Raw genomic sequence first — 55,519 nt, forward strand, 5'->3', positions numbered from 1 at the left:
CCTGCGGTGTCTCCGTGTACGGCCACACGGGCGCGGTCCAGGGTTTCTACACCTACTCCTTCACCTCGAAGGACGGCCGCCGCAGCCTCACCGCGCTGGCCAACACCTCCAACAACGGCACCGTCCTGAACACGATGGCGCGCACCCTGGAATCGGCGTTCTGCGGCAAGCGGACGAGGGCGATCCAGAGCTCACCGCTCACGGGCCGCGGCTCCTACGTCACCGAACGGAACGTGGCCTACGAGGACATCGCGCCGGGGGTCGCACGGGACTGAGGACGCGGTGAAGGTGGGGGGTCGGGCTGCATAGTCCTCCGGCCCCCACTTCCTCACGTGGGAACCCTCGCGCCCTGGCGGGACGTTGAGTGGAGGACGAAGTCCCCCACCGAGGAAGGCCCTCGGGGAAGTCCCCCACCGGGCACGAGCAGCGAGGGCGGTGCCATGAACGAGCTGGTGCCGGGCGGCAATCTGCCCCTTCCGGGCGGCGCCCTGACCCTGTGGGTGCCCGGTCCCTTCGACATGTCGGCACTGATCACCGACGAGAGCGGCAAGGTCGGCGGCGACGCGGACTTCGTGTTCTACAACCAACCGACGGCGCCCGGTGCACGGTTGCGGGACGACACCCTGACCATCGACCCGGCCCGCCTCCGCGCCGGCGCCGCGCGGGTCACCGTCGTCATCAGCCCCGCCGATCCCGGTACCCCCTTGGGTCGCCTCCCCGCACCGACCCTTCACGTGACGAACCCCGGCGGCCAGCCCCTCACCCGCTTCACCCCGCCACGCCCCCAGCGGGAGACCGTCCTGCTCCTCGCCGAGCTGTACCGGCGCGGCACCGGCTGGAAGCTGCGCGCGCTGGGGCAGGGGTACGCCGATGGACTCGCGGGGATCGCACGGGACTTCGGCGTGGACATCGTCGAGGACGCGACTCCAGCTCCTGCCGCCGCTCCTGCTCCTGCCGCTGTGCGATCGGCGTCCATACCCGCACCCCGGTCGGCACCGTCAACCGGCCCTCACTTCACCTCGACTTCCCCGACAACCGACCCCACGGGCTTCCTCACCCTCGCCAACTCGGCCCGCGCCAAGGCCGGTTCACCTCCCGTCGCCCTCGACCACCGCCTCACCGCAGCGGCACAGGCGCACGCCTCCGACATGGCCGCCGCCGGTCACCTCAGCACCGAGAGCCGCGACGGCACCTCCGTGTACCAGCGCGTCACCCAGGCCGGTTACGCCTACCTCACCATCGGCGAGCACCTGGTCTCCGGACCGCGCACCCCCGCCGAGTTCGTCGACTACTGCCTGCGCACCGAGAAGGCCCGCCGGACGCTGCTGGAGCGGGACTTCACGCACGCGGGCATCGCCCAGGCCGTCGACCGCCGCTCCGGTGACGTCTACTGGACGGCGTTGTGGGCAACGCCGCTCACCGCGGGCAACCTGGCCCGCACAGCGGAGAAGGTCGTCGAGCTGACCAACGCGGAGCGCGCCAGGGCCGGGCTGCGCGCACTCGCCGTAGACCCGCTGCTCGCCGCCGCCGCGCAGGCGCACAGCGCCGACATGGTGGCCCGCGCCTTCTACTCGCACACCTCCCCCGACGGCTCGCAGCCCTGGGACCGGGCCGCCGCCGCGGGTTCGCGCAGGCGCACGATCGGCGAGAACATCGCCTGCGGTCAGCGGTCGGCCGCCGAGGTCGTGGAGGGGTGGATGAACAGCCCTGGTCATCGCGCCAACATCCTCAAGCCGGACTTCACCCACATCGGCATCGGCTTCGCGGGCGGTGGACAGACGGGGACGTACTGGACGCAGCTCTTCGGTGCCTGACCGCGCGCGACGCTCGTACCGTCCGCGATCTTGTCGGAATGCGATCCTCCGGGACAGGATGCCCGCATGAAGGGTGATCTGTTTTCCAGTGAGCACATGGTGCAGCCGGCCACCGCGCCGGGCATGACCGTCGAGAATGCCAAGTGCATCAGGTACGCGGTCAACGGCGAGATGTTCGCCCGCCAGGGGGCGATGATCGCCTACCGCGGCAACCTCCAGTTCGAGCGCAAGGGCCAGGGCGTGGGCGGCATGCTCAAGCGCGCGGTCACCGGTGAGGGGCTGCCGTTGATGGCGGTGCGCGGGCAGGGCGAGGCGTGGTTCGCGCACGAGGCGCAGAACTGTTTCGTGGTCGAGATCGATCCCGGTGACGAGTTCACCGTCAACGGTCGCAACGTGCTGTGTTTCGACGCGTCGCTGTCGTACGCGATCAAGACGGTGAAGGGTTCCGGCATCGCGGGCGGCGGTCTCTTCAACAGCGTCTTCACCGGGCAGGGCAAGCTGGGCCTGGTCTGCGAGGGCAACCCGCTGGTCATACCGGTGTCGCCGCAGTACCCGGTGTTCGTTGACACGGACGCGGTGGTCGGCTGGTCGGCCCATCTCCAGACCTCGCTGCACCGTTCGCAGTCCATCGGGTCGATGCTGCGCGGCGGTTCCGGCGAGGCCGTCCAACTCATGCTCCAGGGCGAGGGGTTCGTCGTCGTGCGCCCCAGCGAGGAGACTCCGCAGAAGGCGCAGCAGCACTGAGGGTCGTTGCTGCCGCGCCGTGATCTCCGAAACGTGTTGACCTGCACGTCCCTTCCGAGGAAGGGTCGAACCGGCACGGGTCACCTGTCCCCGTGCCGGAAGGATGACTGCCTTGATCGGCATCTCGGAGATCGAAGCCGCCGCCGAGCGGATCGCCGGACACGTCGTACGCACCCCGACCGTGGAGAGCTTCGGGCTCTCCGAGCTGCTCGGTGTCCCGGTCACGACGAAGCTGGAGCTGTTGCAGCGCACGGGTTCCTTCAAGGCGCGCGGGGCGACGGCGAAGCTGCTGTCGCTGGGCGAGGGCGAGTTGGCGGCCGGAGTGGTGGCGGTCAGCGGCGGCAATCACGGGATCGCGCTCGCGGTCATGGCGGCGGCGCTCGATGTGAAGGCGACGGTGGTCATGCCGCGTTCGGCGCCGGCGCGGTCCGTCGCGCTGGTGGAGGCGGCGGGCGCGTCGCTGCGGCTGACCGACGACATGCCGAGCGCGTTCGAGCTGGTGAACCGGTTGCGGGACGAGGGGCTGACGCTGGTCCACCCGTTCGACGACCCGGTGGTGATCGCCGGACAGGGCACGGTCGGGCTGGAGTTCGCGGCGGACGCCGGTGAACTCACCGACGTCCTGGTCAGCATCGGCGGCGGTGGCCTGATCGCCGGCATCGCCGCCGCCCTGCACGCCCGGCGGCCCGGAATCCGGGTCTGGGGCGTGGAGACCGAGGGCGCCGAGGCCATGTCCGCGGCGCTCACGGCGGGCGGCCCGGTGCCGGTCACGCTCTCGTCGATCGTGACGACGCTCAGCGCGCCGGCCGTGTCGCAGCTGACGTACGACCATGTGTCGGCCCTCGTCACCGAGGTGCTGACCGTCCCCGACCGGGAGGCCGTACAAGGGTGTCTCGACCTCGCCGAGCACGCCAAGGTGTGGACCGAGCCCGCCGCGGGCTGTCTGCTGCCCGCCGCCCGGCAGGTGCTGGAGCGGGTCGGCGACGGCGCCCGGCTCGGCCTCGTGGTCTGCGGAGGCAACGCGACGGTCGGGGAGATCGCGGCCTGGTCCGAAGGCTTCGGGTTGCGCTGACTTCGCGTCAACTCCCTTTGCCCACGGGAGCGTTGACCGGCTCGTGGGTAGATCCCTTGACTACGTTGTCGACAAACACCGGCGTATTCGTGGTCTTCACGCCCGCGTTTACCGCCGGTTACCACCAGGTAGGGCGCCGGTATTCCGCCACGGAAGCCCCCGGGGCGAATTCACCCGTCCCGGGACACGAGCGCCCACCTGGGACCTCCCCCGCGACTCGGTTTTCTCGCACACCTGCTCGCCGCCGTTGAATAAAAGGCAAGAAACACCGGGGAATTGGGCTTCCATTGAACGCAGCCCAGCACACCCACCGTACTTCTGGGAAAGGTGAGAGCCAGGGGTTCAGCGAGGGATGGCCATGGTCGAGACGCACGTCTCCGTACACGAGTTGGTCGCCGGCAGATACCGGCCCATGGAGGTCGCCCACCGCGAGACCAACCGGGTCTCCTGGTACGGCGAGGACATGATCGCCGAACAGCCCTGCCTCCTCACGGAGGTGACCCTCCCCTTCGCCCCGGACACGGAGAGCGCGGGACGAATCACCGCCGGCATCCGGCGCACCACCGACGTCATGGTGCTGCTCTGCCCCACCCGGGTCGCCCCGGTCGTCGACGCCGTCGAGGAGGCCGGCACGCTGTGGACCGTCACCGACTGGATCGACGGCACACCGCTGGGCCAACTCCTCGCCCAGCAGGGCACGTTCCACTACGTACGGGCCGCCCGCATCGGCCTCGAACTGCTCGACATCCTGGAGGCGGCGCACAGCGAGGGCATCACCCACGGCGAACTCAGCCCGGGCCAGGTGTTCGTGCGGGACCAGGGCGGGGTCGTCCTCACCGGCTTCGGACTCGCGGGTGCCACCCTCGCCCCGCGGATCACCGCGCCGTCGTACGCCTCACCGGAACAGGCACGGGACGAACGCATCGGTCCCGCCGCCGACTTGTGGGCGCTGGGCGCGATCCTCTACACGCTGGTCGAGGGACACCCGCCGTTCCGCGACCGGGGCCGCCCCGAGGCGACCATGAAGGGCGTCGACCGGCTCCCGATGCGCGGCCCGTCGCGCGCCGGGCCGCTGGCGCAGGTCGTGCAGGGGCTGCTGCGCAAGAACTCCCGGGAGCGGCTGACCCGCCCGGTGGTCCGCGAGTCCCTCACCCGCATCCTCAACGACGACCCGTACGCCGACCGCGAGCCGGTTCCGCTGCCCCGGCTGCGGAGGGCCTTCGACTCCTTCCGCGGGGCGGGGACCACCTGGAGCGGCCGGGGCATGGCCGCGGGGACCGCCCTCGCCGTCGGCACCGTCACGGTCGCTGTGCTGGCCGCCACCCACCAACTGCCCGGCACCCAGACCTCAGCGACGACCGAGCCCTCCCCTCTGCCCTCCGCGTCCGCCTCGGTCAGCACTCCCGGCGAGAACGTCGACGGCCACGCCTACTCCCCGTCCGCCGCGCCGTCGCCCACGTCCCCCGCCTCCCCGTCCGCTTCCGCGTCGGCCTCCCCCTCCCCCTCCGTCACCGCGTCCCCCTCCCCCACCGCCTCGGCGCTGCCGGCCGGCTTCCGCGTGTTCAAGGCGCCGCAGGGCTTCTCCGTCGCGCTCCCCAAGGGCTGGAAGGTGGTCGAGACCCAGCAGGCGTCCGACGCCTACCGGGTCACCTTCGGCGCGACGGGCGACCCGCGCACGCTGGCCGTGACATACAGCACACAGGCAGGCCCGGACCCGGTCGCCATCTGGCGGGACGACGTCCTGCCGGGGCTGAAGCAGACCGAGGGCTTCCAGCAGATCGGCGACATCCAGGCCACGACGTTCCAGGGGGACAAGGCGGCCGACCTGGAGTGGTTCTCCGGAACTGGCGACGACCGGGTGCGCACGCTCGGGCGCGGCTTCCTGATCGGCGGCGGGCGCAGTTTCTCGCTACGGTGGACGACGCCCGCCGACGAGTGGAACGACGCGGCCAACCGCCAGGCGTTGCAGACCTTCTTCAAGACCTTCCGGCGGGAAGCGAACTGACGGCACTGACGGCGACGCGAGGGCCGGACACTCAAACCAACGGCAATGGGTGGATATAGGCTGCCTGTTCGCACCATGCCTCATCACAAGCCCAGGAGAGTCCGCCTTGACCGTAGTGATCGACCAGGCCGAGACGTCCTTCACCGCCCTCGACGACGCCGGCCTCGTCGCCCGGGACGCGCACGAGTTCGGAGCCTACGTCCGCACCGGCGGCTGGACGTTCGGCCTCAAGGTGGCGCGCAGCGTCCGGCCCGGCGGGCAGAGCGCGGACGAGACGCCGAAGGTGTCCGCGAAGGAGTTCGCGGAACTCGCCGACTGCTCCCCCGAGCGTGTCATGCGTTACTACAAGGCCTGGGACCGGGCCGCGGACGACGGTCTCGTCCCGCACTTCGAGGAGCTGGCCCCCGGCCAGGAGGTCGAACTCCCGGACTCCGACGTGTGGTTGAACTACTACGTCTCCCGTTCCAGCGCCACCTCGGAGCGCGGCACCGCCATCTCCGAGGCTGCCGAGGCCGAGGGCATCCGCCCCACCAAGGCGCTGGAGGTCGCGGAGAACCCGACCGCGCTGCGCGCCGCGATCCTCGCCGACCCGTCCACCGCGCGGGCGGCCCGGCAGGCGCTGCTGGACCGCGTCCGCGAGGACCCGGAGCTCCAGTCCGAGCTGGCCCGGGACGTCGTACGCACCGACGACCTGAAGAAGGCCGTGGCGACGGAGAGCCGCTCGGCGGACCGGATCGGATACGTCCGCCAGATCGCCGAGTCGGGCCAGATCAAGACCCCGGCGGGCCAGACCGTCGACGCGCCCGTCGACCTGCGCCAGGAAGCCGAACGCCACCTCTCGCTCCTCGACGAGCTGGAGGACGGCGAGGACACCGGCGGATGGGCCACCGAGGCCTACGACACGATGAAGAACCTGGTCGTCGAGGCAGTGGAGGCCGACCCCGAACTGCGCGTCCAGGAGAAGCGCACCAAGTTCTACAGCAGCCTGCAGAAGGCCACGAAGGCGTTCGAGGAGCTGACCTTCGACGACGCCCAGGACTTCTACGAGGACGACATGGTCCAGCGTCTGGAAGAGCTCCAGCAGGCCATCGACAGCTGCCTGAACGCGCTGCGCAAGACCACCGCTCCGGCTGAGTAGCCGTACTCATGCAGTGACTTCGGCCTTCGGACACGATGGGGCTCCCCACGACAAGGGAGCCCCATCGTGTCCGTTCCCGCTTCCGCACCGCGGCGCCGTCTGCCCGCCGCCATGGTCGCGCTGGTGGTCGTCGGCATGGCCCTCTCCGCCTGGCGTCCGCACGACCGCCCGACGTGGTTCCTGGAGACCGTGTGGGTGCTCGTCGGACTCCCGGTGATCGTCCTGACCTGGCGCCGCTTCCCCCTGACCGGCCTGCTGTGCTGTCTGCTCGCCGCACACGCGCTGGTCCTCGCCGTGGGCGGCCACTACACATACGCGGAGGTACCGGCGGGCGACTGGGTCCGTGACACCTTCGGCCTCAGCCGCAATCCCTACGACCGTCTCGGCCACCTCATGCAGGGGTTCGTACCGGCGGTCCTGGTACGGGAGTTGCTCACCCGGACCTCGCCCCTGCGCGGCAGCCGCTGGCTGGCGCCGCTCACCGTGTGCGCGTGTCTCGCCTTCAGCGCACTCTTCGAGCTGTTCGAGTGGGCCGCGGCCGTGATCGGCGGGCACAGCGCGGACGCGTTCCTGGCCACTCAGGGGGATGTGTGGGACACCCAGTGGGACATGTTCTGCGCGCTGATCGGGGCCACGGTCTCGGTGCTGGTGCTCAGCCGGGTCCACGACCGGCAGATGACGCGGCTCGGGGTCATCGGGTCGTACAGCGGTGCCGTGCCCACAGCGGCAGTACGAACCAGCACAGCAGGTACCAGGTGACGACCCCCGCGACCAGCCGGGCGAAGTGAGCCGGGACGCCCAGCGCACCGCCTGGGGTTTCACTCTCCGGCCGGAGACCAGGCGGTGCGGGGACACCGGGCCGATCAGGGCGAACAGGATCTGTACGCCGGTCTGCGCGACCCGGACCTCCTGGATGACCTCGCCCCACATCTCTACCAGCGGCTCTCCACCTGGGCCTTGATCCGGCGGTCGTAGAGGTCCCGGATCGCGGTGAGCGTGTCCTGGGACAGGGCGGGCAGCTTGGCGGCGGCCGCGTTGGCGCGGGCCTGTTCGGGTGAGCGGGCGCCGGGGATCACCGAGGTGACGCCGGGCTGGTCGATGATCCAGCGCAGGGCCAGCTGGGCCGGGGTGTACCCCTCCGGGGCGAGCGCGGAGAACTCGGCGGCGGCTTCGACACCGGTCGTGTAGTCGACGCCGGAGAAGGTCTCGCCCTGGTCGAAGGCCTCGCCGTGCCGGTTGTAGGTGCGGTGGTCGTTCTCCGGGAAGACCGTGTCCTTGGTGTACTTCCCGGACAGCAGGCCCGACGCGAGCGGCACGCGCGCGATGATGCCGACGCCCGCCTCCTGGGCGGCCGGGAGCACCTGGAGCAGGGGCTTCATACGGAACGCGTTGAGGATGATCTGGACGCTGGTGACGTTCGGCCGGGCGATCGCGGTGAGGGCTTCCTCGCAGGTCTCCACGCTGACGCCGTACCAGGCGATGCGCTCCTCGGCGACCAGGGTGTCGAGGGCGTCGAACACCTCGTCCGAGGAGTACACCGGCGTGGGCGGGCAGTGCAGCTGCACCAGGTCGATGCGGTCGACGCCGAGGTTGCGGCGCGAACGGTCGTTCCACGCGCGGAAGTTGTCGAGGACGTAGTTCTCCGGGATCTGGTCGACGCGGCGGCCCATCTTGGTCGCGACCAGGACATGCAGATCGGGCCGGCCGCTCAGGAAGGTGGCGATGGTCTGCTCGCTGCGCCCGTCGCCGTACACGTCGGCCGTGTCGAAGAAGGTCACCCCCGACTCCGCCGCCGCCTCCAGCACGGCGAGGGCTTCCTTGTCGTCGACGTCTCCCCAGTCGGCGCCCAGCTGCCAGGTGCCGAGACCGACGACGGACAGCTGCTGATTCGACCTGCCGATTACACGTTCGTCCATGCCGTCAGTCTGTCATCCGCCACTGACATGCGCGGATCGGGCTCCGCCGGGCCGCGACCTGTGAATCTTTCACTCACACGAGTGAACCCCTTCGACAGGATGCCTACTCGTGTCAACGCGCACCTAGCGTGTGCGCGTGACCGATCATGTGGCGAACAACCTCCAGTCGGGGAACGGCGGTTCCGCTCCCTGGACCCGTCGCGGCTTTCTCCTCTCGGCGGCGGCCCTGGCCGCCGTACCCGTACTCCTGACGGCCGATCCGGCCGTCGCGGCGGCCGAGCTGCCCGACTTCCCGGCCGAGGTGGACCTCTACCGCTCGGCGTACCGGAACTGGGTCGGCGAGATCACCGCCGACGGACTGTGGGCGTGCGCGCCGACCGACGCCGACCAGGTGGTGTCCGTCGTCAACTGGGCCTGGCAGCACGGCTGGCGGGTCCGCGCCCGCGGCTCCTCGCACGGCTGGTCACCGCTCACGATCGAGTCCGGTACGACCTCCGACGCGCCGGTACTGCTGGTCGACACCGGACCACACCTCACGGGACTGGCCCTGGACTCCGCCTCGGCCGTTCGGGCCGGTACGGGCGTCACCCTGGAGGCGCTGCTCACCTACCTGGAGGGCCACGGCCTCGGTCTCACCGCCTCGCCCGCGCCCGGCGATCTGACACTCGGCGGCGCCCTGGCCATCGACGCGCACGGCACGGCCGTACCGGCGAAGGGCGAGAAGCGGACCGCCGGGCACACCTTCGGTTCGCTCAGCAATCTGGTGCTGTCACTGACGGCGGTGGTGTGGGACACGGACACCGGCGCGTACGTGCTGCGGACCTACACCCGCGACGAGGCGGACTGCGCGGCGCTGCTCACGCATCTGGGGCGATCGCTGGTCACGGAGGTCGTGCTGCGGGTCGGGGCGAACACCAACCTCCGCTGCGTGAGCCGTACGGACATCCCGGCCACCGAACTCTTCGGGGCGCCCGGGTCGGGCGGGCGGACCTTCGCGAGCTTCCTGGACGCGTCGGGGCGGGCCGAGGCGATCTGGTTCGCGTTCACCGAGTTCCCCTGGCTGAAGGTGTGGAGCGTCGCACCGACCCGGCCGCTGACCTCGCGGCACGTCTCGTCGCCGTACAACTATCCGTTCTCCGACAACGTGCCGACCCTGGTCGCGGATCTCGTCGGGCGGATCCTCTCCGACGCGGCGTGGTATCTGGCGCCGGTGCTCGGCAACGCCCAACTCGGCGTGGCCGCGCTGGGGTTGACGACGACGCTGGCGGCGGACATCTGGGGGCCGTCGAAGAACACGCTGCTCTACATCAGGCCGACGACCCTGCGGGAGACCGCCAACGGCTACGCGGTGCTGACCACCCGGGCCCAAGTGCAGCGCGTGGTGCACGAGTTCACCGCCTTCTACCAGGAACGGCTCACCGCGTACGCCGCGCTCGGCCGCTTCCCCGTCAACGGCACCGTCGAGATCCGCGTGACCGGCCTCGACCACCCCGCCGACACCGAACTCACCGGCGCCCGAACCCCGTTGCTGTCCGCACTGCGCCCGAGCACCGAGCACCCCGAGTGGGACACGGCGGTCTGGCTGGACGTCCTGACCCTGCCCGGCACGCCGTACGCGGACGAGTTCCTGCGGGAGTTGGAGCAGTTCCTGCTGCGCTCGTACGACGGCACGGACGCCCTGACCCGGGTCGAGTGGTCGAAGGGCTGGGCCTACACCGAGCAGGCCGCGTGGAGCGACGAGGAGGTGCTGGGCACGGCGATCCCGGGCTCGTTCGGGGAGTCGGTGTGGGGGCAGGCGGCCGGTACCTTCGACCGGCTGGATCCGCACGGGGTGTTCGGGAACGCCTTCCTGGACCGGCTATTCGGGTAGGACTGACTAGGCTGTCTCCGGGTCCTTGAGCTGGGGAGAGTTGTGGGCAGTTGGTCGACCGCGTTGACGAAGGCGGGCATCACCGATCCGCGACTGCGGCGCGCGTACGACGCCCAGCGCGAGATCGTGCGCAGGTTCGCGCTGCACGAGTACGTGGCGGTACGGCTGTTGCTGCCGGCGGAGCTGCATCCGCCGGTCGTCGCCGCGGTGGCCTACATGCACGCGACCGACGAACTGATCGACACCGGTGCCGTGGACGCGCGTACGGCTGCCCTCGCCTCCTGGGACGCCGAGACCACGGCGGCCCTGGAGAGCGGCGAACCGCCCGTCCAGGACGCCCTGTTGGCGCTCTGGGACACCACGCGCCGTCACCCGCACATGGCGGCGCGGGTGCGTGCCTTCCTCGACGGCGCTCCCGTGGAGGCGAGTTGGACCGGCTTCGAGACGGAGGCCGACTTCCAGGCGTACGTGGACAGTTACTCGCTGCCCGCCCTGATGCTGACCGCGTCCCTGCTCGCGCCGGCCGACTCCGACGCGTACGAGTCGTACGTCGAGGGGTGCCGGGACCTGATCGAGGGCTGGCAGCGCAGCGACTTCCTCGCCGACCTCCGCGAGGACACCGAGAACGACCGCATCGGCATCCCCCGGGACGAACTCGCCCGGCACGGGCTGAAGTTCGAGGACCTGCGCAGCAAGTCACCGGCGTGCGTACCGGCGTTGGACCACGTGGTCCGGGCGCAGGCCGGCCTCGCGGAGACGACGCTCGCCGGCTGCCGTATGCTTCCCGCGCTTGTCGCGGCGGAACACCGGCCGTTCCTCGACGCGTTGATCGCCGTCCAGGAACTGCGGCTCGGCGCGGTGCGACGCGAAGGGGGCAGGGTCCTGCTGCACGACACGGGTCCGGCGGCGTTGGCCACGCTGCGGGTCCTGGCCCGCCAGTACCGCAAGGCGCGCCGCTACGCCTAGGGCGTCAACTGGGCCTGCACGGTGGGTCCGTAGCGGTCCACGACGGTGTCGATCGCGGTCGCGCGCAGCCGGGTGCCGCGGGCGATGCCGTACATGACGCCGAGGCCGAGGATCGTCGCGACGGCGAGTTCGGCGCGCAGGGCGGTGTCCGGGCCGGAGAGGCGCCCGGCGAGGCGGTCGACCACCTGGGCGCGGAAGTTGACGCGCAGGACGTCGCCGTGGTCGCCCTGGAGGGGTGCGAACGCGATCCGCAGCAGCGGGTCGGCGCCCCGCTCGCGCTGGCTGACCAGGACGTGCCGGACCATGTGGCGGCCGAGGCCGTCGAGCGGGGCGTCGAGGAGGTCCTGCGCGTCGGTCTCGAAGGACATGACGCGGGCGAAGAGGGCGTCCTTGTTGCCGAAGTACTTGAGGACCAACGGCGCGCTGACACCGGCGCGTTCGGCGACGGCCTTGAGGGTGATGTCGGCGTGCGCGTTGCGCGCGAGGAGGTAGCGGGCGGCTTTGAGGATGGCCGCCTTGGTCGCCTCGGCGTCCCGGCGGGCGGGCGGGGACGCGGTGGGTGGAGGGGTGCTCACGGCACTCATGCTCCCTCCAGCGCCTCGTCCCGCGCACCCTCCGTACGGTCCCCGGCGCGCCGCGTGTCGTCGGGAGCGGGGTCGCCCGGGATGGTCAGGGCCGCCGCGCTCGCCACCAGGGCGATCACGCCCGCGATGCCGAACGCCATCAGGTATCCGTGCAGCGTGGGCAGCGGGAGCCCGCCGACCAGGCTGGTGTGGTGCACCAGCACGGCGGCCACCACGGCGCTGGAGACGGCCTGGCCGATGGTGCGCATCAGGACGTTGACACCGTTCGCGGACGCGGTCTGGCCGGCCGGGACGGCGCGCAGGATGAGCGTGGGCAGCGCCGAGTAGGCGAAGGTGGTGCCGGTGGCAACGACGGTCGCGCCGAGGATGATCGTCCACAGGTCACGGCTGTCGGCGATGCGCACCACATAGCCGAGCGCGATGATCGCGGCGCCGAGGGCGAGCGTGATGCGCGGGCCGCGCGCCGCCGAGATCCGGGCGGAGACGGGTGAGAGCAGCAGCATGGTGATGCCACCGGGCAGCAGGCACAACCCGGTCTGGACGATGGACAGCCCGAGCCCGTACCCGGTCGCCTTCGGCGCCTGCACCAGCTGGGCGGTGACGAGGGAGTTGGCGTAGAACGCGAAGCCGGTCAGCAGGGCCGCCACATGGGACAGGCCCACCCGGGGCCGGGACACCAACCGCAGGTCCACCAGCGGGAGTTCGGTGCGCAGCTGCTGCCACCACCACAGCCCGAACACGACGACCGTGGCGAGGAACAGCCCCAGGATCCGCGCACTGCCCCACCCCCACTGGCCGCCCTGCGACACCCCGAGCAGCAGACACACCAGTCCTACGGCCAGCCCGAGTGCGCCGAGCACGTCGAAGCGGCCCGGGGAACGGACGGGCGACTCGCGCACCGCCCACCAGATCCCCCACACACCGATCGCGCCGAGCGCGCTGGTCGCCCAGAACATGACGTGCCAGTTGGCGTACTGCACGATCAGTGCCGCGAGCGGCAGTCCGAGCGCGGCGCCGATACCGACCGTGGAACTCATCAGGGCCACCGCGCTGCCCCGGCGCTCCGGGGGCAGTTCGTCGCGCAGGATGCTGATCGACAGGGGTACGACGGCTGCGGCGGCGCCTTGCAGGGCGCGGGCGAAGATCAGGACGCGGATGTCGGAGGACAGGGCGCACATGACCGAGCCGACGGTCATCAGGCTCAGGGCACCGGTCAGGACCCGCCGCTTGCCGTACATGTCGCCGGCCCGGCCGAGCACGGGGGTGAGGACCGCGCCGGAGAGCAGGGTCGCGGTGACCATCCAGGAGACGGCACCCGCGGAGGAGTGGGTCAGCCGGGGCAGGGACGGCAGCAGCGGGACGACCACGGTCTGCATGACCGCCATCAGGATCCCGCCGAACGCCAGTACCGGAACGGTGAGCCGGTCCCGCAAGGGGGTCCGCCCGGCGAGGTCGCCGGACGGCTCGGATATCGGGACGGGCTGGCCCATGGGCACTCCAGCTGGCATGAAAAAAGAAGGTGAATGACTATTCACCCTAACTGGTGAATAGTCATTCACCCAACCTTCCCAGGCCGCTCACGGAAGCTCGACCGCTCCCGGAGGGTGCCCTACTTGCGGGAGGCGAGCGCCCGCGCGTGCACGGTCCGCGCGACCTTGGGCCCGAGCCAGCGCTTGAACCGGCGCAGCGCCTCCAGCCGTCCCGCCGCTTTGTCGATGCCGTAGTACACCTGCGGCGGGACGTACGGCAGCAGAGGCGAGTGCCGCTGGCCGAGCAGCGCGAACATGCGGTGCGGGGGCAGGTGGATGTAGCGCTGGAGGTTCTCGTACCACTGGGCGCTGTAGCGGGCCGCGCTCTGGATGGACAACAGGGCGGATCTACGGCGCTGTTCGTACGCGGCGAGGGCCTGCGGCAGTTCGGTGTGGTCGCGCAGGGCGTCCGCGAGGGCGATGGCGTCCTCCAGGGCGAGGGTGGTGCCGGCGCCGATGGAGTAGTGGGTGGTGTGGGCGGCGTCGCCGAGCAGGACGAGGTTGTCTCGGTGCCAGGTGCGGTTGGTCAGCGTACGGAAGTTGAGCCACTGGGCGCTGCCGTCGGCGGAGGCGCGGCCGATCAGGGAGTGCCCGTCCAGGAGGTCGGCGAACAGCTTCTCCAGCAGGACGAGCCCGTCGGCCTCTGCGGCGGTGTCGAGGCCGAGCCCGGTCCAGGTCTCGGGTGCGCACTCGATGACGCAGGTGCTGCCCTCGGGGCCGAACGCGTAGCCGTAGCACCAGATCCAGCCGTGGTCGGTCTCCACGAAGGCGAAGGTGAAGGAGCCGAAGACCTTGCTGGTGCCGAGCCAGATGTACTGGTTGCGGCCGGGCTTGAGTTCGGCGCCGAAGTGGTCGGCGTGCCGGGTGCGCAGCGCGCTGTTGACGCCGTCGGCGGCCACGATCAGATCCGCGTCGGGCAGGTCGTCGGCGGTGACCTCGGACTCGAACTCCAGCCGTACGCCCAGGGATCGGGCCCGTTCGGCGAGGATCTTGAGGAGCCGGTGGCGGCCGATGCCGTGGCCCTCGTCCCCGGGTTGCGTGGTCGTCAGGTCCCGGATGCGGGCGACGCCGTCGCTCCAGCGCACCGAGTGCTCGTCGACGGCCTGCGCGGACTCCGGGTCGTACTCCCGGAGTTGGTCGAGCAGTCCGCGCCAGTACGTCACGCCCCAGCCGTAGGTCGAGCCCTCGGCGTTGCGCTCGTAGACGGTGATGTCGTGGGACGGGTCCTGACGCTTCAGCAGGATCGAGAGATACAGACCGGCGGGCCCGCCTCCGACACAGGCGACCTTCACGCGCACACCCCTGGAGATTACTCAAAGTGGTCAAGTGGAACCGCAGAGTAGCAGCCCGCGGATACAAAGAAGTCCCATCGGCCTCAGGACTCGAAGGCCGACGGGACGCGTCGGGCAGGCGAGGGGCTTACGCCTCGGCCGTGGCGCACTCCGGGTGGCCCCAGCCCTTGGGGTTCTTGCTGATGGGCTCGCCGGCCGCGTAGGCGCGACCGCACAGGCAGCGGCCGGGGAACTTGGCCTTGATGGTGCGGGAGGCCGAACTCGTGCTCTTCCGGGCCGACTTGGCGCTGCCCGCGCGGGCGGGCTTCTTCGGGGTGTCGGGCGAGGGGGGCGGTTCCGGGGAGCCGAGGTCGCTGCCCGCGGGTTCCTGGACGATGGCCGCCTGGCTGGCCGCGCGGTCGGCGAAGTCGTTCAGCGGATCGCCGTCGACCTGGTGGGCGGGGACGTAGCGGAACTCGACCGAGCGACCGCCGAGGAGTTCGTCGATGCGGACGACCAACTCCTGGTTGGCGACTGGCTTTCCGCCGGAGGTCTTCCAGCCGTTGCGCTTCCAGCCGGGCAGCCAGGTGGTGACCGCCTTCATGGCGTACTGCGAGTCCATGCGGATCTCCAGCGGTACGTCCGGTGCGGTCGCCGTCAACAGCCGCTCCAGCGCGGTGAGTTCGGCGACGTTGTTGGTGGCCTTGCCGAGCGGCCCCGCCTCCCAGCGGGCCGGGCTCTCCTTGTCGTCCGAGACGACCCAGGCCCAGGCGGCCGGCCCGGGATTCCCTTTCGAAGCCCCGTCGCACGCGGCCACCACACGTTCACGCATGCGCCCGATCATGCCATGACTGCGCGACGGGCCCCGCGTCACCCCGGACGAGGTCCCGCTCGACAAACAGGGCAGGGCCGGGCCGCGGTGACCTGGGCGACGATCGCCGCGTTCGGGGCGGCCTGGCAGGCGGTGAGCTCCATCGGCCACCTCCTCTCCCCGGAACAGGGCGCAGCGACCTCGGTGACAACGCGGACCGGCTGTGGACCGTATCCGAAGATCTCGTCCGCCGGCCCTCTACGCTGCGCGCATGACCTCGCGACAAGAGCAATGGGCCCGGGTGCGCCGTCACTTGTGGCGGCCCCCGCGCCCCCACGGCGAGCAGCCGCGCGAGCGCGTGGTCGGGCCGCTGGAACTCTTCTACGACCTGGTCGTGGTCGTACTGGTCGCGCAGGCCGCCCACCATCTGTCCGGGGAACTCGACTGGCACGGACTGGGCCTGTTCGCCGCGGTGTTCGCGCTGGTGTGGATCGCCTGGCTCAACGGCAGCCTGCACCACGAACTGCACGGGCACGAGGACGCCCGCGGCCGGAGCATGTTCCTGCTGCAGATCCTCGTACTCGTCCCGCTGGGCGCGTTCATCCCCGGCGCGGGCGACGCGCGCGGTGTCGCGTTCGCCGTGGACGCGGGGGTGCTGTTCGCGGTGCTGGCGTTGCTGTGGCTGCTCGCCTCGCGCAGTGACACGGCCGAATTCCGGCGTCCCAGCCTGCTGTACGTGACGGGGACGGCGGCCTGCGCGGTCGTGCTGGCCGCGAGCGCCGCCCTGCCCGCCGACGCCCGCGTGCTGACGTGGGGTGCGCTGGCCGTCGTCTACCTGGCCGGGTTCGTGGTCATCATCGGAAGGGCCATCCCGGAACAGGTGGTCGCGCTCAGCGTGACCGACGCGCTCACGGAACGGTTCGGGCTGTTCATCATCATCGTGCTCGGCGAGAACGTGACCGGAGTGGTCGACGGACTGGCCCACGAGCCGACCAACGCGCTCACCCTCGCGGTCGGACTCGTCGCCGTCGTCGTCGGGTTCGGCGCGTGGTGGACCTACTTCGACTTCGCCGGACACCGGCTGCCGCGGCCCACGCGCGCGTGCGCCCTGCGGTGGATGGTGGTCCACCTGCCGATCACGGCCGCGGTGGCCGCCATGGGCGCCGCGATGGTCGGCCTCGTCGAGCACGCCCACGACAGCCGGACCCCCGCGGCCACGGCCTGGGTGCTCTGCGTGGGCGCGGCCGTCGTGCTCTGCGCGACAATGGTGCTCGCGGCCTCCACGCGCGCGTGGAGCGAGAACCTCGGGCTCTACCGGCCCCTGGCCCGCACCTGTGTCGCCATGGCCCTCCTCTGCGTGGCCGTCGGCGCCCTGCGCCCGGCTCCCCTCGTCCTGGGCCTGGCGCTCGTCCTGCTCTTCGGCATCCCCTGGGGAGTCGCCGTGGCCAACCGCGTGGCCAACTACGCGGAACCGGCCGTGTGACACCTGTGTGAAAGCACTGGCCATGGTCGACACGGCCGTGGCCTGCGCTCCCGCCCGGTGGGCGGCCGACGGGAGCTGACGCGTGGCCTCGGCTAGACGTCCGTGCTCGTCGGGAACTCGCCCTTGGTCGTGCTCACGTCGATCACCGTGAACGCGGCGCCCTGCGGATCGCTCAGCGCCGCGAACCGCCCGAAGGGACTGTCCATGGGGCCGAAGCGCACGACACCGCCGAGCTCGGTCGCCTTGGCGACGGCCTCGTCGCAGTCGGGGACGGCGAAGTACACGTTGACGTACGACGGCACCTCGGGCGGGAACTCGTCGCCCATCGCCATCCGGCCCAGCACCGTGTCGTCGCCGACGTTGTACATCCGGTAGTCCATGTCGCCGCCGTCCATCTGCTTCTGCGCGTACGGGAAGACCGCCGCGAAGAACGCGTCCGCCTTTGCGGGTTCGCGCGTGAAGATCTCGGCCCAGGCGTAGGCGCCGGGCACGCCCGTGGCCTCGAAGCCCTCGTGGACGCCGCCCTGCCAGACGCCGAAGACGGCGCCGCTGGGCTCACTGGCCAGGCACATCGTGCCGAAGTCGCCGACCTTCATCGGCTCCATCAGCACCTGGCCGCCGTTCTCCCGGATCTTCGCCGCGGTGGCCGCCGCGTCCGGTGACGCGAGGTACAGGCACCACCGCGACTGGCCCTCCGCTCCGGGCATCGGCGGTACGACGGCCGCGACCGCCTTGTCGTCGACGAAGGCCTGGGTGTAGTTGCCGTACTCCGACGACGCGTCGCCGAAGGTCCAGCCGAGCACCTCGCCGTAGAAGCGCTTGGCCCCCTCCACGTCGCTGAACATCGCGTCGGCCCAACAGGGGGTTCCCTCAGGTTGTACGGCCATGATCGCGGCCCTCTCCGGTAGGTCGGGTTGTCCGAATTCTCACGCTAGTCACCCGGAGGGCAGGACGCGCGCCGAACGCCGCGGTCCGTTCCACACTGGCCGTATGGCGGATACGACGACGATGCGCGCGTGGGCCGTGACCGAGCCGGGGCCCGTCGAGGGAGGCTCTCTCCAGCTCGTGGAGAAGCCGGTGCCGGTAGCTGGGGATGGCGAACTGCTCGTGCACGTGCGCGCGTGCGGGGTGTGCCGGACCGATCTGCATGTCACCGAGGGGGACCTGCCGGTGCGCCGCCCGGGGGTGACTCCGGGGCACGAGGTCGTCGGAGAGGTGGCCGGGGTCGGGGCCGGAGTGAGCGGGTTCGCGGTCGGTGACCGGGTGGGCGTCGCCTGGCTGCGCCGTACCGACGGCACCTGCGCGTACTGCCTGCGCGGGGCCGAGAATCTGTGCCCGCGCTCCGAGTACACGGGCTGGGACGCCGACGGCGGCTACGCGGAGTACACGACAGTACCGGCCGCGTTCGCCCACCGACTCCCCGCCGGCCTCGACGACGTGGCCCTGGCACCGCTGCTGTGCGCCGGGATCATCGGCCACCGCGCGCTGCGCCGGGCCGCCCTCCCGCCGGGCGGACGGCTCGGTCTCTACGGCTTCGGGGGCAGCGCCCATCTGTGCGCCCAGGTGGCGCTCGCCGAGGGGGCCACCGTGCATGTGCTGACCCGGGGCAAGGCCGCGCAGCGGCTCGCGCTTGAGCTGGGGGCGGCTTCGGCGCGCGACGCGTACGAGGCTCCGCCGGAGCCGCTCGACAGCGCGATCCTGTTCGCGCCGGTCGGCGATCTCGTGCCGGTGGCGCTGCGGGCGCTCGACCGGGGCGGGGTCCTCGCGGTCGCGGGTATCCATCTCAGCGACACACCGCCCCTGGACTACGAGCACGAGCTGTTCTACGAGAAGGAGTTGCGCAGCGTCACCTCCAACACCCGTGCGGACGCAAGGGAGTTCCTCGCTCTGGCCGCCCGGCACGACGTGCGCGCGACCACGCACACCTATCCGCTCTCACGGGCCGCGGACGCGCTGACGGATCTGAAGGCCGGCCGCTTCGACGGGGCCGCGGTGCTGGTGAACGACCTCAACGGGTAGGCGGCGCACGGAGGTTCGCGCGGCCGAGGCGTTCCAGCACCCCGCGCGCCGAAGAGAGCCCGGTCAACCTCGACCTCGGACAGCTCGACGAGCCCGATACCGTCCGGCGCCGGGAGCGCCTCGCCCGGGAGATCACTCGGGTGATCGGCGCCCGGTCCCCAGCTCCGTCTCGATGAGGCGGTTGAGGTGCCGGCGGGCGTCCTGGGTGCTCAACGGGGGTGCCTGGCGCAGCCGTTGCAGGGCGAGGCCGTCGGCGAGGGCGGCGAAGCGGACGGTGAAGCCGTCGAGGTCGTCGGCGTCGAACTCGCCGTCGGTGACGCCCCGTTGGGCCAGTGCGCGAATCTGCTGGTGCCAGGTCTCGTAGCGGTGGGCCTGGCCGCCGCTGAAGGCCGCGTCGGTGCCCTGTTCGCCCGCGTTCCAGTAGTCGAACCACATGCGCCAGTGCCGGTCGGTGTCCTCGGTGAACAGCGCGTCGACGAGCAGCCGCAGCGCCTCGGCTCCGCTCGTCGCCTGCTCGGCCGCCTCGTTCAACTCGGCGTAGTAGCGCTCGATATGGAGGACCATCGCCTCGGAGAGGATCTCCTGCACACTGCCGAAGTGGTACGTGACGGTGCCGACGGAGACCCCGGCAGCCGCCGCCACGTCCCGGACGCCGACGGCGGCGTAACCGCGTTCCGCTATCAACGGGACGGCCGCCTCGACGATGAGCCGGCGGCGCACCTCGGTGGGCTGCCGGGTGCGGTCGGCGGCGGCGACGGCTCGGCGCGGGGACTTGGTGGCCGGCTGGGGCTGCTTGGCGGCCGTCATCCCGACGTCCTCGGGGTGGTGCGGTGCCATGCTCGCTCGGCCACTGTCTCTCCGTTCGCCCGTGCTTCGACGCGACTGTCCATGACGAAGTCCGCGGCCGTGGCGCGCAGCTCCGTCCGCGCCATGATCTCAGCGTCGTAGTCGTCCCCGCGGCGCAACCGGATCCGCCACTCCGACACGGCGTGCGCGGACAGCGGGTCGTCGCCGCGGATGCGGTACGTCTCCCGCGCGCTCTCCTCGTACCGCAGCCCGTCCGGATACGTCCGCGAACCCCCGTAGTTGGGGTCCACCTCCAGCGTCCACTCGCCCTTGGCGACGTCATGCGTGACGAGTCGCTCGGGGGTCGCCTCGGCGGGCCGGTCGTAGGTCACGTCGAGCGGTGTCGCCTGCTCGGGCGCCTCGAAACGGATCGGCGGCTCCTCCCCGCCTTCCCGCAGGGGCAGTTCTACGGCGCTCTCGGCCGGGACGACCCGCAGTTCGCCGCGCTCGCCGTGCGGCCAGACCCACGGCCAGTAGGTGTCGGAGACGGCGAGCCGGATGCGGTGGCCGGGCGGGAGGGCGTAGCCGATGCCGGTCAGCTCGAACTCGACGTCCTCGTACGTCCCCGGTGTCCACTCGACGGCCCGGTCACGGCCGTGCCTGCTCAGCAGGTTGAGCACGCCCCGGGTGACGAGCGTGGACGAGCCGTCCGGTGCCACGTCGCACAGCCGGGCGATGACGTGGGCACGTGGAGTGCTGCTGTCGAGGCGGAGCCGGACGCGCGGGCGGCCGAGGATCTCGACGCGTTCGGTGAGCGGTTCGGAGTCGAAGCACACCGAACGGCCGTCCTCCTCGCGCTGGTCCGGCGGCAGGTCGCTCGCGTTGCCGAAGGGGAAGAAGCGGCCGGCGTCGAGGCCGGTGTGCTGCGGGGAGCGCACGAGGACGGGGTCCGCGCTCGCACCGAGGGGACGCGAGTCCCAACTGACCTTCTGGCTCGGCCACTTGGCATCACCCACCCAACGGCCCGGCAACACGTCGTACGACGTCGCAGGCGGGACCGGGTCGGTGATCCAGGCCCGCAGCAGGGGCTCCGCCATGGCTCCCGTGTCGATGCCCTTGAGGTGCTGGTCCCACCAGCGCAGGGTCTCCTGGAGGAAGCCGATCGCCGGGCCGGGCGGCAGTCCCCGGTCGGGGTACTGGTGCGACCAGGGGCCGACGATGCCCCGGACTCGGTCCTCGGGCAGGTGCTCGACGAGCCGCAACACGGCGTCCCGGTACGGGTCGTTCCAGCCGCCGACCGCGAGGACGGCCGCGTCGATCGCGGTGTAGTCCTCGCAGACGCTGCCGTGCTTCCAGTAGTCGTCGCGCTGCTGGTGGTCGAGCCAGGTGTGCAGGAAGGGTTCGAGGGCGTCGAGGCGTTCGCGCCACATCGGCACCCAGCGGTCAGCGCCGACGCTCGCCGGGTCCGGCGGGCGCGAGGCGAAGGCGAGCATGGTGCCGGCCCAGGCGAGCATGTCGATGCCGAGGACGGCGCCGCCCGTGTAGTGGACGTCGTTGTCGTAGCGGTCGTCGGTGGAGCAGACGGTGACGATCGCCTTGAGGGGCTCGGGCGCGAGGGCGGCGATCTGAAGAGCGTTGAAGCCGCCCCAGGAGATGCCGAACATGCCGACCTTCCCGGTGCACCAGGCTTGTGCGGCAAGCCAGTTGACGACGTCGACGCCGTCCGCGAGTTCCTGCGCGTCGTACTCGTCGCCGGGCAGGCCCTCGCTGTCGCCGTGGCCCCGGATGTCGACGCGGACGGAGGCGTATCCGTGTCCGGCGTACCAGGGGTGGCGCTGGGCGTCGCGCGGTGCGGTCCAGTCGCTCTTGCGGTACGGGAGGTATTCGAGCAGCGCGGGTACGGGGTCCGACTCGGCGTCATCGGGCCGCCAGATGCGGGCGTGCAGCCGGGTCCTTCCGTCCCGGGTGGGGATCCAGACGTCCTCGCGGACGACCTGGCGCTCGAACTGTTCGCGGTACTTCACAAAGCTCCTTCTGCCACGGGGGCGTTGAGGGGGCGCCAGCGCCGGACGCGGTGGGCGTCGTCGCCGTTCTCGGTCCAGATGTCGTCCCCGTCCGCCGCGTCGGCCCAGTCGGCGGTGTCGTCGACGTAGGGCTGTGCGTCGGGGTCGGGTTCGAGGGCGGCGGCCATGAGTTGGCGGGTGTAGGGGTGCTGGGGGTCGGCGAAGACGGTCTCCGTCGGGCCTTCCTCGACGACGACTCCGTGGCGCAGTACGACGACCCGGTCCGCGATGCCCCGTACGACGGCCAGGTCGTGGCTGATGAACAGGCAGGCCAGGTCGCGCTCGCGCCGCAGGTCGTCGAGGAGCCGGAGTACGTCGGCCTGGACCGACACATCCAGGGCTGTGGTGATCTCGTCGGCGATCAGGACGTCCGGCTCGCCCGCCAACGCCCTTGCGATGCCTATGCGTTGACGCTGGCCGCCGGAGAGCTGCGCGGGCAGGCGGTCGGCGAGGGCCGGGTCGAGGCGTACGTCGGCGATGAGTTGCCGGGCCCGCTCGGTCGCCTCGGTGCGGTCGGTCACCGTGCCGAAGAAGCGCAGGGGGTGACGGACCGCGTCGCCCACGGAACGGCGGGGGTTGAGCGAGGTGTCGGCGTTCTGGAAGACGAGCTGCACCCGGCGGCGCAGGGACAGCGGTCGTTGCTGCGCGGGGCGGGCCAGGTCGCCGTCCGCGTGCTTCATCGTGCCGCCGGACAGGGTGCGCAGTCCGGCCAGGCTCCACGCGAGGGTGGACTTGCCGCTGCCCGACTCGCCCACGAGGGCGAGGACTTCGCCGCGCCGGACGTCGAAGGAGACGCCGTGGACGGCGCGGGTGCTGCCGTAGTCGATGGTGATGTCCTGTGCGGAGACGGCCACGGGGGCGTCGGCGGGGACTTCCGCCCGGGGCCTGACCTCCCGCTCCCCCGCATCGCCGACGACGGCGAGCCCGGAGTCGTCGAGGCGCGGCACGCTCGCCAACAGGCGGCGCGTATACGGGTCTTGGGGCTGCGAGAACAACTGCCGCGTGGGTGCCGACTCCACCACGCGCCCGGACCGCAGGACGGTCACCTCGTCGGCCATGTGGGCGACGACGCCGAGGTCGTGGCTCACCAGGACCGCGGCCAGGCCGAGTTCGTCGCGCAGGGCGGCGATCAGGTCGAGGACGCTGCGCTGGGTGACGACGTCCAGGCCGGTCGTCGGCTCGTCGAGGACCAGGACCTTGGGGCGGGCCGCGATGGCCATGGCGATGGCGACGCGCTGCTGCTGGCCGCCGGAGAGTTCGTGCGGGTAGCGGCGGGCGAGTTCGGCGGGGTTCGGCAGCCGGACCTGTTCGAGGAGGTCGACGACGGGGACGTCACCGCCCGCCTCGGCGATCTGCCGTCCGATGCGCATGGAGGGGGTCAGGGCGTGGCCGGCGTTCTGGCCGACCATCGCGACCGTTCCGCCGCGCAGCTGTCGCAACTCCCGTGCGGGCAGGGCGAATACGTCGGCACCGGACACCTGGACCGAGCCCCCGGTGATCCGGGAGCCGTGCCGCAGGTGGCCGAGGAGGGTCGCGGCGATGGTCGACTTGCCGCTGCCGGACTCACCGACGAGGGCGTGGGTCTGCCCCTCGGCGACGTCCAGCGACACCTCGTGCACGACGGGCACGTCCTGGCCGCCCGAACGGTAGGCCACGGACAGGGAGTTGACGGACACGATCGAGGCCATCAGGAGCCCTCCCTGATCCGGTCGACGCCCCACGCCTTGGACAGGCCGTCGGCCGCGAGGTTGAGCCCGACCACGAGGGTGGCCAGCGCGATGATGGGGGCGAGGCTGGCCATCGGGACGACGGTGATGGCGGTGCGGTTCTCGGCAACCATCAGGCCCCAGTCCGGAGTTGGCGGGTCGGCGCCGAAGCCGAGGAAGGACAGCGAGGAGATCAGCAGCACGACCCAGGAGGCCCGCATCGCGAACTCCACGCACACCACGTCGGTGATGTTCGGCAGGATCTCCCGGCGCAGGATCGACCAGGTGCTCTCGCCGCGGGCGCGGGCCGCGGTCACGTAGTCGGCGGGGACGACCGCGAGGGCGGCGCCGCGCACGACACGGACGACCTGCGGGACGTAGGTGATCGCGACGGCGAGGACGATGACCGCGGGGCCGGTGCCCAGGGCGGTGACCACGACGAGGAGCGCCAGGACGGAGGGGATGGACAGGATCGCGTCCAGGATCCGGCCCAGTACGTCGTCGAACCAGCCGCCGCGCAGGGCCGCCGCGCAGCCGATGACCGTGCCGAGGGCGACGGTGATCAGGGTCGCGGTGACGGAGATGCCGAGGGCGTACCGGCCGCCGTAGAGGACGCGGGCGAGGACGTCCCGGCCGTACTGGTCGGTGCCGGCCCAGTGGCTCCAACTCGGGCCGAGCAGGGCGTGGTTGGCGTCGTTGGCGATCGGGTCGTAGGAGGTGAGGAGGGGGGCGAGCAGCGCGATCAGGACGTGTACGGCGACGATCGCGAGGCCGACGAGTGCCGTGCGGGAACTGCTCACGGTGCGCCAGGCGCGGACGGTGCGGGCGCCTCGTACGGTCGTCGGCGGGACGGTGTCGAGCGTGGTCATCGAGTCCTCCCTCGGGTGCGGAGCCTGGGGTTGAGGGCCATGGTGGCGAGGTCGGCCGCGAGGTTGCAGACGACGTAGACGACCGCGCTGATGAGGGCGATGGCCTGGATGGTGGGCAGGTCGCGGTTCTGCACCGAGGAGAGCATCAGCTTGCCGATGCCCGGGTAGTTGAAGACGTTCTCGACCACCGCGACCCCGCCGACCAGCCAGGCGACGTTGAGCGCGATGACGTGCAGGGTGGGCAACAGAGCGCTGGGCAGGGCGTGTCGGGTGACGACCCGCCAGGTGGAGAGGCCCTTGAGGCGGGCGGTGGTGACGTACTCGGTGGCCATCACGTCGATGACCGAGGTGCGGGCCATGCGGACGATGTACGCGGCCATCACCACGGCGAGCGCGAGGGCGGGAAGCCATACGGCGGGCAGGAGTTGGGAGACGCTGGCGTCGGGGCCGTAGAGGACGACCGCGGGGAACCACGGGAGGGCGACCGAGAAGCACAGGACGAGGACGGTGGCGACGACGAACTCGGGGACGCTCATGCCGACGAGGCTGACGGTGGAGATGACGTGGTCGGGCCAGCGGTCGCGGTAGAGGCCCGCGAGGATGCCGAGGACGATCGAGCCGGTGACCGCGAAGAGGACCGTGATGACGGCGATCAGCGCGGAGTTGCCGAGGTACATGGACACTTCGCCGCCGACGGCCTTGCCGGTGACGAGGGAGGTGCCGAAGTCGCCGTGGAGCGCGCCCCAGACCCAGTCCCAGTACCGCTCCCAGGCCGGCCGGTCGAGCTTCAGCTTCTCGCGCAGGGCCGCCACCGCGTCCGGGGTCGCGTCCTTGCCGAGGATCTGGGTGGCGACGTCGCCGGGCAGCGCCTGCACGGCGAGGAAGACGAGGATGGAGGAGAGGAAGAGGGTGCCAACTGCCGCCGCGATACGGCGGGTTATGAAGGAGAGCATGGTCAGGCTCCCTTCAGGCCGATGTTGAGGTAGTCGAACTCGAAGCCGTGCTCGGCGTATCCGCGCACCTTGCGGGAGATGCCGACGAGCCGGTCGGCAAACATCGGGGTCATCGCCCCGCCTCTCTCGATCACCAACGTCTGCGCCTCGCCGTAGAGTTCGCGCCGTTTGGTGTCGTCGATCTCGGCGCGGGCCCTGTCGAGCACCGCGTCGAACTGCTTGTCGGACCAGGCGGTCTCGTTGTAGGAGGAGCCGCTGCGGAAGATCTGGGTGAAGAGCTGGTCGACGGGCCGGCCCGTGAACCAGTAGGTGGCCATCAGCGGCTTCTTCATCCAGATCTGCGTGTAGTACGAGTCCGCGGAGGCCGTCTTGACCTTGATCCGGATACCGGCGCGCTTCGCCGAGTCCTGGTAGGCGAGCGCCATCGGCGTGAACAGCGGGTCGTAGGACGAGGTGTAGAGGTCCATCGCCAGACCCTCGTGGCCCGCCTGTTTCAGCAGGTACTTCGCCTTCTCCGGGTCGTGCTTCGGATGCGCGGAGATGTACGCGGGATCGCTCGGCGGTACCGGGTTGTCCCAGCCGGGGGTGCCCGCGCCCTGGAGAGCGACCTTGACCATGTGCTCGGGGTCGTAGGCGAGCTTCATCGCCTGGCGGACGCGGACGTCGGTGAAGGGCTTCTCGGTGGTGAGCATCGGGAGGACGTACCACTGGGCGTTCTTCACGCGGGCGATGGTCGCGCGGTCGGAGGCGGCGACCACGCGGGCGGTCGCGAAGTCGAGGTTGGTCTGCGAGAGCAGGTCAACCTGTCCTGCCAGCAGGGCATTTGAGCGGGCCGACATGTCGGCGACCGAGTAGAAGGCCACGGCGTCGAGGACGGGGCGGCCCGCGAAGTGGTCCTTGTACGCGGTGACGCGGCCGGGGCCCGCGGGCGCGAACGACTCCAGCTTGAAGGGGCCGGTGCCGATGCCGGTGCGGCCGATCGACTTCGCGCTGCCGTCGGGGATGACGTAGCAGTTGTAGTGCGTCAGCAGGCTCGGGAACTCGGCGTTCGGGCTCTTCAGCGGGACGACGAGGGTGTGGGCGTCGGGTGTGCCCAGTTTCGCCGGGTCGATGAGCGGAGCGAGGACCGCGGCCTGCGGGGACGCCGTCGCCTTGTCGAGGATGTGGCGCAGCGTGTAGGCGGCGTCGGCGGAGGTGAAGGCGCGGCCGTTGTGGAAGGCGACGTCCTTGCGGAGGCGGAAGGTCCAGGTGCGGGCCTTGGCGTCGGTCTCCCAGGACTCGGCGAGGTCGGGGGCCAGCTCACCGTTCGCGGCGACGCGGACGAGCCGGTTGTAGAGGGCACCCAGGTACTCGTACGCCGACAGGGAGCTGGCCGGGTCGAGGGTCTCGGCGTCGGAGGCGGGCGGTCGGGCGATGCGCAGGGTGCCGCCGCGGTCGGGGGCGCCCTTCGCGGCGGCGGCCGGCAGGACGGGCGCGGCCTCCGCCCCGGAACAGCCGGTCAGCAGCCAGGACCCGCCGATCGCGGCGGCCGAGGCGACGCCCGCGGCGAGCACCGACCGGCGGCCCGGGTGGTGGATGTCGGACATGTACCGACCGTCCTTGTCGCTATTCGTTCAGCCGAACGATTGAGTGAAGTTGGTGAACGATAACGAGGGGATGGTTTCCCGCCAACCCTTTGGGCGCGGAAATTAACGTCCGAAACGCACTGGTTACGCGGAGGGGGTGTGCGCGGGGCGCGGGAACGGGCCGTGCGGGGGCTCCGGGGGCGGTCGCTCAGGCGGTGGTCTCGCGGGTCCGGGGCGGCAGGGCCGTCGCCGCGAGGGCGAGGGACGCGCGGGCGAGGGACGCGTGGACGTTGCCGCCGGAGGCCACGATGAGGTGACCGAGGCGATGGTCGCCGCCCGAGAATCCGACGACGACGGTCAGGGTGACGCCGGGGCGCAGGCCGGGGAGATCTGAGGGCGAGGCCCAGAGGATGGGAGGTCCTGGCAGGGGCCTCAGGTGATCAAGCCGATCCCTGGCCGTCACGCCTGGACGTCGGCTCCGTACGGCAGGAGGCGTCGGACCTTCTGCGCTTCACTGCCCGCGCCCACCACCGGTGCTGATCGGTTCCCTCCACCGGAGTGGGTCCGATTGGACGGGCGACCCGGTGCCTGGAGCGGGCTCTTCGCATCCACGGCGGCCCGTACTTGAAGGGCGCGGTCGATGGCTTCCGGGGTCGTGGCTGGGCGCCGAGCGTCGCCGAGGTGGCGGCGCCGGCGCAGGCATCCTCCACGTGGCCGAAGGGCGGCCGGTCCGCCCGCCGGCCCCGCTGTCACTCCCCCGCGAAGGCCTTCTCCAGTGCCGCGAGGTCGAACTTGCTCATCGCCATGAAGGACTCCGTCGCGCGGGCGACCTTCGCCGGGTCCGGGTCGGTGATCATCTCGATGAGCCGGTTGGGGACGACCTGCCAGGAGACGCCGAACTTGTCCTTGAGCCAGCCGCAGGGGCCGGGCTCGCCGCCGTCGGTGAGCTTGGTCCAGTAGTAGTCGATGTCCTCCTGGTTCTCGCACGGGATCTGGAAGGAGACCGCCTCGCTGAACGTGAACTGCGGGCCGCCGTTCAGGCCGACGAACTTCTGGCCGAAGGCCGTGAACTCCACGGTGAGCACGGTGCCCGCCGGCAGCGGGGCGCCCTCGCCGTAGTGGCTGACGCGCCCGATGCTGGAGTTCTTGAAGATCGACACGTAGTGGTGGGCCGCTTCCTCGGCCTGACCGTCGAACCAGAGACACGTGGTGAATCCGTCGGTGCGTGCGTCGGTGGTCATGAGCTCCTCCATGGGCTCCAGGTGCATCGAACACGGTCATCTGTATCGACCGGGGCGAGCCGCGAAACTCATCGGTCCGACGGCAGAACAATCCGGGTGGCCGATCCCCCGCCCGGAACTAGCCTCGGATCCCATGACGTCCTCGCAGGCAGACAGCGCCCAGCCGTCCCCTATCGACCCGTCCCGCATCGACCCGTTCCGCATCGACATCCCACAGGCCGACCTCGACGACCTGCACGCCCGCCTCGACCGCACCCGCTGGCCCGACGAGCTGCCCGGCACCGGCTGGGCGTACGGCGTACCGGCCGGCTATCTGCGGGAACTGGTCCGGTACTGGCGGCACACCTACGACTGGCGTGCGGCCGAGGCCGAGCTGAACGCGTGGCCGCAGTTCACCACCACCATCGACGGGTCGAAGGTCCACTTCGCGCACATCCGCTCCCCGGAACCGGACGCCACCCCGCTGATCATCACCCACGGCTGGCCGGGCTCGATCGTCGAATTCGTGGACATCGTGGGCCTGTTGACCGATCCGGCGGCCCACGGCGGCGACCCCGCCGACGCCTTCCACGTGGTCGTACCCAGCATCCCCGGCTTCGGGCTGTCCGGGCCGCCTGCCGACACCGGCTGGGAGCCAGGCCGGATCGCCGACGCCTGGGCCGAGTTGATGCGCCGGCTCGGCTACGAGCGGTTCGGCGCGCAGGGCGGCGACTGGGGCTCGGCGATCTCCCGCGAGCTGGGCCGCGCCCACCCCGACCGGGTCATCGGCGTCCACCTCAACCTGCTGCCGGGCGCACAGGCACTCACCGAGCCCACCGCCGAGGAACTCGCCGAACTCGGCCCCGAGGAGCGGGCGGACGCCCAGGAATCCTGGCGCCGCTGGACCGCCTGGTCGCGCGAGGGCACCGGATACGCCGTCCTGCACGCCACCCGCCCGCAGACCCTGGCGTACGCCCTCACGGACTCGCCGGTCGGCCAACTCGCCTGGATCGTCGAGAAGTTCAGGGAGTGGACCGACTCGGAGGAACTGCCCGAGGAGGCCGTCGACCGGGACCGGCTGCTCACCAACGTGATGCTGTACTGGCTGACGGGGACCGCCGGTTCGGCCGCCCGCATCTACTACGAGCGGGCCCACGCCACCGGCGCCCGGGCCGCCGCGCCCACCCTTCCCTCGACCACCCCCACCGCGCTCGCCGTCTTCCCGGCCGAGATCCAGATCCCGCTCCGCCACAAGGCCGAGCGCACCGAGAACATCGTCCGCTGGACCAGGCTCGACCGGGGCGGCCACTTCGCCGCGATGGAGGAACCGGACCTGCTGGCAGCGGACGTACGGGCCTTCTTCCGGCAGCTGCGCGAAGAGGGCTCCGGCTGACCCCTCTGCTCACGGCGAATCTGCTGAGGGCCTAGAAACCCCCAGGCGGGGGCGTTGTCGGCCGACAGTGGAGACAGGTCACGACACTCTCGACACCCTCGACAAGGAGTGCCCATGTCTCCACTCACGGCCGGTTTCGCACCGGCCCTCATGCCCCGCGCCGAGGAGGGCGACACCCCGTCCTCCCGCTTCGACGACCACCTCGCCGCCCAACTCCTCGGGCAGCGCATCGTGTTCCTCGGTACGCAGGTCGACGAGGTCTCCGCGAACCGGGTCTGCGCCCAGTTGCTGCTCCTGTCCGCGGAGGACCCGCGTACGGACATCAGCCTGTACATCAACAGCCCGGGCGGCTCGGTGACGGCGGGCCTCGCCATCTACGACACGATGCGGCTGATCCCGAACGACGTCGCGACGCTGACCATGGGATTCGCGGCGAGCATGGGCCAGTTCCTGCTCAGCGTCGGCACCCACGGCAAGCGCTACGCCCTGCCCCACGCGCGGGTCATGATGCACCAGCCGTCGGCGGGCATCGGCGGCACCACCGCCGACATCGAGATCCAGGCGGAGAACCTGGACTTCACGAAGAGGACCATCGAGCGGCTGACCGCTCAGCACACCGGCCAGAGCGAGGAGACCATCTCCCGCGACGGCGACCGCGACCGCTGGTTCACGGCGGAACAGGCCAAGGAGTACGGCATGGTGGACCGGGTCGTCGCCTCGCTGGACGACGTGCGCCCGGCCGCCTCGAAGCGACGGATGGGGCTCTGACATGGGGACGTACACGATTCCGAACGTCGTCGAACGGACCCCGAACGGCGAGCGTTCGTACGACGTGTTCAGCCGGCTGCTGTCCGAGCGGATCATCTTCCTCGGCACCGACATCGATGACGGCGTCGCCAACGTCGTCATCGCGCAGCTCCTCCATCTGGAGTCGTCGGCGCCGGAGCGGGAGCTCGCGATCTACATCAACTCGCCCGGCGGCTCGTTCACTTCGCTGATGGCCATCTACGACACCATGACGTACGTACAGGCCCCCATCTCGACGTTCTGCGTCGGTCAGGCCGCCTCGACGGCGGCCGTGCTGCTGGCCGGCGGGGACCCCGGGCGGCGGTTCGTCCTGGAGCACGCGCGCGTGCTGCTCGGCCAGCCGGCGAGCGGCGGGCAGCGTGGCATGGTCTCCGATCTCGCCCTCCAGGCGAAGGAGATGGTGCGGATCCGCTCCCAGGTGGAGGAGGTGCTGTCCCGGCACACCCACCACGACATCGCCACGCTGCGCGCCGACATGGACCGCGACAAGGTGTTCACCGCGCAGGAGGCCGTGGCGTACGGCCTGGCCGACGAGGTGGTCAGCCGACGCCTCGGCCCGCTCTGAGCGACGCTGTCAGGCGGCGACCAGGCTGAGCTGCCCGTTGTACGGCGAAGTGACCCTGCCCTGACGCCTGTTGCGGTGCCGGCCGAGTTCGTCCCCGGCCAGCGACAGCAGGTCGGCGAGGTCGAGGCCGAGGGCATGGGCGGCGGCCGCGAGGACCTCCGAGGAGGCCTCCTTGCGGCCCCGCTCCACCTCCGAGAGATACGGCATGGAGATCCGGGCGGCGTCGGCCACGTCCTTCAACGTGCGCTCCTGCGCGAGGCGTTCGCGTCGTAGGACGTCACCGACCAGGTCGCGCCACAAGGGTTCCTTGGGCGCGGGAACCTGTGGCTCCGGCAGGTGAGGGGCCGGCTCGTGCGGGCGCAGCGGAATCACGCGGGCTTGGTTCGGCGCTTGGTTGCTCACCCCCTCAGACTAAAAGCCTTGGACGTGAGGGCAAGGGATCAGCATTCTGCCCTGGGGGGAATCGCCGATACGAAAGGGTGCCGGAACGGTGCTGCGCGACACATTCGACAGGGCGGCCGAGCGCTACGACCGGGCCCGCCCCCGGTATCCGCGCTCCCTGGTCGACGAACTGGCCCGCACGGCGGACCTCGGCCCGGCCGGCCGGGTCCTTGAGATCGCCCCCGGCACCGGCCAACTCACCGTCCCGCTGGCCGAGTTCGGCTGCCGGCTGACCGCCGTGGAACTGGGTCCGTCGCTCGCGGCGCTGGCCCGGCGCAATCTGAGCGCGTTCCCGCGGGTGGACGTACAGGTCGCGGACTTCGAGCTGTGGGAGGTGCCGGACGAGCCGTTCGACCTGGCGGTGATCGCGACGGCGTACCACTGGTTCGATCCCGGGAGGTTCCTCGCGAAGACGGCGTCCGCGCTGCGTCCCGGCGGGCACCTCGCGGTCGTCACCACCCACCATGTGGCGGGCGGCACCCAGGATTTCTTCGACCGGATGCAGCGCTGCTACGAACGCTGGGACCCGGCCACTCCGCCCGGCTTCCGGAGTCCCACCGAGGACGACACGGCAACGGACACAGGAGAGTTCGAGGGCTCCGCGTACTTCGAGGACGTCACGGTGTGGCGGGGCGCGCAGGAGATCACGTACACGACCGACGAGTATCTCGACGTCGTGCTCACGTACTCGGGCCATCTCGCGATGGACGAGCCCTCGCGCCAGGGCCTGCTGGCCTGTCTCCGGGAGCTGCTGGAGACGCGGCACGGCGGCCGGGTCACCAAGCGGTACTTCCACGAGCTGATCACGGCCACCCGGACCGGGACGTGAGGGACGGGGCGTGAGGGCCTAGCGGTCCTCTCCGCCCAGGTACACCACGGCGCGCACCCGCTTGCCGACCGGGACCCGTTCGACGCTCACCTGCGCGGCCAGGGCGTGGACTATCTCCAGGCCGTGCCGGCCGATGCGCTCGGGGTCCCGGGCGAAGAGCCGGGGCAGGGCGACGCTGCTGTCGCAGACGGACACCGTCACCGAGGTGTCCGTGCCCTCCAGCTCCAGGATGTACGGCCCGTTGCTGTGGCGATCCGCGTTGGTGACCAACTCGCTCACCACCAGCAGCAGTTCGCCGTCGGACTGGTCGTCGATCGTGGCGCACCACTCGGTTCTGAGCTGTTCCAGGAACTGGTGGGTGAAGTGCCGGGCCGCTGAGATGCAGCCCGGTTCGCCGGTGTAGTGCGCCGCCCGCCTCAGCGGTTCCACGGGCACGTCGAAACGAGTCGGTATCACTACCCCGTCCCGGTGGTCGATCATGCGTGTCTCTCTCGGAAGGCGGCACTGCCGGTCGCTGTCGTACCAGTGCTCGTACCCAGCCCCACGCCCGGCAGTCCCCCCGATCAGAGTGACGGTGAAATCGACCCCGCCGAAACCGGCGCGCTGAAGCTGGACGACGAGGTCGTGGTCGTGTCGGAAGCCGGCGATGCGGGTGGGGAGGACGAGGCCGAGGAGGCGGAAGAGGCTGACGACGACTCCGTCGACGGCGGCTCGGAGGACGGGGACTCCGAGTTCGGGGACGAGGAGGACGGCGAGGACGGTGCGCTCGACGTCGGCGGGCACGGGCTGGTGGACGTGCCGGGCGTTCCCGGCGTACCGGGGGCCGTGGAGGCGCACGGCGACGGGGAGTTGGAGGACGGCGAGGTCGGCGGGGACACGGTGACCGAGGGGCTGGCCGGGTTCACCGGCGGCGGGGTCTTGTGGTCGTGCTTGCCCGTGTCGCCGTGGTGGCGGCCGAACCAGTGGTGGTTGTCGGGGTCGTAGATCACGAAGATGTTGATGATCTGGGGTGCGGGGGTGACCACGACGACGTTCTGCGGCCGGTACGAGGACCAGGTGTCGCCGGTGCGCTTCGGGGTGGTCTGCTGGGCGACGGGCGGCGACAGGGGGTTGCCGCAGGCGCAGCGGACGCGGGGCACGCCGTGGTTGTCGACGAGGACGGCGGTGCCGGCCTGGAGGACGGCCTGGTAGCTGGTGGCGGCGCCGTCGCGGTAGCCGTGGTTGGTGACACGGGTGTCCATGCGCAGCTGTACGGGGGTGAGCGAGCGCAGGTAGGCGGGGACTCCGGCGGGCTGGACGCCGACGACGGACGCGAACGCCGTGTTCTTGGCCGGGGCCGCCTGGAGCGCCTTGATCTGCTTCTCGACGTCACAGCTGGAGACGTTCTGGGTGCCGCCGTAGAGACCGGGGGCGCCGCCGTCGACGCCACGCACCGCGTTCACCGGTTCCGAGGCACTGGGGGACGCGGAGACGGGCGGGGCGGAGTTCTCGGTGGCGCTGGACTCGGTGAACGGGTCGGGCCCGGTCTTGGCCGCGGCCTGGAGAAAGACCTCGCCCTTGCTCGCGGTGTTGCTCGAACCGCCGTCGGACCGGGTGAAGACGAGCCCCAGCACCACGGCGGCCACCACGACAGCCGTGAGGATCGCGACCCGCGGCACCGACTTCCACCAGGGCCGGTGCGGCTCCGGTGCTCCCGCACCGCCGCCGCCCGAGGGCTGCGAGGGCGGGCCGGAAGGCGGCTGGGAGGGTCCCGACAGCGGGCCGGAGGGCGGTCCGGTGGGGCGGCCTGAAGACGGAGGTTCGACGCTCACGAGCTCTTCTTCCCGACGCGGTCGACTGCGGCACTCGTAATGATTTGTGCCGCTTTATCCACAACGACCCCATTGTGTGCTCGGGTCCCGGTCCGCCCGCAAGCCGACGCGGACGGCCCTCCCGGCGGGCGCGCTCCCCGGCCGCTGCTTAGCGTGACAACGTGACCCCCCGAACCCCCTCTGACCAGGCAGTAGCCCAACACGGCTGGCTCCAGGCGCTTGCCACGATGCTGGCAGGAGTGCTCGGCATGGGCCTGGTCTCCGCGCTGGGCCTGTGGGCGGCGGGCGCGACGGACCTCCCGGACGGCGCGTTCCCCAGGGTCGTCACGGCCACGGTGGTGACGGCGGTGGGCGGCACGATGAAACTCACCGGCAACGCCGGCTCCCTGGCCGACACCAAGGCAGGCCTGACCGTCATCCCCCTCTCGGTAACCCTGACCGGCGCCCTGCTGACCGCGGCAGGCTTCCTACGACCCCTCCGGCACCGAGCGGTCGCCTCGGGCGCGGAACTGGCCGGCTGGGCCGCCCGAATCGCCGTCCTGTGGCTGCTCGCCCTGATCGGACTGGCCCTGGGCGCGCGCCAGAAGTTCTCGATCTCCCTGGGCACCGGAACCCTGGGCGACATCGGCGACCTGCTGGGCGCGTCCCCCGAGGTCGGCTTCGAGGCGGACGTACCGCAGACGGTGCTGTTCGGACTGCTGTGGCTGGCAGGGGTACTGATCCTGGCCCTCCTGGTCTCCCCCGGCGCCCCGCTCCCCGCCCGCCTCCTCCGCTTCCACGCGTCGGTACGCCCGGCAGCGTTCGCGGTGGTAGCGCTGCTCGTCACCTACGTAGCACTGGGCGTCGTCCTGGCCCTGGTCGTAGCGGCGACACGCGGCTACGCCGCCCAGACCTTCGCCCTCATCCTCCTGGGCATGCCGAACCTGGTCTGGCTGGCCCTCACGATCGGACTGGGCGCCACCTGGAACGGCCGGGTCGACGGCCCCTTCGGCCTCCCCGTCCCCCGCCTCCTGAACGAGGTCCTGCGCACCCCGGACATCTCCACCCTGAACCTGCGCTCGCTCGCCGCCCACGACAACGGCGTGTGGTGGCTCCTGGCCGTGAACGCGGTCCTGCTCCTGTCGGCCGCCTTCCTGATGGCCGCCCGCTCCCCGGCCCACGTACGCGCCTGGCAACACGCCGTCCACCTGGCGATCGCCTTCGCCCTCGCGGTCCTCATGATCTGCCTGGTCGGACGAACCTCGGCCCACTACGGCCTCTCCCTCCTCGGCATCGGCGACGTGGGAGGCGGCCTGTCCGGAGACCTGTTCCTGAAACCCGAGGTGTGGTCGGCGATGGGTCTGGCCGCGCTGTGGGGTCTGATCGCGGGATTCCTCGGCGCCCTCCTGGCAAGGCCGGTCCACCGACGGGGCGAGGTGGAAATTCCCGCGCAGCCGCAACGCCAGGCATGAGAGTGTGCGCCCACCCAAAGGAAGGGCAGACATGGCATTGCCTCTCGAAGACCGCCTGGCCATAACGGAGTTGATCGCCCTGCACGGCCACCTGGTCGACGAGGGCGAACTCGACCGCCTGACCGAGGTGTTCACCCCGGACGTCGAGTACGACCTCACCGACTTCGGCCAGGGCACACTCACCGGCCTCACCCAACTCGTGGACGCGGCCCTTGCGTTGGGCGCCGCGAACCCTGTCGCCCATCACGTCACCAACGTGGTGGTGGAGGAGTTGGCGGACGGTCGGGTGCGGGCCCGATCGAAGGGCCTGGGCATCAAAGCGGACGGCTCATGCGGATCGGTGACGTACGAGGACACGGTGGTCCGGGTGGGGTCGGTTTGGCGAATCGCGCGCCGCAGAGTCACGGCACGACGAGTACCCCTCAACGGCCTGACGCCGGGGACTGCAGCGTCCCTTTAGGGGCGCGGGGCTGTGTCAATTTGCGGCTCCGCCGCGTGGGCGCGACCAGCCACGACGCACCCGCAGACGAAACACTAGCCAAGCCGCCTGAAGACCGGCTCCGCCCACCGAGGCGGCGCAGGCGGCCCCTCATCCCGCCCCCGAGCCACCGCCACCCACCGGTCCACCTCAGTCGGCGCATGCCCGGCATCACCCCCACGCAACTCCGTGACAAACGCCAGACAAGACTCGTAACGATCATCAGGACTCTTCGCCAACGCCTTCGCGAAAACCCCGTCGATGTGCCCCGGCAGATCACCCCGAGCCTCGCTGACCGCCGGAGGCATGTCGTACTGGTGTGCCCACAGCAAGGCCATGTCGTCGTCCCGCCGAAACGGCGGCTGCCCGGCGAGGGTCTCGTAGACGACGCACGCGAGCCCGTACACATCACACCGGCCGTCGACCGGCCGCCCGGAGATCTGCTCAGGAGCCACATAGTCGAGCGTGCCGACGAACTGCCCCACGGTCGTGAACCCGGTCAGGGACAGGGACTTCTTCGTCAGGCCGAAGTCGGTCAAGTACACGTGCTCCGGGTGGTCGCTGTCCGTGCCGCGGGCCACGAGGATGTTGCCGGGTTTCACGTCCCGGTGGACGAGCCCGTGTTCGTGGGCCGCGTCCAGCGCGGACGCGACCTGCGTGGCGATGCGGGTGGCAGTCGGGAGCGTCAACGGCCCCTCCCGGTCCAGGAGATGACGCAGGTCGCTGCCGGCGACGTAGCGCATGGCGATGTACAGGACGCCGTCCGTCTCGCCCGCCTCGAAGACGGGGACGATGTGCGGGTGGTCGATCGCGGCGGCGACCCGGGACTCGTGGGTGAAACGTTTGCGGAAGGTGTCGTTGCGGGCGAGTTCGGGGGCGAGGAGCTTGAGGGCGACCGTGCGGTCGAGGCGGAGGTCGTGAGCGCGGTAGACGACGGCCATGCCGCCGCGGCCGATCTCGTCCTCGATGCGGTAGCCGGCGATCTGCTGCCCGATCAGTTCGGAGGGGCGGCCGGAGAAGAGGCTCGCGTCACGGGCCATCGGGGCTCACGACCTGGGTGGGGGCGTGACCGGGGTCGGCCGGTTCGGCACGGGGCCCGTCGGCCGAGGCGTAGGTGCTGAGGCGGGTGCCGTCGCCGTGGACCCAGCGCTCGTGGTCGGCGTCGTAGAGCCAGACGGACTCTCCGTCGACGACCACGCCGATCCGCAAGCCCTTGGTGCGGGCCTGGAAGGACGCGCCGTCCAGGCCGCCGCCCGCGAGATCCTCCACCGCGCTGCGGTAGCGGGCGAGGGCCTGTTCGGCGCGGGCGAGCAGCGGGCGCGGGTCGGCGGTGCGGGTGAGGGGGCCGCCGGCCGCCGGTGGGTCCTGGGAGACGGAGATCAGGTGGCGGCCGTCGACCCAGGCGGACCAGCCGTTGGAGCACAGGGCGTGGGCCCAGTCGCCGCGCCGTTCCAGCAACTGCACCGGGAGCAGCGCGTCGAGCGGCACGGTGGGGCGGGCGGGGTCCGGGGCCTCCCAGGCGGGCATCCCGTGCTCGGGGACGACATGCGTGGGCCGGAAGCCGGGGGACGGGATCGTCATCGTGGCGGCCCCTATTTCCGCATCACGGCGGGTTCGTGCCGCCGCAGCAGCCGGGAGACCAGGATTCCGAAGAGCAGCGACAGCACGACCAGCATGCCCATGTTGAGCAGCCACACCCCGGCCGAGTGCCGGAACATCGGGTCGCCGGTCAGCTCGCCGGGCACGATCCGGGCCAGCCCGATGGTGCCGGCCATCCCGCCGAGCGCCCACCGGGAGGGAACGAGCCACGAGAGCTGTTCCAGACCGGGTACGCCGTGCAGCTTCAACAGGGCGCCGCAGAACACCACTTGGACGATGGCGAGCAGCACCAGCAACGGCATCGTCACCTCCTCCTTGCGCACCGTCGCGGAGACCAGCAGGCCGAGCATCATCGCGGTGAAGGCCAACAGGGCGACGGCCACGGTGATTTCGATCAGGGGTGGCATCAACACCCCTTTGCCCCCGGGCGCGTTGAGATCGACGCCGAACAGTCCGACCAGCGTGAGCACCACGGCCTGCGCCACGGTGATCGCGCCCAGGACGACGACCTTGGAGAGCAGATACGCCGATCGGGACAGGCCGACGGCTCTCTCGCGCCGGTAGATCGCGCGTTCCTTGACGAGTTCGCGCACGGCGTTGGCCGCGCCGGTGAGCACGCCGCCGACGCACAGGATGAGCAGCGCGTTCATCGCCGTCTCCCGGGTCAGTTCGCTCCCGGCGAGCGCGCGGGCCATCGCGCCCATGACGAACGGCAGCGCGATCATGATGACGAGGAAGGTCCGGTCGGCGGCGAGGGCCGCGGTGTAGCGCCGTACCAGCGTGCCGAGTTGAGCGCTACGGCTGCGAGGGCGGGGCGGGGGAGCAACGGCGGCCGGTGCGGAGCCGAGCAGGTGGGGCTGCGCGGTGGAGTTGGCGATGTACTGGCGCTGGAAGGACGATTCCCTGAACTCCCCTGCCCAGTCCCGGTCCTGGTCCCGTTCGAATGCCTCGAAGGCCTCCGGCCAGTGCTCGAAGCCGAAGAAGGCGAGCGCGTCGTCGGGCGGCCCGTAGTAGGCGACCTTGCCGCCGGGCGCGAGCACCAGGAGCCGGTCGCACACGTCGAGGCTGAGGACGCTGTGGGTGACGACGATGACGGTACGGCCGTCGTCGGCGAGGCCGCGCAGCATGTGCATCACCGAGCGGTCCATGCCCGGGTCGAGTCCGGAGGTCGGTTCGTCGAGGAAGAGCAGCGAGGGCTTGGTCAGCAGCTCCAGGGCCACGCTGACCCGCTTGCGCTGGCCGCCGGAGAGGCTGTGCACGGGCTGCGCGGCGCGCTGTTCGAGGCCGAGTTCGCGGATGACCTCGTCGACCCTGGCCTGCCGTTCGGCCTTGGCGGTGTCCTGGGGGAAGCGCAGCTCGGCCGCGTAGGACAGGGCGCTGCGCACGGTCAGTTGGGCGTGCAGGATGTCGTCCTGCGGGACGAGGCCGATGCGCTGGCGCAGTTCGGCGTAGTCGCGGTAGAGGTCGCGGCCGTCGTAGAGGACGGTGCCGCGGTCGGCGGGGCGCTGGCCGGTGAGCGCGTTGAGCAGGGTGGACTTGCCGGCGCCGCTGGGTCCGACGACGGCGAGCAGGCATTTCTCGCCCACCGGGAACGACACCTGGTCGAGCAGGACCTTGCGGCCTCGGTCGACAGCGACGGTGAGGTCCTGTACGTCGAGGGAGACCTCGCCGGTGTCGACGTACTCCTGCAATTGGTCGCCGACGAGACAGAACGCGGAGTGTCCGATGCCGACGATGTCACCCGGTCCGATGGGTGCGCGGGCGACGGGCTGGCCGTTGAGGTAGGTGCCGTTGTGGCTGCCGAGGTCGGCGATCTCGTACGTCCCGTCGGGCATGGACCGTAGTTCGGCGTGGCGGCGGGAGACGATCAGGTCGTCGACGACGAGGTCGTTGTCGTCGGCCCGGCCGATGCGGACGGTGCGGCTGGGCAGCGGTCGTACGGTGGTCGGTTGCCGGAACGTGCCGGTGAAGGCGGGCATGGACACGGCCGAGGGGCGTTCCGGGGCCGGGGCGGGACGGTCGGCCAGGACGACGCGCGGGCCGTCGGCCGGGTTGCCGAAGCGGATCACGCTGCCGGGGCCGACGCCCCATTCCTGGACTCGGCGGCCGTCGGCGTAGGTGCCGTTCGTGCTGTGCTCGTCCTCCAGCGTCCAGTGGCCGGCGTCGGGCCGCAGGACCGCGTGGTGCCAGGAGACGCGGGCGTCGTCGATGACGATGTCGCTGAGCGGGTCGCGGCCGACGTGGTAGTCGCGGCCCGGGGTCATGACCGTGGAGCCCGATTCCGTCTCCAGGAGGAGTTCGGGCGCGGTCGGCGCGTTCGGCCGCTCTGACATGCCCCGAATTCTACCGATTCGTTCACCTGTGCGCCCGGTCAGCGGTCAGGGGTGTGCCGTGGTCGGCACGTGTCAGGCGACGGGGACGACCAGTGCCGGAACGGTCCGCTGCATCCGGAGGGCATCCACCGATTCGGCGAGCAGCTCGTACTCGGTGGTCTCGTCGCTGATGGCGATCTGCACGAGCCGCCCGGCCGCCAACTCGTAGGCGACCTGCTCCTGTTGGCCGACATCACGCGACCAGGTGCGTAACGCGCGGGGCACGTCGGGGGCCGTGTCGGAGACCGGTACCAGGGCACCCCTGGGGAAGCGCGGGTTCTCCGGTTGCGGATCGAGCCGGTCGGCCATCCACACCGCGCGGTCCCGTAACCACCACAAGGCGAGTGCCAGGGTCGGCGCGCGGTAGGTTCCCAGAGGCACCCCGACGCGCTGTCCGCCGCAGGTACCGTACGCGGTGACATGGCACAGGAATTCGTCGTGCACGATCACTCCCCCGTCGCGTGTCGATTGCCGGTCGGGCCTCGCTTTCCATGCGGCTCTGATGGCGGCTCGGGTGGCTCAGTTGGTGCGCACGATGGCGGATTTGCCTCGTGAAGCTATGCCCTGGCATTCGGGAAGTTATGCCTTAGCAGACGAGTATGTTCACTCCTGAAACACTGTCACCACGACTTTTTAGCCACTCTCTTGGCATATTCACAGCCCTGTTTGGCCGAAAAGCTTCGTAGCCCGTTTTGCGCGTTTCTCCCGCCGTCATTACCCGGGGGGTAATCGACGTCTTCCGCGCGCCCCGGCAGGGTGGTGTCACCGGGTCGCCAGACAGCGGATCCGGTCCCTGACCAGTACGAACGACCTCGCTGGAGGCTGATTCACCATGTCCGCGAACACCGACCGATACGAGAGTGCCGTCGCCCGCTACTTCGAGGCCTGGAACGCGGGCGATCCGGAGGCGCTGACGAAGGCGGTCGCCGCCGCCTGGTCCGTCGAGGGTACGTACACCGACCCGCTGGCGTCAGTCGCCGGACACACGGAGATCGCGGGGCTGATCGCCGGGGCGCACGAGCAGTTCCCGGGGTTCGCCTTCCGCCCCCTGGGCGCCGTCGACGGACATCACAACACGGCGCGCTTCTCTTGGGAGTTGGTGAGCGAGGCCGACGGCTCGGCGCCCGTCGCCGGCTTCGACGTGATCACCCTGGACGGGGACGGTCGTATCCGCTCCGTGCTCGGTTTCCTCGACCGGGTGCCCGCCGGGGCCTGAGGGCCGGCGTCCGCGATGATTTTCCCCGCTCGGGGCGGTCTCTTCTACGACAGGCCACCCCGAGCGGAGGACGCACCATGAGCACCGGCACCCCGTTGAACGAGGAATTCACCGCCGAATTGATCAAAAGCCCGAACGACGGCGGCTGGACCTATCTCGTCTGGCCCGAGTCCGTCGCGTTCTTCGGCACCCGCGGTCTGGTCAAGATCCGCGGCACGATCGACGGACACCCTTTCCGCAGTTCGTTCATGGCTCTCGGGGACGGCACCCACAAACTCCCCGTGAAAGCCGATCTTCGAAAGGCCATCGGCAAAGGCGAGGGCGACCAGGTCACCGTGCGACTCGAAGAACGGCTCGGCTCCCAGCCAGGGCCTCTTCGCGGTACCGCCGCGGCGCCACCCCGACCGCCCGCTTGAAGGCATTGCTGAAGGCGCTCTCCGAGGTGTAACCGACGGAACGGGCGAGCGCGCCGACCGGGGCGGTGTCCTGCCGGAGGGCCCGGGCGGCAAGATTCATCCGCCAGTTGAGCAGGTAGGTCAGGGGCGGCACACCGGCCGCCTCCTTGAACCGTACGGCGAACGTCGTGCGGGACATCGCCGCCGCCCGGGCCAGCTCCTCCAACTGCCAGGGGTGGGCCGGGTCGCCGTGCATCAGGCGCAGGGCGGGGGCGAGCCGTTCGTCGGCGAGGGCGCGCAGCCAGCCGGGCGGCAGCCCGTCCGAGTCGGTCAGGCAGACCCGCAACACCTGCACGAACATCAGCTGCGCGAGCTGCGCCGAGACGAACTCGACCCCGGCCCGGCGCGTGCGCATCTCGGCCGCCAACTGCCCGATGAGCCACCGCAGTACACCCGCCTCGGGCGAGTCGGCCCGCACGTGGACGAGCTCCGGCAGCGCCCGCCGCAGCAGGTCCCCGCGGTCGCGGCTCAGGTCGACGTGCCCGGACACGCAGGCGACGTCCACCGCGTCGCCCTGCCCGAGCCGGCCCATCCGGGTCGCCGGGTCCATGACGACGTCCGCGGAGTCGGTCGGCGCGACGCCGGGCCGGCTGCACAGCGTGTACGGCTGGCCGCCGTCGGAGATCACGACGTCTCCCTCGGCGAGCCGCAGCGGTTCGCCGCCGTCCCGGACCAGCAGGCAGCCGCCCTGCACCACGGCGTTCACCTTCAGCCGGTCGCGTCCGCGCAGCTCGATGGCCCAGTCGCTGCCGGCCGTGAAGCCGCCGGAGAACACGCTGCGGGCATCGGCGACGGCGAGGGCGTCGGACAGGGGATCCACGGTCATGTTCGAACTATCACGCAAGTTATGCGGATTCTCAAGTATTCATCGTACGGATCTGCCGCCCTACGGTGGTCTCAACAGCTCAGCTGACGAGGAGAGCGCAGACATGACCAGCACCGCACAGCAGCCCCTGAATTCCGGCTTCGGCGCCGCGTCCACCGCCGAGGAGGTGATCAAGGGCGTCGACCTGACCGGCAAGGTCGCGATCGTCACGGGCGGCTACTCCGGCATCGGCCTGGAGACGGCCCGGGTACTGCACGGCGCCGGGGCGCAGATCGTCGTACCCGCGAGGGACGTGGAGCGGGCCAGGACGGCGCTCGCGGTCCTCCCCGGAACCGAGGTCGAGCACATGGACCTGCTGGACCCGGCGTCGATCGACGCGTTCGCAGAGAAGTTCCTGACCTCCGGGCGTCCGCTGCACCTCCTGGTGAACAACGCCGGGATCATGGCGACCCCGCTGGCGCGGGACGCGCGCGGCTACGAGGCACAGTTCGCCGCCAACCACCTCGGGCACTTCCAGCTGACCACCAAGCTGTGGCCCGCACTGGTCGCGGCGAACGGCGCGCGGGTCGTGGTGCTCTCGTCGCGGGGCATCCGCTTCGCCGGCGTCGACTTCGACGATTTGCAGTTCGAGCACCGGAAGTACGAGCCGTTCCTCGCCTACGGCCAGTCCAAGACGGCCAACGCCCTGTTCGCCGTCGAGGTGGACCGGCGCGGACAGGCCGAGGGCATCCGCGCGTTCGCCGTGCACCCGGGCCTGATCGTCGACACCGGCCTGGTCAAGCACATCGACCCGGCGATGCTCCAGGCCGCGGGCGCGCTCGACGGCGAGGGCGAGCCGATCCGTGACCCCGAGCGCCAGATGAAGACCGTGCAGCAGGGCGCGGCCACCAGCGTCTGGTGCGCGACCAGCCCGCAGCTCGACGGTCTCGGCGGGGTCTACTGCGAGAACGTCGACATCAGCCCGCTGGTGGCCCCCGAGAACGAGACCGCCTGGGCCACCGGGGACACGATCCCGGGGGTGCTCCCCCGCGCCGTGGACCCGGAGGCGGCGGCCCGTCTCTGGGAGGTCAGCGAGCGGCTCACGGCCTGACGGCCATGGTGTGCCCTACGGCCTGACGATCGCGTCGATGCGGGCCAGCTCGTCGGCGTCGAAGTCCAGGTTGCGGGTGGCCGCGACGCTGTCCTCGATCTGCTGCGGGCTGCTCGCACCGACCAGCGCGGAGGTCACCCGGCCGCCGCGCAGCACCCAGGCGAGGGCGAGCTGGGCGAGGGTCTGGCCGCGCCCCTTGGCGATGTCGTCGAGGGCGCGGAGCTGTCCCACCAGGTCCTCGGTGACCGCGTCGGAGTTCAGGAACGGGCTGTCGCTCGCCGCCCGGGAACCCTCCGGGATGCCGTCCAGGTAGCGGGCGCTGAGCAGCCCCTGCTCCAGCGGCGAGAAGACGATCGACCCGACCTGGAGTTCGTCGAGGGCGTCGAGCAGGCCCTCGTCCTCGGGGCGGCGGTCGAGCATCGAGTAGCGCGGCTGGTGGATGAGGAGCGGGGTGCCCAGCTCGCCGAGGATGCGGGCGGCCTCCCGGGTCTGCTCCGCCGAGTAGTTGGAGATGCCGACATAGAGCGCCTTGCCCGACTGGACCGCCGAGTGCAGGGCGCCCATCGTCTCCTCCAGGGGAGTCTCCGGGTCCGGGCGGTGCGAGTAGAAGATGTCGACGTAGTCCAGGCCCATGCGGCTGAGGCTCTGGTCCAGCGAGGACAGCACGTACTTGCGCGAACCCCACTCGCCGTAGGGGCCGGGCCACATCAGATAGCCGGCCTTGGTGGAGATCACCAGCTCGTCGCGGTACGACCCGAAGTCCGCCTTCAGCGCCTCGCCGAGGGCGGACTCGGCGGCGCCGGGCGGCGGGCCGTAGTTGTTCGCCAGGTCGAAGTGGGTGACGCCGAGGTCGAAGGCGCGGCGCAGGATGGCGCGCTGGGTGTCGACCGGGCGGTCGGGCCCGAAGTTGTGCCACAGGCCGAGCGAGATCGCGGGCAGCTTCAGACCGCTGCGGCCGGTGCGCCGGTAGGGCAGGTCCGCGTAGCGGTCGGGGTGTGCGGTGTACAACGCGACTCCAGAGGGGTTGGCACACGGGATACCGGTTCCAGGGAACCACCGCCCACTCTGTCCGACCTGCGGGCAGTGGTCCAACAGAAGAATCCGATGGAATTCAGCGGTTACGCTTCTCAATCATGGAACTGCGTCATCTCCAGCATTTCATCGCCGTCGCCGAGGACCACCACTTCACCCGCGCGGCCGAGCGGCTGATGGTGTCCCAGTCGGGCCTGTCCGCGTCGATCCGCGCCCTGGAACGGGAGTTGCAGACCCCGCTCTTCGTCCGCACCACCCGCCGGGTCACGCTCACGGAGGCCGGCCGGGCACTGCTCGGCGAGGCGGAACGCATTCTGGCGCAGGTCCGCTCGGCGCACGAGGCGGTGGCCGCGGTGCAGGGCGTGCTGCGCGGCACGCTGTCGCTGGGCACCGAGCAGTGCATCGCCGGGGTGCATGTGGCGGGGCTGCTCGCCGCGTTCCGGCGCAGGCACCCCGATGTCGAGATCCGGTTGCGGCAGGCGGGCTCCGGCGCGCTGGCGGAGGAGGTCGCGGCCGGGCGCCTCGACCTGGCGTTCGCGTACCGGACCCAGGCGGACACCGACCAGCTCCGCTCCGTATCGCTGACCAGCGAGCCGATGACCGTGCTGTGCCATCCCAGCCACCGGCTCGCTGAGACCGGCGCTGCGGTGACCCCGGACGACCTCGGCGGCGAGGTCTTCGTCGACTTCCACCCGGACTGGGCCTCGCGCCGCACCACGGACGCCGTCTTCGCGGCGGCGGGCGTACGGCGGACGGTCGCACTGGAGGTCAACGACGTGCACAGCCTCCTCGACCTGATCGACGAGAACCTCGGTATCGCGGTGGTCCCCCAGCATTTCCGCCACAAGCGCGAGGCCCTCACCGCGCTCCCCCTGAAGGGACCCGGCGAGGAGGTGTACGAGACGGTGGCCCTGCTCCCGCCCCCGCAGGCGACCAGTCCGGCGGCACGGGCCCTGATGACGCTCCTGGAAACCGACGCTCCGGCCGCATGAGGAACGGGGATGCGCGATGGTGGTCGTATGCATGCCAACGACATCCTCATCGACGCGTACGGCCGCGTCCAGGAAGAAGTCCACGCCGCCGTCGACGGCCTGACGCCGGACCAACTGCACGCCCGCCTCGCCCCCGACGCCAACTCCATCGCCTGGCTGATCTGGCATCTCACCCGCGTCCAGGACGACCATGTCGCCGACGCCGCCGGCCTCGACCAGGTGTGGCTCACCCAGGGCTGGGAGAAGCGCTTCGGCCTCGACCTGCCGGCCAAGGACACCGGGTACGGCCACACCGCCGCGAAGGTCGGCAAGGTGCGGGTCGAGTCGGCCGGGCAGCTGACCGGGTACTACGACGCCGTGCACGACCAGACGCTCGCGTATCTGCGCGGACTGACGGCGGAGGACTACGACCGGATCGTGGACGAGCGCTGGGACCCGCCGGTCACCCTGGGCGTACGGCTGGTCAGCGTCCTGTCCGACGATCTGGAGCACGTCGGACAGGCCGCGTATGTGCGCGGGCTGCTTCAGAGCGCGGAGGCGTAACCCGGCAGGACTACGTCCTCGATGAGGGCCTTGCGCTCGTCGTACGGGATGAACGCGCTCTTCAGGGCGTTCACCGTGACCGTGCGCAGGTCCTCGACGCTCCAGCCCGCCTCCTCGACCAGCAGGGACATCTCGCGCGTCATCGTCGTACCGGACACCAGTCGGTTGTCGGTGTTGAGGGTGACGCGGAAGCCGAGGTCCTTCAGGGCGGTGATGGGGTGCTCGGCGATCGAACCGGCCGCGCCCGTCTGGAGGTTGGAGGTCGGGCACATCTCCAGGGCGATACGACGGTCCCGCACCCAGCCGGCCAGGCGGCCGAGCTTGCCGTCGACGATGTCCTCGGTGATGCGGACGCCGTGACCGATGCGCTGGGCGCCGCACACCTGGAGGGCCTGGTGGATGCTGGGCAGGCCGTGCGCCTCACCGGCGTGGATCGTGAACGGCACGCTCTCGCGGCGCAGGTGCTCGAAGGCGGCGAGGTGGTCGGCGGGCGGGAAGCCGTCCTCGGCACCGGCGATGTCGAAGCCGACGACACCGGCGTCCCGGAAGGCCACCGCGAGGCCGGCGGCCTCGCCGACCCGGTCGAACATCCGCATCCCGCACAGCAACGTCCGCACCTGCACCGGCGTCCCTGCTGCCGCCGCCTTGGCCATACCGGCCGCGAGCCCCTCCTGAACGGTCTCGACGACCTCGCTGAGCGCAAGCCCGCCGTTGGTGTTCAGCTCGGGGGCGTAACGCACCTCTCCGTAGACGACACCGTCGGCGGCCAGATCGAGGACGTACTCCTCGGCGGTGCGCAGCAGTCCCTCGCGGTTCTGCATCACGGCGAGGGTGTGCTCGAAGGTGGCGATGTAGCGCACCAGATCACCGGAGTTGGCGGCGTCGAAGTACCAGGCGGCCAACTCGTCCGGGTCGGTGGTGGGCAGCGTGTGCCCGACCGATTCCGCCAGCTCCACCACGGTGGCGGGGCGCAGACCCCCGTCGAGGTGGTCGTGCAGCACGGCCTTGGGGAGCCGGCGGAGGGTGTCGACGTCTATGCGCGTAGATGACATGTGCGGTGGTTCCTCGGTCGTCGTTCGGTGAGCGGGGTGGGGCGATGCGGGGGGTGCGGGGGTTCAGGCGGCCGGCTGGAGCAGGTCCCAGCGGTTTCCGTACAGATCCTGGAACACGGCGACGGAACCGTACGGTTCGTGGCGCGGCTCCTCCAGGAAGGTCACGCCCGCGGCGAGCATGCGGGCGTGATCGCGGGCGAAGTCGTCGGTGTGGAGAAAGAACCCGACACGACCGCCGGTCTGGTCACCGACCCGGGCCTCTTGATCCTCACCCTTGGCACGGGCGAGCAGCAGGCCGGTCCCGGAGCCGTCCACCCCGGGCGGTGCCACAACGACCCAGCGGGAGCCGTCGGGGCGGGCCGCGTCCTCGACGAGGCGGAAGCCGAGGGCTTCGGTATAGAAGCGGATCGCCTCGTCGTAGTCGTCGACGACGAGGGTGACCAGGGCGATACGGCTCATCGGGGGGTCTCCGTGCGGTTCCGGTCGGTGGGATTGACGTGGGATTGACGGGTGAGGTTATACGTAAAACTTCGCTCGCGCCAGTCGGATTCGGAGGGGGTTGCGGAGAGGGTGGGGCGGCGGGGCTTTCGGGGTGTCGGGGAGGTGGGGGTGGCTGAGCGAATGGCCAGGTCAGCGGGGTGTTGGCGGGATGCCGCGTGAGTTGGAGGGCTCGGCGGGTACACGGGGCGGATGCGCGGGGTCTGTGGAGGGCGGCAGGCACCCGGGGGGGGCACGGTCCGCCCGGCACGGGCGTGGGACGGATGCGCGGGGCCTGCGGAGTGCGGCGGACACCGGGTGGGCGCGGCCTGCCCGGCACGAGCGTGAGACGGATGCGCGGCGTAGGCGGGGCGTGGCGGACGCCGACCGGGGTTGGATGCCCCGGCCGGGGCTCCCGAGATCGGCGATCCGAGCGGCTTCGCCGATGCTCGTAGACTCAGGGCGTGGCATTCACGAGCACCCCGCACTACTGCTTCCTGTAACCGGAAGGCGTTGAGGGCGAGGCCGAACGGCGTCGCCCTCCTTGGTGTGCCTGCCGCGTGAACCACCTCTCCGGCGCTGCCCGTTCCTGCTTGAGGCAGTGACGTTCCGAGCGCGCGTACAGGCACGGTCCCTTCCCTTCGCCCTTGCCTGGAGTGCCTCGTGCCTACGTCGTTTCCCCCTGCCCTCGATCTCTCCCTCGACCTGCTGCGCTGCCCGACGTGCCGAACGCGCAGTCTGCACCGCGACCGCAGCGCGCTGCGCTGTCCGGCGGGCCACGCCTTCGACATCGCCCGCCAGGGCTACGCCGGACTCTTGACGGGCGCCCGTGCCACCAGCGGCGACGACGCGGCCATGGTCCAGGCCCGGGAACGGTTCCTGTCGACCGACTCGTACGCGCCCATCCGTAAAGCGGTTGCCCGGCTGGCGGCCGACTCCGCGCCTGAGCGGGCCACGGTCGTGGATGTCGGGTGCGGCACGGGCTACTACCTGGCCGGCGTACTCGATCAGTTGCCCGGCGCCCACGGTCTGGGGCTGGACACGTCGGTGCGCGCGTTGCGCTCGGCTGCGCGTGCCCATGAACGGGCCGCCGCGGTGGCCTGGGACGTCTTCCGCCCTCTCCCGCTGGCCGGTGGAGTGGCCGAGGTCGTGTTGGACGTGTTCGCCCCGCGCAACCCGGTCGAGTTCCACCGCGTGCTGCGCCCGACCGGCCGGTTGATCGTGGTCCGACCCACCGGGCGGCACCTCGCCGAGTTGCGCGGCCGGGTGTCGGCGATGGTCACGATCGACCCGGCCAAGGAACAACGCCTGCACCGGGCGATGGATCCCTACTTCGAGGCCGCCGTCACCGAACAGGTCGAGTACACCGCGCCGTTGACCAGGCAGGAGGCCCTCGACCTGGCCGGGATGACGCCGAGCGCACGCCACTTGAGCCGTGCGGACCTGAACGGTGCCGGCCCCTTGCCCGACCACGTCACGGTCTCCGTGCTGGCCACGACTTACCGGCCTAGGTGCCCACAGGCAGGCGCGTGAGCCTGTTGCTCCCTGGAGAGACAAGACGTTGATCGCAGCGACGAGGACGGCGGCATCTCCGGCCCAACGGCGGCCACCCCAACCCCAGAGCACGACCTGCGGGCGGCCGCAGCAACCCCAGGTGTCCCTCGGCGAGGCCGCACTCGAACTCGCGGCGTGCGGCAAGCGCGTGGGACACGGAACCGTCCCGAACTCCACTGCTCACCCACTCCCACGCCTCACCAGGCTTCACTCCACGCCGGCCTTCACGCCTCCCCGGATTCCAAAAGGTCCCGCAGCACCCGCTCGTCATCAGGACTGAGCTGAGCCACGAACCGGGCCAGCACCGTCTCCCGGTCGCCGTCCCGGTCGAGTTCCGTGTGCATCCGCCGCGCGGTGAGCCCCTGCGCGTCCTGCACCGGAAAGTACGCGTACCCCCGCCCCTGCCGATGCCGCTCCACGACGCCCTTGTCGTGCAGCCGGGTCAGGATCGTCGTCACCGTGGTGCGGGCCAGGCCCGTGTCGAGGCTCAGCTGTACCTCGCCGGGGGTCTGCGGGGCGCCGGCGGCCCAGAGCGCGGCCATGACGGTGGCCTCCAGCTCACCCGCCGGTCGGCGTTCGTCCTTTTCGTCGGCCATGGGAACGATCCTCACCCCGTCTTCGTCTACAGTTCAGTAGACCGTCTACAGAATTGTAGTCACTCGGGTGCCGTCTCGTCACCGCGCCCGTGTGTCCGCTTCCGCCCGCCCATTATGGAAGGACCGTCGACGATGACCGCAGGGCTTCGCTCACTCATCCCCTCGCGCGTGTCGACGAGCTTCCACGCGATACCGGCGCTCCGTCTCCGCCCAGGTCCTACGACGGAAGAGCGCCACGATGTGTCCCCACTCATCCCGGATCCCCGCCGGGTTTCCCTCCGTACCCCGCCTGCTCGCCCTGCTCCGCCGCCACCTGGGCCGAGCCGTCGCCGTGACGTACCTCGCGGCGGCGGTGCTGCCGGGCCCCGGCCTGTGGCTCCGGCACCCCCACCCGACGGGCATCGCCGAACTGCCCCTGCGCACACCCCAGTTACTCCTCGCCCTGGTCCTGTTCGGCGCCGGTCTTCAGGTGCCGCTGCGTGAACTGCGGCTGCTGCTACGGCGTCCAGCCGCCCTGCTCGCCGGCCTCGCCCTGCACATCCTGGTGCCGCTGCTGATCGTCCCCGGTGTGGCCCTCGCGCTGCGGCTGTCGCCGGACCACGACGGCGGCAGCGGGATGATCGCCGCGATGATCCTCGTCGTCGCCATGCCGGTGGCCGCCGGGGCGACGGTGTGGACCGCGAAGGGGGACGGCGACCAGCCCACGGCCGTCGGTCTGGTGCTCGCCTCCACCCTGGTCAGCCCGCTCACCGTCCCGCTCACCCTGGCCGTCCTGTGCCCGCTGCTCCAGGGCGACTACGCGGGCAGACTCGCCGTCGCCGCCCACTCGGCCGGGGACGCCTTCGCCCTGACCTCGGTCGTGCTGCCGTGCGCGGCGGGCATCCTGTGCCGGCTCGTGCTGCCCCGACGCGCACGGGACGGAGTCATCGGCGTGGCCGTCCCCGCCGCGCTCCCGGGTTCGCTGCTGCTGACGTACGTCAACGCCAGCGGAGTGCTCGGTCCCTTCCTGCGCCATCCGCGCCCGGTGCTCCTGCTGGCCGCGCTCGGCGTCGCCGCGACCGTGTGCGGGCTGTCCTTCGCGCTGGGCCGGGTGGCCGCGCGGGCGCTGCGCCTCGATGCCCGGGCCGGTGCCTCGGTGACGCTGGCCTGCGGGATGAACAACAGCAGCGCGAGCGCGGTGCTGATCACGACGACCCTGCCCGACCGCCCGCACATCCTGCTGCCGGTGCTGGCGTACGGGCTGCTGCAGAAGGTGGCCGCCGGACGGGTGGTCCGCATAGGACAGGAGACGAACCCCGCGCCGGCCCCCGCGCGATAGCCGGATCGAGGGGCCGAAGCGCCCTCCGGACCCGGCCGTGGCAGGCTGGAGATCACGTCGGGTCCCGCCCCGACGGCGCCACCCCCAACCGAGCACCGCCGTACAGGAGTTGAGCCCCATGTCCTCCGAGCTGCCGAAGTCGACCGGAGCCCCCGCCCACCAGAACGTCACCTTCCCCAGCGCAGGGGGCACCGCCCACGGCTATCTCGCGCTGCCGCCGTCCGGGAGCGGACCGGGCGTGATCGTCATCCAGGAGTGGTGGGGCCTGACCGACCACATCGCCGACGTGGCCGACCGGCTCGCCCAGGAGGGCTTCGTCGCGTTCGCCCCCGACCTCTACGGCGGGAACGTGGCGCACGAGAGCGACGAGGCTCTGCGCATGATGCTGGCCCTCCCGGTCGCCCGCGGTGTCGAACTGCTCTCCGGCGCGGTCGACCACCTCCTCTCCCTGCCCGAGGTCACCTCGGACACGGTCGGCGCGGTCGGCTTCTGCATGGGTGGCGGCTTCGTCCTGTACCTCGCCGCGGCCGACCCGCGCGTGAGCGCGGCGGTGCCGTTCTACGGCGTGATCCAGGGCGAACTCCCGGACTTCTCCGGCCTGAAGGCACACATCCAGGGCCACTACGGCGAGTTGGACGAGAGCATCCCGGTGGCGGGCCTCGAAGCCTTGAGCAAGCACATCGAGGAGCAGTCCGGCATCACCCCGGACCTGCGCCTCTACCCGGCGAACCACGCCTTCTTCAACGACGGCCGCCCGGTCTACGACGCCGACTCCGCCACCCGCGCCTGGGCGAGCACGGTCCCGTTCCTGCACGAGCAGCTGGGCTGACGCCCCGACGTCCCCGACACCCTCGGGCAAAGGTCCTACGACCCTGGCCCGAGGTGCCGCGCGGGCGGCGCCGGTAGCGTCCCGGGCATGACGATCACCGTGCCGCCCCGCGGCCCCGAAGAGCGCAGGCGTGACGTACTGGCCCGGCTGGAGCGGGAGTCGGACATCTGGGTGGCCTCGGCGGACGCCGACGGGCTGCCGTGTCTGGTGCCGCTGTGGTTCGTCTGGGACGGGCACGCCGTCTGGCTGTCCACCCGGGCCACGAACCCCACGGGCCGCAATCTCACCGACGGGCGGCGGACCCGGCTCGCCTTCGGGGACACCCGGGACGTCGTACTCATCGACGGCGAGGCGACGGCCTTCACCGCGCAGGACGTCCCGGCCGCCGCGGCCGGGGCCTTCCACGCGAAGTACGGCTGGGATCCCCGCGAGGACCGCGCGCCCTACTCCTTCTTCCGGGTACGACCGCTCGCCGTCCAGGCGTGGCACGAGCAACGCGAGCTGCCCCAGCGCCATCTGATGCGGGACGGAACCTGGGTGGCGTGAGCCCCGCCGACCGTCAACCGGCCTTCCGGTGCAGCTCGTTGAGCCGGGCCAGTTCGTCCTCCGTGAGCCGGATCGCACCCGTGGCCACGTTCTCGGTGAGGTGGTCGGGGTTGCCCGTGCCGGGGATCGCGAGGACGTGCGGACCCTGGGCGAGGGACCAGGCGAGGCGGATCTGGGCAGGGCTGGCGTCGTGGGCGTCCGCGATGGCCAGCACCTCGTGGTCGTGGGCGGTGGTGGCGCCCTGCGGCCCGGCCTCCCCCGCGATGGCGAAGAACGGGACGAAGGCGATGCCCTGTTCCCCGCAGATCCGCAGCATCTCGTCGGTGTCGGGGCTGGACGAGTCGAGCCCGAACCGGTTCTGCACACTCACCACCGGCGCGATCGCCTGCGCCTCGGCCAGGTGTCGCGGCTCGACGTCGGAGATCGCGAGGTGCCGGACCAGTCCCTCCTCGCGGAGTTCGGCGAGGGCGCCGAAGTGCTCGGCGATCGAGTCCTGACGCATCCGGCGCAGGTACACCACGTCCAGGTGGTCGCGCCCCAACTGCCGCAGGTTCTCCTCGACATGGCCGCGCAGATCGTCGGGGCGGGCCGAAGTGCCCCACTCCCCGGAGTAGTTGCGGAAGGGACCGACCTTCGTGGCGATTACCAGGTCGTCCGCGTAGGGCGCGAGCGCGGAGTTGATGAGTTCGTTCGCCGACCGCAGGGACGAGAAGTAGAAGGCTGCCGTGTCGATGTGGTTCACACCCAGCTCGATCGCCCTGCGCAGCACGGTGATCGACCGGTCGCGGTCGCTCGGGGTCCCGAGGTTGAAGGCTGCACTGCCCGTCAGCCGCATCGCGCCGAAGCCGATGCGGTTGACGGGCAGGTCGCCGAGTTGCCAGGTGCCCGCGGCGGCCGCGGTGATCTTCGCAGAGGTCATCAGCGGAGTTTCGCACACGTCCGCCTAAGGGCCGACCGCACTTTACGGATACGTGTAGCCGTTCAGGGAGTTGACCGCGGAGGCCGGGTTGCCGAGGTCATAGCGGTCCACCGCAAGGAAGTTGGGCTTCTTCCGGGCCGCCGGCTGGCAGAACCGCTGGGCCCGGTCGAGGACCTTGGTGTTGTCGGTCTGCGCCGTCCCGGCGATGGTCGCGTCGCGGAAGTGGTTCATGACGAACAGCGGGCGGAACCCCGAATACGTCTGCGTCAGCGGGACGTTGAGGTCGCTGCCGTACCAACGGCTGTAGCAGGACCAGTCGGAGGAGCTCGCGCCGGAGCCCATGGACCAGTAGTTCTCGACGGTCCAGTCGCGCTGGTACATCACGCCGAAGCTGTCCCGGGTCAGCCCGGCGGACTCGTCGGAGGCACGGCTGTGGTCGGTGAAGATCAGCAGCCGGTGGTTGGCGGCGATCAGGTCGGCCATCTTGGGCCAGCCGTTCTGCCGTACGCCGGTCTGGTCGGGGCGGTACAGCACGTCGTACAGGCCGTTGACGCGGGCGAGTTCGCTGCGCAGGACGCCCGGGTCGACGTAGTCCTCCAGGAAGACGGTGACGAACTGGTCGGGGTGCGCCTTGAGGAAGTCGACCATGCGCTGGAGGTCGACGTTCAGGGCGACCGGGCTGCTGACCAGGGTGCAGCTGTCGTGGCAGAGGATCGCTCCGTCGGAGGTCTGGTGGATGTCCAGCATGAACCCCCGTACACCGTCGGAGAGTTGCTGGTTGATGCCGCGGGACTGGTTCGGGAAGAAGTTCACGAACGGCGGGGCGAAACCGCCGTCGACCCCGTTGGCGTAGGCGTTGTGCGCGGTGAGGAACGTGACCTGGTCCAGGGTGCGTTGGTCCTGGGCGGGCATCGGGTTGGTGGGCGAGGTGATCGGCGTGAGGTACCAGGAGGCGAGACCGCCGGAGGAGCCGATGGCCAGCTGGGCCGGGTAGTTGGCGCCGGAGGGCTTGGCGCCGACGGTCAAGTAGCTTTCCGCGCCCGGGACCTTGAGCGTGTACTGGTCGCCGCCGGTCGGTGTGATCTGCCAGGCCGCGTCGGCGCTCGTGCAGGCGACAGTTCTCGCCGTGCTGCCCGAGCGGCCCAGACAGCTGCCGGCCGTGTCGGTGCTCTCCAGGACGTACGACGATCCGCTCGCCCGGAGGCTCCACTGCTGGTGGTCCTCGTTGCCCTTGGGGTTGTGCTGCTCCACCGCTCCCCCCTTGTCCGCCGCGTTGAGCCCGGTCGTGGCGCTCTGGACGTAGTAGGTGCCGGGAGCGGGGACCGCGTCGGCGGCTCCGGCCGGTGGAGCGACGATCGCCGCCGACAGCGCGGCGGCGACGGCGAGCAGGGCGTGGGGGGTTCGCATGGGTGCCCTTCGGTCGAGTGTGGTCAGGCTCATGACACCGAAAAGGTGATCGGCCACACCCAAGTGCCTGCGGTCTGAACCAGTCAAGAGCCTTGAACGGTCCGCGGAGTGAACGGGGAAGGGCGAGTGCCGCTCAGTCCGCCTTCCTCAACTCCCGCCAGGCCAGGTGGTGATCGAGGATGGTCTCCTCCAACGGCCGGTAGTCGATGCCCAGTTCCTTCACGCCGCGCCGGTTGTCGACCGTGAACCTGATCCCGAGGTGCTTGCGGATGTAGTCCTGAGTGAGCCCGAACGCCGGGCCCAGAACACGCACCGGCCAGTGCGGCAGGCCGTGTCGGGGCAGCCGGTAGTCGCGCGGGAGGTGTTGCCGCAGGGCACGAGACATGTCGAGGAAGGACGCCATCCGGGCTGCCGCGACGATGTAACGGCCGTGCGCGTCGGGGTTTTCCGCCGCCGCGATGTGCGCGCTCGCGACGTCCCGCACGTCGGCGACGGTGAAGCTGAAGTCGGGGGCCCCGTAGAAGAAGTAGCCCTTGA

At 71.0% G+C, this 55,519-nt stretch carries 55 protein-coding genes and 1 pseudogene (2 of these 56 running past the window's edge); 26 read left to right on the forward strand and 30 right to left on the reverse strand.

Annotation, left to right across the window (positions count from 1 at the left end; translation table 11 throughout):
• The 7 genes from OG407_RS04500 to OG407_RS04530 all read left to right on the forward strand — a co-directional run.
• On the forward strand, nt 1–275 hold the 3' portion of the coding sequence (locus tag OG407_RS04500; RefSeq protein ID WP_405855208.1) for a serine hydrolase domain-containing protein. The gene continues 1,009 nt to the left of window position 1, outside the view; only the last 275 of its 1,284 coding nucleotides appear in the window; its start codon lies beyond the left edge, outside the window; it ends in the stop codon at nt 273–275.
• Nucleotides 276–440: 165 nt separating this feature from the next.
• Nucleotides 441–1,814 (forward strand): CAP domain-containing protein, encoded by a 1,374-nt coding sequence (locus tag OG407_RS04505; RefSeq protein ID WP_405855210.1) that lies wholly within the window; start codon nt 441–443, stop codon nt 1,812–1,814.
• Nucleotides 1,815–1,880: 66 nt separating this feature from the next.
• Nucleotides 1,881–2,558, forward strand: coding sequence for an AIM24 family protein (locus OG407_RS04510; protein ID WP_365308435.1), 678 nt, complete (start codon nt 1,881–1,883; stop codon nt 2,556–2,558).
• A 112-nt stretch (nt 2,559–2,670) separates the two neighbouring features.
• The gene (locus OG407_RS04515) at nt 2,671–3,630 is read left to right on the forward strand and encodes a threonine/serine dehydratase (protein WP_405855212.1); all 960 of its coding nucleotides are present in this window, start codon (nt 2,671–2,673) and stop codon (nt 3,628–3,630) included.
• Between the two features lie 352 nt (nt 3,631–3,982).
• Nucleotides 3,983–5,635, forward strand: a complete 1,653-nt coding sequence (locus tag OG407_RS04520) for a protein kinase domain-containing protein (protein ID WP_405855214.1) — start codon at nt 3,983–3,985, stop codon at nt 5,633–5,635.
• 115 nt (nt 5,636–5,750) lie between these two features.
• Nucleotides 5,751–6,773 (forward strand): hypothetical protein, encoded by a 1,023-nt coding sequence (locus OG407_RS04525; RefSeq protein WP_405868277.1) that lies wholly within the window; start codon nt 5,751–5,753, stop codon nt 6,771–6,773.
• 111 nt (nt 6,774–6,884) lie between these two features.
• The gene (locus OG407_RS04530) at nt 6,885–7,532 is read left to right on the forward strand and encodes a DUF2238 domain-containing protein (RefSeq protein ID WP_405868279.1); all 648 of its coding nucleotides are present in this window, start codon (nt 6,885–6,887) and stop codon (nt 7,530–7,532) included.
• Here OG407_RS04530 and OG407_RS04535 read toward each other — a convergent pair.
• A pseudogene (locus tag OG407_RS04535) lies at nt 7,465–7,703 on the reverse strand (DUF6328 family protein). The gene OG407_RS04530 and the pseudogene OG407_RS04535 sit on opposite strands and share 68 nt — an antisense overlap.
• Nucleotides 7,704–7,705: 2 nt before the next feature.
• Nucleotides 7,706–8,689, reverse strand: a complete 984-nt coding sequence (locus OG407_RS04540) for an aldo/keto reductase (RefSeq protein ID WP_405855216.1) — start codon at nt 8,687–8,689, stop codon at nt 7,706–7,708.
• A 136-nt stretch (nt 8,690–8,825) separates the two neighbouring features.
• Between OG407_RS04540 and OG407_RS04545 the strand changes: the two genes are divergently transcribed.
• Together OG407_RS04545 and OG407_RS04550 are read left to right on the forward strand one after the other, a co-directional pair.
• Entirely contained in the window at nt 8,826–10,559 is a 1,734-nt protein-coding gene (locus OG407_RS04545; RefSeq protein WP_405855218.1) for a cholesterol oxidase substrate-binding domain-containing protein, read from the forward strand.
• Between the two features lie 42 nt (nt 10,560–10,601).
• Nucleotides 10,602–11,525 (forward strand): phytoene/squalene synthase family protein, encoded by a 924-nt coding sequence (locus OG407_RS04550; protein ID WP_405855220.1) that lies wholly within the window; start codon nt 10,602–10,604, stop codon nt 11,523–11,525.
• Here OG407_RS04550 and OG407_RS04555 read toward each other — a convergent pair.
• The 4 genes from OG407_RS04555 to OG407_RS04570 form a co-directional block, all read right to left on the reverse strand.
• A complete protein-coding gene (locus tag OG407_RS04555; protein WP_405855222.1) occupies nt 11,522–12,109 on the reverse strand; it encodes a TetR family transcriptional regulator in 588 nt (195 codons plus the stop codon). The two genes, OG407_RS04550 and OG407_RS04555, sit on opposite strands and share 4 nt — an antisense overlap.
• Nucleotides 12,106–13,599, reverse strand: a complete 1,494-nt coding sequence (locus tag OG407_RS04560) for an MFS transporter (protein ID WP_405855224.1) — start codon at nt 13,597–13,599, stop codon at nt 12,106–12,108. Before OG407_RS04560 ends, OG407_RS04555 begins: the two co-directional genes overlap by 4 nt.
• Before the next feature lie 119 nt (nt 13,600–13,718).
• Nucleotides 13,719–14,936, reverse strand: coding sequence for an FAD-dependent monooxygenase (locus OG407_RS04565; protein ID WP_405855226.1), 1,218 nt, complete (start codon nt 14,934–14,936; stop codon nt 13,719–13,721).
• 121 nt (nt 14,937–15,057) lie between these two features.
• Nucleotides 15,058–15,753, reverse strand: a complete 696-nt coding sequence (locus OG407_RS04570) for a ribonuclease H (protein ID WP_405855228.1) — start codon at nt 15,751–15,753, stop codon at nt 15,058–15,060.
• Between the two features lie 238 nt (nt 15,754–15,991).
• Here OG407_RS04570 and OG407_RS04575 point away from each other — a divergent pair, with 238 nt between their 5' ends.
• Nucleotides 15,992–17,203, forward strand: coding sequence for a low temperature requirement protein A (locus tag OG407_RS04575; protein ID WP_405855230.1), 1,212 nt, complete (start codon nt 15,992–15,994; stop codon nt 17,201–17,203).
• Between the two features lie 92 nt (nt 17,204–17,295).
• Here the strand turns inward: OG407_RS04575 and OG407_RS04580 are convergent, their stop codons facing one another.
• On the reverse strand, nt 17,296–18,090 hold the full coding sequence (locus OG407_RS04580) for a VOC family protein (protein WP_405855232.1): 795 nt from the start codon (nt 18,088–18,090) through the stop codon (nt 17,296–17,298).
• Between the two features lie 121 nt (nt 18,091–18,211).
• On the opposite strand from OG407_RS04580, the gene OG407_RS04585 reads away from it, so the two are divergent.
• Nucleotides 18,212–19,222, forward strand: coding sequence for a zinc-binding alcohol dehydrogenase family protein (locus tag OG407_RS04585; protein ID WP_405868281.1), 1,011 nt, complete (start codon nt 18,212–18,214; stop codon nt 19,220–19,222).
• Between the two features lie 132 nt (nt 19,223–19,354).
• Here the strand turns inward: OG407_RS04585 and OG407_RS04590 are convergent, their stop codons facing one another.
• From OG407_RS04590 to OG407_RS04625, 8 genes are all read right to left on the reverse strand, one after another.
• Nucleotides 19,355–20,059, reverse strand: a complete 705-nt coding sequence (locus OG407_RS04590) for a TetR family transcriptional regulator C-terminal domain-containing protein (RefSeq protein WP_328685442.1) — start codon at nt 20,057–20,059, stop codon at nt 19,355–19,357.
• Nucleotides 20,026–22,032, reverse strand: coding sequence for a CocE/NonD family hydrolase (locus tag OG407_RS04595; protein WP_405855234.1), 2,007 nt, complete (start codon nt 22,030–22,032; stop codon nt 20,026–20,028). The genes OG407_RS04590 and OG407_RS04595 overlap by 34 nt, the downstream gene beginning before the upstream one ends.
• The gene (locus tag OG407_RS04600; RefSeq protein WP_405855236.1) at nt 22,029–23,759 is read right to left on the reverse strand and encodes a dipeptide ABC transporter ATP-binding protein; all 1,731 of its coding nucleotides are present in this window, start codon (nt 23,757–23,759) and stop codon (nt 22,029–22,031) included. Before OG407_RS04600 ends, OG407_RS04595 begins: the two co-directional genes overlap by 4 nt.
• Nucleotides 23,759–24,646: an ABC transporter permease gene (locus OG407_RS04605; protein WP_405855238.1), complete on the reverse strand. Its 888-nt coding sequence runs from the start codon at nt 24,644–24,646 to the stop codon at nt 23,759–23,761. The genes OG407_RS04600 and OG407_RS04605 overlap by 1 nt, the downstream gene beginning before the upstream one ends.
• Entirely contained in the window at nt 24,643–25,599 is a 957-nt protein-coding gene (locus OG407_RS04610) for an ABC transporter permease (RefSeq protein WP_403594086.1), read from the reverse strand. The genes OG407_RS04605 and OG407_RS04610 overlap by 4 nt, the downstream gene beginning before the upstream one ends.
• 2 nt (nt 25,600–25,601) lie before the next feature.
• Nucleotides 25,602–27,185 (reverse strand): ABC transporter substrate-binding protein, encoded by a 1,584-nt coding sequence (locus OG407_RS04615; protein ID WP_405855241.1) that lies wholly within the window; start codon nt 27,183–27,185, stop codon nt 25,602–25,604.
• A 187-nt stretch (nt 27,186–27,372) separates the two neighbouring features.
• A complete protein-coding gene (locus OG407_RS04620) occupies nt 27,373–27,627 on the reverse strand; it encodes a hypothetical protein (protein ID WP_405855243.1) in 255 nt (84 codons plus the stop codon).
• Nucleotides 27,628–27,913: 286 nt separating this feature from the next.
• The gene (locus OG407_RS04625) at nt 27,914–28,417 is read right to left on the reverse strand and encodes a VOC family protein (protein WP_365306105.1); all 504 of its coding nucleotides are present in this window, start codon (nt 28,415–28,417) and stop codon (nt 27,914–27,916) included.
• Between the two features lie 121 nt (nt 28,418–28,538).
• Between OG407_RS04625 and OG407_RS04630 the strand changes: the two genes are divergently transcribed.
• The 3 genes from OG407_RS04630 (at nt 28,539) to OG407_RS04640 (ending at nt 31,149) form a co-directional block, all read left to right on the forward strand.
• The gene (locus tag OG407_RS04630; RefSeq protein WP_405855245.1) at nt 28,539–29,777 is read left to right on the forward strand and encodes an epoxide hydrolase family protein; all 1,239 of its coding nucleotides are present in this window, start codon (nt 28,539–28,541) and stop codon (nt 29,775–29,777) included.
• A gap of 114 nt (nt 29,778–29,891) precedes the next feature.
• Nucleotides 29,892–30,545 (forward strand): ATP-dependent Clp protease proteolytic subunit, encoded by a 654-nt coding sequence (locus tag OG407_RS04635; RefSeq protein WP_403594100.1) that lies wholly within the window; start codon nt 29,892–29,894, stop codon nt 30,543–30,545.
• 1 nt (nt 30,546) lies between these two features.
• Entirely contained in the window at nt 30,547–31,149 is a 603-nt protein-coding gene (locus OG407_RS04640) for a ClpP family protease (protein ID WP_405855248.1), read from the forward strand.
• Between the two features lie 9 nt (nt 31,150–31,158).
• Here the strand turns inward: OG407_RS04640 and OG407_RS04645 are convergent, their stop codons facing one another.
• On the reverse strand, nt 31,159–31,551 hold the full coding sequence (locus OG407_RS04645) for a helix-turn-helix domain-containing protein (protein ID WP_405855250.1): 393 nt from the start codon (nt 31,549–31,551) through the stop codon (nt 31,159–31,161).
• A gap of 88 nt (nt 31,552–31,639) precedes the next feature.
• On the opposite strand from OG407_RS04645, the gene OG407_RS04650 reads away from it, so the two are divergent.
• Nucleotides 31,640–32,419 (forward strand): class I SAM-dependent methyltransferase, encoded by a 780-nt coding sequence (locus OG407_RS04650; protein ID WP_405855252.1) that lies wholly within the window; start codon nt 31,640–31,642, stop codon nt 32,417–32,419.
• 18 nt (nt 32,420–32,437) lie between these two features.
• Here OG407_RS04650 and OG407_RS04655 read toward each other — a convergent pair whose 3' ends face one another.
• Nucleotides 32,438–32,899, reverse strand: coding sequence for an ATP-binding protein (locus OG407_RS04655; protein ID WP_318022766.1), 462 nt, complete (start codon nt 32,897–32,899; stop codon nt 32,438–32,440).
• An 83-nt stretch (nt 32,900–32,982) separates the two neighbouring features.
• Nucleotides 32,983–34,230 carry a DUF6777 domain-containing protein gene (locus OG407_RS04660; RefSeq protein ID WP_405855254.1) on the reverse strand — a complete coding sequence of 416 codons (1,248 nt, stop codon included), beginning with the start codon at nt 34,228–34,230 and terminating at the stop codon, nt 32,983–32,985.
• Between the two features lie 161 nt (nt 34,231–34,391).
• Here OG407_RS04660 and OG407_RS04665 point away from each other — a divergent pair, with 161 nt between their 5' ends.
• Nucleotides 34,392–35,681 carry a streptophobe family protein gene (locus tag OG407_RS04665; protein ID WP_405855256.1) on the forward strand — a complete coding sequence of 430 codons (1,290 nt, stop codon included), beginning with the start codon at nt 34,392–34,394 and terminating at the stop codon, nt 35,679–35,681.
• Nucleotides 35,682–35,712: 31 nt separating this feature from the next.
• Nucleotides 35,713–36,141 (forward strand): nuclear transport factor 2 family protein, encoded by a 429-nt coding sequence (locus OG407_RS04670; RefSeq protein ID WP_405855258.1) that lies wholly within the window; start codon nt 35,713–35,715, stop codon nt 36,139–36,141.
• A gap of 74 nt (nt 36,142–36,215) precedes the next feature.
• Here the strand turns inward: OG407_RS04670 and OG407_RS04675 are convergent, their stop codons facing one another.
• The 4 genes from OG407_RS04675 to OG407_RS04690 all read right to left on the reverse strand — a co-directional run bounded on the left by OG407_RS04675 (nt 36,216) and on the right by OG407_RS04690 (nt 40,574).
• The gene (locus OG407_RS04675; RefSeq protein ID WP_405855260.1) at nt 36,216–37,199 is read right to left on the reverse strand and encodes a serine/threonine-protein kinase; all 984 of its coding nucleotides are present in this window, start codon (nt 37,197–37,199) and stop codon (nt 36,216–36,218) included.
• A complete protein-coding gene (locus OG407_RS04680) occupies nt 37,189–37,734 on the reverse strand; it encodes a hypothetical protein (RefSeq protein ID WP_405868283.1) in 546 nt (181 codons plus the stop codon). The genes OG407_RS04675 and OG407_RS04680 overlap by 11 nt, the downstream gene beginning before the upstream one ends.
• 17 nt (nt 37,735–37,751) lie before the next feature.
• The gene (locus tag OG407_RS04685) at nt 37,752–40,091 is read right to left on the reverse strand and encodes an FHA domain-containing protein (RefSeq protein ID WP_405855262.1); all 2,340 of its coding nucleotides are present in this window, start codon (nt 40,089–40,091) and stop codon (nt 37,752–37,754) included.
• Nucleotides 40,092–40,163: 72 nt separating this feature from the next.
• Nucleotides 40,164–40,574 carry a hypothetical protein gene (locus tag OG407_RS04690; protein WP_033280890.1) on the reverse strand — a complete coding sequence of 137 codons (411 nt, stop codon included), beginning with the start codon at nt 40,572–40,574 and terminating at the stop codon, nt 40,164–40,166.
• A gap of 388 nt (nt 40,575–40,962) precedes the next feature.
• Between OG407_RS04690 and OG407_RS04695 the strand changes: the two genes are divergently transcribed.
• Nucleotides 40,963–41,346: a nuclear transport factor 2 family protein gene (locus OG407_RS04695; RefSeq protein ID WP_405855264.1), complete on the forward strand. Its 384-nt coding sequence runs from the start codon at nt 40,963–40,965 to the stop codon at nt 41,344–41,346.
• Between the two features lie 77 nt (nt 41,347–41,423).
• The gene (locus OG407_RS04700) at nt 41,424–41,762 is read left to right on the forward strand and encodes a DUF1905 domain-containing protein (protein WP_405855265.1); all 339 of its coding nucleotides are present in this window, start codon (nt 41,424–41,426) and stop codon (nt 41,760–41,762) included.
• Here the strand turns inward: OG407_RS04700 and OG407_RS04705 are convergent.
• Nucleotides 41,677–42,627 (reverse strand): AraC family transcriptional regulator, encoded by a 951-nt coding sequence (locus OG407_RS04705; RefSeq protein ID WP_405855267.1) that lies wholly within the window; start codon nt 42,625–42,627, stop codon nt 41,677–41,679. The genes OG407_RS04700 and OG407_RS04705 overlap by 86 nt on opposite strands.
• A gap of 103 nt (nt 42,628–42,730) precedes the next feature.
• Here OG407_RS04705 and OG407_RS04710 point away from each other — a divergent pair, with 103 nt between their 5' ends.
• Nucleotides 42,731–43,717 (forward strand): oxidoreductase, encoded by a 987-nt coding sequence (locus OG407_RS04710; protein ID WP_405855269.1) that lies wholly within the window; start codon nt 42,731–42,733, stop codon nt 43,715–43,717.
• A gap of 15 nt (nt 43,718–43,732) precedes the next feature.
• Here OG407_RS04710 and mgrA read toward each other — a convergent pair whose 3' ends face one another.
• The gene (gene mgrA / locus OG407_RS04715; protein WP_328685415.1) at nt 43,733–44,725 is read right to left on the reverse strand and encodes an L-glyceraldehyde 3-phosphate reductase; all 993 of its coding nucleotides are present in this window, start codon (nt 44,723–44,725) and stop codon (nt 43,733–43,735) included.
• Between the two features lie 125 nt (nt 44,726–44,850).
• On the opposite strand from mgrA, the gene OG407_RS04720 reads away from it, so the two are divergent.
• Nucleotides 44,851–45,741, forward strand: coding sequence for a LysR substrate-binding domain-containing protein (locus OG407_RS04720; protein WP_405855271.1), 891 nt, complete (start codon nt 44,851–44,853; stop codon nt 45,739–45,741).
• A 27-nt stretch (nt 45,742–45,768) separates the two neighbouring features.
• Nucleotides 45,769–46,284, forward strand: a complete 516-nt coding sequence (locus OG407_RS04725; protein WP_405855273.1) for a mycothiol transferase — start codon at nt 45,769–45,771, stop codon at nt 46,282–46,284.
• Here OG407_RS04725 and OG407_RS04730 read toward each other — a convergent pair.
• Together OG407_RS04730 and OG407_RS04735 are read right to left on the reverse strand one after the other, a co-directional pair.
• Nucleotides 46,266–47,336, reverse strand: a complete 1,071-nt coding sequence (locus OG407_RS04730; protein WP_405855275.1) for an adenosine deaminase — start codon at nt 47,334–47,336, stop codon at nt 46,266–46,268. The genes OG407_RS04725 and OG407_RS04730 overlap by 19 nt on opposite strands.
• Before the next feature lie 63 nt (nt 47,337–47,399).
• Nucleotides 47,400–47,795, reverse strand: a complete 396-nt coding sequence (locus OG407_RS04735; RefSeq protein WP_405855277.1) for a VOC family protein — start codon at nt 47,793–47,795, stop codon at nt 47,400–47,402.
• A 681-nt stretch (nt 47,796–48,476) separates the two neighbouring features.
• Here OG407_RS04735 and OG407_RS04740 point away from each other — a divergent pair.
• Entirely contained in the window at nt 48,477–49,346 is an 870-nt protein-coding gene (locus OG407_RS04740; RefSeq protein ID WP_405855279.1) for a putative RNA methyltransferase, read from the forward strand.
• Between the two features lie 245 nt (nt 49,347–49,591).
• Here the strand turns inward: OG407_RS04740 and OG407_RS04745 are convergent, their stop codons facing one another.
• Nucleotides 49,592–49,963, reverse strand: coding sequence for a BlaI/MecI/CopY family transcriptional regulator (locus OG407_RS04745; protein WP_405855281.1), 372 nt, complete (start codon nt 49,961–49,963; stop codon nt 49,592–49,594).
• Between the two features lie 238 nt (nt 49,964–50,201).
• On the opposite strand from OG407_RS04745, the gene OG407_RS04750 reads away from it, so the two are divergent.
• The 3 genes from OG407_RS04750 (at nt 50,202) to OG407_RS04760 (ending at nt 52,656) form a co-directional block, all read left to right on the forward strand.
• A complete protein-coding gene (locus OG407_RS04750) occupies nt 50,202–51,281 on the forward strand; it encodes a sodium-dependent transporter (protein ID WP_405855283.1) in 1,080 nt (359 codons plus the stop codon).
• 118 nt (nt 51,282–51,399) lie between these two features.
• A complete protein-coding gene (locus OG407_RS04755) occupies nt 51,400–52,110 on the forward strand; it encodes a dienelactone hydrolase family protein (RefSeq protein WP_405855285.1) in 711 nt (236 codons plus the stop codon).
• Between the two features lie 87 nt (nt 52,111–52,197).
• Nucleotides 52,198–52,656, forward strand: coding sequence for a pyridoxamine 5'-phosphate oxidase family protein (locus tag OG407_RS04760; protein WP_405855287.1), 459 nt, complete (start codon nt 52,198–52,200; stop codon nt 52,654–52,656).
• A 13-nt stretch (nt 52,657–52,669) separates the two neighbouring features.
• Here OG407_RS04760 and OG407_RS04765 read toward each other — a convergent pair whose 3' ends face one another.
• The 3 genes from OG407_RS04765 to OG407_RS04775 form a co-directional block, all read right to left on the reverse strand.
• Nucleotides 52,670–53,575 carry an aldo/keto reductase gene (locus OG407_RS04765; protein WP_405855289.1) on the reverse strand — a complete coding sequence of 302 codons (906 nt, stop codon included), beginning with the start codon at nt 53,573–53,575 and terminating at the stop codon, nt 52,670–52,672.
• A gap of 42 nt (nt 53,576–53,617) precedes the next feature.
• Nucleotides 53,618–54,982 carry a phospholipase gene (locus tag OG407_RS04770; RefSeq protein ID WP_405855291.1) on the reverse strand — a complete coding sequence of 455 codons (1,365 nt, stop codon included), beginning with the start codon at nt 54,980–54,982 and terminating at the stop codon, nt 53,618–53,620.
• Between the two features lie 133 nt (nt 54,983–55,115).
• Nucleotides 55,116–55,519 carry the end of an NAD-dependent epimerase/dehydratase family protein gene (locus tag OG407_RS04775; RefSeq protein ID WP_405855293.1) on the reverse strand. 652 nt of this gene lie beyond the right edge of the window, so only the last 404 of its 1,056 coding nucleotides appear in the window; its start codon lies beyond the right edge, outside the window; its stop codon occupies nt 55,116–55,118.

It is taken from the genome of Streptomyces sp. NBC_01515, assembly GCF_045040345.1.
Lineage (GTDB): Bacteria > Actinomycetota > Actinomycetes > Streptomycetales > Streptomycetaceae > Streptomyces.

Coding starts and splice junctions, on each gene's coding strand:
- OG407_RS04505 (WP_405855210.1), top strand. CDS start 441: ATGAACGAGCTGGTGCCGGGCGGCAATCTGCCCCTTCCGGGCGGCGCC.
- OG407_RS04510 (WP_365308435.1), top strand. CDS start 1,881: ATGAAGGGTGATCTGTTTTCCAGTGAGCACATGGTGCAGCCGGCCACC.
- OG407_RS04520 (WP_405855214.1), top strand. CDS start 3,983: ATGGCCATGGTCGAGACGCACGTCTCCGTACACGAGTTGGTCGCCGGC.
- OG407_RS04530 (WP_405868279.1), top strand. CDS start 6,885: ATGGTCGCGCTGGTGGTCGTCGGCATGGCCCTCTCCGCCTGGCGTCCG.
- OG407_RS04540 (WP_405855216.1), bottom strand. CDS start 8,689: ATGGACGAACGTGTAATCGGCAGGTCGAATCAGCAGCTGTCCGTCGTC.
- OG407_RS04555 (WP_405855222.1), bottom strand. CDS start 12,109: ATGAGTGCCGTGAGCACCCCTCCACCCACCGCGTCCCCGCCCGCCCGC.
- OG407_RS04560 (WP_405855224.1), bottom strand. CDS start 13,599: ATGGGCCAGCCCGTCCCGATATCCGAGCCGTCCGGCGACCTCGCCGGG.
- OG407_RS04570 (WP_405855228.1), bottom strand. CDS start 15,753: ATGATCGGGCGCATGCGTGAACGTGTGGTGGCCGCGTGCGACGGGGCT.
- OG407_RS04575 (WP_405855230.1), top strand. CDS start 15,992: ATGACCTCGCGACAAGAGCAATGGGCCCGGGTGCGCCGTCACTTGTGG.
- OG407_RS04580 (WP_405855232.1), bottom strand. CDS start 18,090: ATGGCCGTACAACCTGAGGGAACCCCCTGTTGGGCCGACGCGATGTTC.
- OG407_RS04585 (WP_405868281.1), top strand. CDS start 18,212: ATGCGCGCGTGGGCCGTGACCGAGCCGGGGCCCGTCGAGGGAGGCTCT.
- OG407_RS04590 (WP_328685442.1), bottom strand. CDS start 20,059: ATGGCACCGCACCACCCCGAGGACGTCGGGATGACGGCCGCCAAGCAG.
- OG407_RS04600 (WP_405855236.1), bottom strand. CDS start 23,759: ATGGCCTCGATCGTGTCCGTCAACTCCCTGTCCGTGGCCTACCGTTCG.
- OG407_RS04605 (WP_405855238.1), bottom strand. CDS start 24,646: ATGACCACGCTCGACACCGTCCCGCCGACGACCGTACGAGGCGCCCGC.
- OG407_RS04610 (WP_403594086.1), bottom strand. CDS start 25,599: ATGCTCTCCTTCATAACCCGCCGTATCGCGGCGGCAGTTGGCACCCTC.
- OG407_RS04615 (WP_405855241.1), bottom strand. CDS start 27,185: ATGTCCGACATCCACCACCCGGGCCGCCGGTCGGTGCTCGCCGCGGGC.
- OG407_RS04625 (WP_365306105.1), bottom strand. CDS start 28,417: ATGGAGGAGCTCATGACCACCGACGCACGCACCGACGGATTCACCACG.
- OG407_RS04630 (WP_405855245.1), top strand. CDS start 28,539: ATGACGTCCTCGCAGGCAGACAGCGCCCAGCCGTCCCCTATCGACCCG.
- OG407_RS04635 (WP_403594100.1), top strand. CDS start 29,892: ATGTCTCCACTCACGGCCGGTTTCGCACCGGCCCTCATGCCCCGCGCC.
- OG407_RS04640 (WP_405855248.1), top strand. CDS start 30,547: ATGGGGACGTACACGATTCCGAACGTCGTCGAACGGACCCCGAACGGC.
- OG407_RS04655 (WP_318022766.1), bottom strand. CDS start 32,899: ATGATCGACCACCGGGACGGGGTAGTGATACCGACTCGTTTCGACGTG.
- OG407_RS04670 (WP_405855258.1), top strand. CDS start 35,713: ATGGCATTGCCTCTCGAAGACCGCCTGGCCATAACGGAGTTGATCGCC.
- OG407_RS04675 (WP_405855260.1), bottom strand. CDS start 37,199: ATGGCCCGTGACGCGAGCCTCTTCTCCGGCCGCCCCTCCGAACTGATC.
- OG407_RS04685 (WP_405855262.1), bottom strand. CDS start 40,091: ATGTCAGAGCGGCCGAACGCGCCGACCGCGCCCGAACTCCTCCTGGAG.
- OG407_RS04695 (WP_405855264.1), top strand. CDS start 40,963: ATGTCCGCGAACACCGACCGATACGAGAGTGCCGTCGCCCGCTACTTC.
- OG407_RS04700 (WP_405855265.1), top strand. CDS start 41,424: ATGAGCACCGGCACCCCGTTGAACGAGGAATTCACCGCCGAATTGATC.
- OG407_RS04705 (WP_405855267.1), bottom strand. CDS start 42,627: ATGACCGTGGATCCCCTGTCCGACGCCCTCGCCGTCGCCGATGCCCGC.
- OG407_RS04710 (WP_405855269.1), top strand. CDS start 42,731: ATGACCAGCACCGCACAGCAGCCCCTGAATTCCGGCTTCGGCGCCGCG.
- OG407_RS04720 (WP_405855271.1), top strand. CDS start 44,851: ATGGAACTGCGTCATCTCCAGCATTTCATCGCCGTCGCCGAGGACCAC.
- OG407_RS04725 (WP_405855273.1), top strand. CDS start 45,769: ATGCATGCCAACGACATCCTCATCGACGCGTACGGCCGCGTCCAGGAA.
- OG407_RS04730 (WP_405855275.1), bottom strand. CDS start 47,336: ATGTCATCTACGCGCATAGACGTCGACACCCTCCGCCGGCTCCCCAAG.
- OG407_RS04735 (WP_405855277.1), bottom strand. CDS start 47,795: ATGAGCCGTATCGCCCTGGTCACCCTCGTCGTCGACGACTACGACGAG.
- OG407_RS04745 (WP_405855281.1), bottom strand. CDS start 49,963: ATGGCCGACGAAAAGGACGAACGCCGACCGGCGGGTGAGCTGGAGGCC.
- OG407_RS04750 (WP_405855283.1), top strand. CDS start 50,202: ATGTGTCCCCACTCATCCCGGATCCCCGCCGGGTTTCCCTCCGTACCC.
- OG407_RS04755 (WP_405855285.1), top strand. CDS start 51,400: ATGTCCTCCGAGCTGCCGAAGTCGACCGGAGCCCCCGCCCACCAGAAC.
- OG407_RS04760 (WP_405855287.1), top strand. CDS start 52,198: ATGACGATCACCGTGCCGCCCCGCGGCCCCGAAGAGCGCAGGCGTGAC.
- OG407_RS04765 (WP_405855289.1), bottom strand. CDS start 53,575: ATGACCTCTGCGAAGATCACCGCGGCCGCCGCGGGCACCTGGCAACTC.
- OG407_RS04770 (WP_405855291.1), bottom strand. CDS start 54,982: ATGCGAACCCCCCACGCCCTGCTCGCCGTCGCCGCCGCGCTGTCGGCG.